Consider the following 56,820-nt stretch of genomic DNA (forward strand, 5'->3'; position numbering starts at 1 on the left):
GTTACAACGGTTAGATTCAGCAGGTGTCGAATACAAATCTGGTTTTTTAGTAGAAAAAGTTCAAAATAAAGAAAGTAGTCTTGAGGTTCATGTTCGTGAAGTAAATAATGATATTGTTGAACTATATAATGTGGATCATGTTTTCAACTGTACATATTCGAATCTTAATTTTATATTAGACAATTCGAGCATTGAATTAATACCACTTAAACATGAAATGACCGAAATGTGTCTAGTCGAGGTTCCTGATGAAATAAAACAGTATGGTTTCACAGTTATGTGTGGTCCTTTCTTTTCAGTAATGCCGTTTCCTTCCGCAGGGCTGCATTCTTTTAGCCACGTCCGTTATACTCCTCACTACGAATGGCACGATACTAATAATAGTAGATATCGGAACCCTCATGCTAAATTTGAAAATGATCAGAAAACTAGTGCATGGCGGCACATGGTCAAGGATGCTGCTCGTTATATTCCTATTCTGGGAGAATGCCGTTACGAACGTTCACTTTGGGAGGTTAAGACATTGCTTCCTCGTAGCGAAACGGATGATTCTCGACCTATTCTTTTTAGGGCTAATCATGGCATCAAAGGTTTTCATTGTATTATGGGCGGCAAAATAGACAATGTATATGATGCTATTGAAACCATTAATAATATGAATATTATATAAGAAAAGAGATTATTAAGTGAAAAGTGAATCATTTGTTTCGGTTGTGTTAAATACACATGTATTAGAAGTCGGAATCACTGCGAAACTATTGCAAATACAGCATATACTTGAAGATAACTTTACAGATTATGAAATCCTAATTGTTTCAAAAGGTCCTTATAGCAATTTACCAAAGAATTCAGTTCTTGATAATATTCTTGACTCAGTTTCAAGTATACGTTACCTCCAACTCTCAGGATTAACTCATGATGATGTAGCTTGGGCTGCTGGACTAGAAAATGCGATCGGTGATTTTGTGGTTATGTATGATCATTGTAATGATCCCGTTGAAGTAATATTACAAAGCATCGATGAATGTAAGCGAGGTTATGATGTTGTTGTTGGTGTTTCAAATCAGCCGTTGCCATGTGGGTATCGATTGATACGTAATACAGCATCATCAATATTAAAAGCAATAGATTATCATCTACCGTCAAATTCCACGACATTAAGATGTTTAAGTAGGCGGGCTGTTAATGCTGTTACTGCGACCGGTCGTTTTCACCATCAATTTTATCTTCGCATTCAAAAAACTGGATATCCGTCGAGCAATTTAACGTATAAACCTATTAATGAAGGCGCTGTAAAGCGTTCCATTATGGATGGTTTTAGAAATTTAGTAAGGCTGATGGTATTTAATTCATCCAAGCCTTTGCGTTGGATGTCGGTTGTTGGTACGGTAGGTAGTTTGAGCGCATTCCTGTTTGCTATTTACAGTGTATTGATCAATTTCATAAATGGACATGTTGTGGAAGGTTGGACAACTACTATTCTGTTTATGTCTGTATTGTTTATGCTACAGTTTATTATGCTAGCTTTTTTTGGTGAGTATTTAGGTCGGTTATTGGGTGAGCGTAGTGAGCAGGCGGCTTATTCAATAGTTTTCGAGAAAAATAGCTCAGTTATGTTGAACCAAGACCGCGTCAATGTGTTAAACGATGCTACGGCTAATGAGAATAATCTTGTGCAAACCGGGCGTGATCGCTAGACAGGAATATTATATGAAAAATGCGTTGATTGGATATTCTGGATTTGTAGGTAGCACATTGCTAAAGCAAAATAAATTTGATTCTCTCTATCGCTCAACAAATATTGAAGATATTAAGGGAAGTAAGTTTGATCTTGTTGTATGTGCTGGCGCACCAGCTCAGAAGTGGTTGGCAAACAAAGAGCCTGTACGCGATGCTGAAATAATTGGTAATCTCATTTCCTGTCTTAACGAAATAGATTGTGAAATGTTTATTTTGATTAGTACGGTTGATGTCTTCAAAGAGCCGATTAAAGTTGATGAGGATACTCAAATTGAAACTCAAAATCTGCATGCGTATGGTTTGAACAGATATCGATTAGAACAATTTGTTCAAGAAAAATTTAAGCATCATCTAATTATTAGATTGCCTGGGCTCGTAGGCCCAGGGCTTAGGAAAAATATTATTTTTGATTTTCATAATAATAATGAAATAACAAAGATTGAAAGCCGTAATGTTTTTCAGTTTTATCCAATGGTCAATCTGTGGTCCGATATAGAAAAAGCAATTGATAATAATATTAAACTAGTTCATTTGACAGCAGAACCTATATCTGTTGCTCAAATTGCAAAAGATGGATTTGGTTTTACATTTGATAAGCAACATACATCAAAGCTTGTTACATATGATATGCGTAGCAAATATGCTTCATTATTTGGTGGCGCTGGCGTGTATCAATATACCAATAAAGAGACGATACAAGCTATAAGGCATTATGCTCAATCTGAACCAAAAAAATATGGGATTGAAGAATGAAAATTTCAATTTCAAATCTTGCATGGGATGTAAGTGAGGATAAGCAAGTTCTCTCTTTGCTGAAAGAGTTTAAAGTTGATTCGATCGATATTGCTCCGGGGAAATATTTCCCCACTCCCTCTAAAGCGAAAACTACTGATATTCTTGCTGTCAGACAATGGTGGAACGATAAGGGTATCGATATTTTGGGCATGCAATCGTTACTTTTTGGCACACAGGGATTAAATGTGTTTGGTAATAAAAATATCCAAGACCAGCTGTTAAGCCATCTGGCAGAGATATGTCGAATCGGTGCTACCCTAGGTGCCAGACGACTAGTTTTTGGCTCGCCAAAGAATAGAGATCGTTCGGGCTTATCACAAGATAGTGCTATAGATATTGCAAATGAATTCTTCCATAGGCTGGGGAATGTGGCAAGTGATGAAGGTGTTATTATTTGTCTTGAGCCGAATCCAGAAGTGTATGGTTCCAATTTCCTAACTAGCAGCTATGAGACATATGAGATGGTCAAGTTAGTCGCACATCCCGCTATAAAAATGCAGTTAGATACTGGAGCTGTAATACTTAATAATGAGGATTTTCTTTCCGTCGTGAAAAAAACAAAAGATGTCATCGGTCATGTACACATAAGCGAAGCAAATCTTGCGACTGTAGGTGATACATTCAAAGATCACGAGTTACTTGCAGCTGGTTTAAAGTCATTCTTGCCTGATCATCCGATAACTATTGAGATGCTCGCCGCTAAAGACGAAAATCACATTATTGCTATACGTCGAGCATTGAAACATGTAACTATGACGTATCGCTAGGGAAATATTCTTGTGAAATGGTTTATTTTGATTATTGGAATTGCATGCAATGCTTCCGCTAGTGTGTTAATTAAAATGGCTATGATGCCTCCTCGTAAATTACCATCATTAACAGCTCCATTTGAATTATTTTATAACTGGCCTCTTCTTTTAGGTGTTGCGCTTTATGGTGCTGCTTTTATATTATATGCTGCAGCTTTAGCCGTGCTACCACTAAATATTGCTCATCCGATATTGACTACAGGTGCGGTTGCTGTTGTAGCTATACTGTCAGTTGTCGTTTTCAACGAGAGTTTTTATTGGACATCTATTCTGGGTGTTATCTTAGTGATTCTGGGTGTGTTTTTGATTACTCTAAGAGTATCAAATTAAGGAAATGTAATAATGGATAAAACTAAATGGCAGGTCCCAACTTATAACATATTGCTCTGGACTGAAAAAGTAAATGATTCCTGTATTGTCATACCAATAATAAATGAAGGGCCAAGGATATACAGCTTATTAGAGAAAATAGAAAAAGCAGGTATTCACACTATAGCTGATATCGTAATTGTCGATGGTGGAAGCACTGATGGCTCTATAGACATTGGCGCTTTTGTGAAACAGGGCGTGAAGGGCGTTCTTGTCAAAACAGGCTATGGTAAGCTCAGTGCCCAGTTACGTTGTGGTTATTCATTTGTTCTAGACAAGGGTTACAAAAATATCATTACAATTGATGGCAATGATAAAGATGACCCTAGTGCGATCCCTCAATTTATTGATTCCCTTAATAATGGATATGATTTTGTTCAAGCATCTCGCTTCATTAGTGGTGGTCTTGCTGTTAATACTCCGAAGTCAAGGGACTTCGCTATTAAGTGGATTCATGCGCCTTTATTGAGTATTGCATCTGGTTTTCGTTGGACAGACACTACGCAAGGTTTTCGAGCCTATAGCAGTAAATTACTTTTAGATGAGCGTGTTTCGCCATTCAGAGATATTTTTGTTACATATGAGCTTTTGGCTTATCTTTCTTATATTGCGCCAAAACTTGGATTTAGATGTATCGAATTACCAACAGCTCGTATTTACCCACAAGGTGTAGTACCAACGAAAATAAGCGCTTTTAAAGGTAATTTTATTGTTATGAAAATATTGCTTAAAGCTTGCTTGGGAAAGTACAATGCTTAAGAGTTTCAATTGCAAACTAAACCACTCGCTAGTTCTTTTTATATTTGGCGTGCTTTTGCTCGTTCTTAGGTATACAGATCCTTTTTTGAATCCAATTCTTTATGCAGAGGATGGTGTTTGGGTTGGGCAGGGGTTATCGTATGGTTGGATTAATACAGTATTTCATGCAAGAAGTGACTACTTTACGGTTTATAATATTCTTGGTCTTTATATTTCTACTATAATTAGTTCATTTTTTACCGGAAATCCCCTAATTCTTTTACCACAGTCTATTGCTTTAGTATCTTTTTCATTTTATTCATTAATTGCAGTTTTGGTGTTTAATTTTTCAAAACGTTCCTGTAGTCTATTTATTAGCTATTCACTATACGTGCTCGTGCTCTTTCTTCCGCTAGGAAGTAGTCAGTCAGAAATACTTGGTCGATTGTTACAAATAGGGTTTTATATGCCTGTTTTTTCACTTTGTATTTTCGAATATATGCGAACTTCACGTTCGAAATTATATTCATATATGGCTGCAGTAATGATATTTTTAGCTGCGGCTACGAATCCGGTCGTTGTTCCTATAATCTATTTGATGGCCTTTTTTGACATTTTTGGTCGTAAGGGATGGAGACTACGAATAAAATCTTACCTACCATTGCTTGTTTCTTTATTAATTATTTCTTTAATTATTGCTAAAAACATTCATGGGCAAGGTGGGATAAATCTTCCACCAAATTACAATAATTATATTGAGATGGTGTTTGCACGTCAGATATTATATCCATTTGTATTTCCTTGGTATCACGAACTAAGTGATACTATATCATTGATTATTTTCTTTTTTTATTCTTCTTATTGCATTTTATGCTACTCGCTTAGTCGAAATATCTTAGCCAAACATCAGATATTGTTTGTCTTTATCTCTCTGGTGATTTATTGCGCTGCAACTTCTATTGGGCGTTCAGGGCTGTCATCTATTTTGGATGGCTATTCAACCACTTTCCCTGATCGATACTTTATGGGCGTTAATATCTTATCACTAATTCTTTTCGTTTTATGCACAGCACAGTTGTTTTCTTCTATTAAACTTCAATGGGTAGGTTCTTCAGTAGTTGCTTTGTTATTATCGATTTATGCTTTTAACTACAATGATATCATGCAAAGAAATGTAGATAAGCAACGAATAGGTACTATAGTTACTTTTCAAGAACAGTTGTGTTCAAGTACACTTGCTAGTGATGGATATCGTAAAATACAAATCTATCCTCTTCCCACATGGAGTATGTCGGTACCTAATGTGATTTTCGATAACATAACTTGTGTTAAATAAGTAGTGTATTGATTTTATTTAATAAATACCATTTGTTATATATGTGTTATAAAATATTAATTGTGACTGCAATGTGCTTCTTCTTTGTGGTCATATAATTAAGTAATATATGTAAAGTAACTTAAAACCGCGCATACCTTGCGCGGTGACCACACCTGACAGGAGTATGTAATGTCCAAGCAACAGATCGGCGTCGTCGGTATGGCAGTGATGGGGCGCAACCTGGCGCTCAACATCGAAAGCCGTGGTTATACCGTCTCCATCTTCAACCGCTCCCGCGAGAAAACTGAAGAAGTTGTTGCCGAGAACCCGGGTAAGAAACTGGTACCTTATTACACGGTGAAAGAGTTCGTCGAGTCTCTTGAAACCCCACGTCGTATCCTGTTAATGGTGAAAGCGGGTGCTGGCACCGATGCTGCCATCGATTCCCTGAAACCGTATCTGGATAAAGGTGACATCATCATTGATGGTGGTAATACCTTCTTCCAGGATACCATTCGTCGTAACCGCGAACTGTCTGCTGAAGGCTTCAACTTTATCGGTACCGGTGTTTCCGGCGGTGAAGAGGGCGCACTTAAAGGCCCATCCATCATGCCTGGTGGCCAGAAAGAAGCCTACGAACTGGTTGCGCCGATCCTGACTAAGATTGCTGCGGTTGCTGAAGATGGCGAACCGTGCGTGACCTATATCGGTGCGGATGGTGCAGGTCACTATGTGAAGATGGTGCACAACGGGATCGAATACGGCGATATGCAGCTGATTGCTGAAGCCTATTCCCTGCTGAAAGGCGGCCTTAACCTGTCTAACGAAGAGCTGGCAACTACTTTCACCGAGTGGAATGAAGGCGAGCTGAGCAGCTATCTGATCGACATCACCAAAGATATCTTCACCAAGAAAGACGAAGAGGGTAAATACCTTGTTGATGTGATCCTGGACGAAGCGGCGAACAAAGGCACCGGTAAATGGACCAGCCAGAGCTCTCTGGATCTGGGCGAACCACTGTCGCTGATCACCGAATCCGTATTTGCTCGCTACATCTCTTCTCTGAAAGACCAGCGCGTTGCGGCATCTAAAGTGCTGTCTGGCCCGCAGGCTAAACTGGCTGGTGATAAAGCAGAGTTTGTTGAGAAGGTCCGTCGCGCGCTGTATTTGGGCAAAATCGTCTCTTATGCTCAGGGCTTCTCTCAACTGCGTGCCGCATCTGACGAATACAACTGGGATCTGAACTACGGCGAAATCGCGAAGATCTTCCGCGCGGGCTGCATCATTCGTGCGCAGTTTCTGCAGAAAATCACCGACGCCTATGCTGAAAACAAAGGCATCGCGAACCTGCTGTTGGCTCCGTATTTCAAAAATATCGCTGACGAATATCAGCAAGCGCTGCGTGATGTAGTGGCTTACGCTGTGCAGAACGGTATTCCGGTACCGACCTTCTCTGCAGCAGTAGCCTACTATGATAGCTACCGTTCTGCGGTACTGCCGGCTAACCTGATCCAGGCCCAGCGTGACTACTTCGGTGCGCACACGTATAAACGTACTGATAAAGAAGGTGTGTTCCACACCGAATGGCTGGATTAATCTGATTTAGTCAAACTGTGAATCCAGGCCCGGAGCGCTCCTCCGGGCTTTTTTATTGCCAAAAAATGGGATTCAGTCAGGTCCGATATCCGGTGTTGTAGCAAATCACGATATACTGGCGCAATGCAGAGCCGATGCGCCACGTTGTTGGCAGCGTGTTCACCCTCAAATGTTCAACCGGAAGAAGTTACACAGCGAATGAAGATAACTATCTCAGGAACAGGTTATGTAGGTTTGTCGAACGGTATTCTGATTGCCCAGCACCACGAAGTGGTCGCTCTGGATATCGTTCCGACGAAGGTCGAGATGCTGAATCAGAAAAAATCGCCGATCGTTGATAAGGAGATCGAAGAGTATCTGGCGACAAAACAGCTGAATTTCCGTGCAACGACCGATAAGTATGATGCTTACCGCGACGCGGACTACGTTATCATCGCGACACCGACTGATTACGATCCGACAACTAACTACTTTAATACTTCGAGCGTCGAGTCTGTAATCCGCGATGTGGTCGAAATCAACCCAAATGCGGTGATGGTAATTAAATCAACGATTCCGGTTGGCTTTACGAACTCCATTAAAGAACAGTTGGGTATCGACAATATTTTCTTTTCGCCAGAATTCCTGCGTGAAGGTCGTGCGCTATACGACAACCTGCATCCGTCCCGTATCGTTATTGGTGAACGTTCAGAACGAGCCGAGCGTTTTGCGGCGTTGCTGCAGGAAGGTGCGGTTAAAAAAGACATTCCGACGCTGTTTACTGACTCGACTGAAGCCGAAGCCATCAAGTTGTTCGCTAATACTTATCTGGCGTTACGTGTGGCCTACTTTAATGAGCTGGATAGCTATGCAGAAAGTCTTGGCTTGAACTCACGGCAGATTATTGAAGGTGTGTGTCTGGATCCTCGTATCGGTAATCACTACAACAATCCGTCATTCGGCTATGGCGGCTACTGTCTGCCGAAAGATACTAAGCAGTTGCTGGCTAACTACGCGTCTGTACCGAATAACATTATTGGCGCGATCGTTGATGCGAACCGTACGCGTAAGGACTTCATTGCAGATTCTATTCTTGCGCGTAAGCCTAAGGTGGTCGGCGTGTACCGTTTGATCATGAAAAGTGGTTCCGATAATTTCCGGGCATCATCTATTCAGGGAATCATGAAGCGCATTAAAGCCAAGGGTGTGCCCGTTATTATTTATGAACCCGTGATGGAGGAAGATGAGTTTTTCCACTCTCGGGTAGTGCGTGATCTTAATACGTTCAAAAATGAAGCAGATATCATTATTTCTAACCGCATGACGTCAGAATTAGCTGATGTTGCCGATAAAGTTTATACCCGCGATTTGTTTGGTAGTGATTAATCTCGCCTCCATAAAAAAGGCCTTATAAAAGGCCTTTTTACATTAAATAGCTCTGTAATTATACTTTGTAAAAATCACGATACCAGCTAACAAAGCTATTCACTCCATTTTTAACCGTCGTTTCAGGTTTAAAACCAATTACCTCATACAGTGCTTTAGTGTCTGCGCTGGTTTCAAGTACATCACCTGGCTGTAGTGGTAGCATGTTTTTCTTCGCTTCAATACCCAGAGCATCTTCCAAAGCCTGGATATAGTCCATTAGCTCAACCGGTGAACTATTGCCGATATTGTAGACGCGATAGGGCGCAATGCTGGCTGCTGGCGTGCCTGTTTCAACGGTCCATTGTGTGTCTGCGTGTGGAATGACATCCTGCAGGCGAATGATCGCTTCTGCGATATCATCGATATAGGTAAAGTCACGCTTCATTTTGCCGTAGTTATAGACGTCAATACTTTTCCCTTCCAGCATCGCTTTGGTGAACTTGAACAGCGCCATATCCGGTCGACCCCATGGACCGTACACGGTGAAAAAACGCAACCCGGTGGTGGGCAATCCGTACAGGTGGGAATAAGTATGAGCCATCAGCTCGTTGGCTTTTTTGGTTGCTGCATACAGCGACACGGGATGATCGACGGAATCATCCGTAGAGAAAGGCATTTTGCGATTCAGGCCGTAAACTGAACTGGATGAGGCATAGAGTAAATGCTGAATTTTATTATGGCGACACCCTTCCAGTATGTTCAGAAAGCCTGTGAGATTTGAGTCTGCATAGGCATGCGGGTTTTCGAGTGAATAACGTACGCCAGCCTGTGCGGCAAGATGAATGACACGTTCAAAATGCCCGGATGCGAAGAGTTCAGCCATGCCTTCGCGGTCGGCTAAATCAATTTTATGAAAATGGAAACCAGGCTGTGCCAGTAATTCCAGACGAGCTTGTTTAAGACTGACGTCGTAGTAATCGTTCAGATTATCAACACCGACTACTTGATGGCCAGCCTCAAGGAGGCGTTTGCTAACGTGGAAGCCGATGAAACCAGCGGCACCCGTAACCAGGTATTTCATGTTTATTCCTCTTTTTGGCTAAATAATAGCCAGGTACCAACAGGCGCTACTAAAAAGTGGAATGATACCGTTAGATGGTAAAAAAGCTAATTGTTATATTTTTTAGGCTTACCATCTTTACTGGTTAGATGGTAAGTATTCACGACATGAATTCATTAAAATGAATTGTAAAGTGCAACGATTGGCGGGTATGAAATCTGATTATTGCTGTTTTTTTGCTCATGAAAGTGTTCTTTGAGTATTTACACTTTTGTTTAATCGTATTGATTTTCAGTAGTGATTGAAATACCAATCAAAATCCCTCAAACAATTTGATTTTTTTATCATTAATCCTATGGCATTGCCTCAATTTATAGCTAAACTAATCCCAGTTTAAGTCTTTCCTTATCTAGGGTTTCTATGTCTGTAAGTGATAACAACATGTCCGGGCGCAGTCACGATCCGGAACAGATTGATCTGATTGATTTACTGGTACAGTTGTGGCGCGGGAAAGTAACAATCGTTATTGCGATTGTTATTGCCATAGTGCTTGCTGTGGGCTATCTGGCAGTTGCTAAGGAGAAATGGACCTCGACAGCTATCGTTACACAACCCGATGCGGGCCAGCTTGCCAGCTACAATAATGCTATGGATGTACTGTTTGGGGCTAACGCACCCAAAGTGACAGATGTTCAGGCAGGTTTTATCGGGCGTTTTAGTTCGGCATTTTCTGCATTGGCGGAAACTTTGGATAACCGGCAAGAACCGGAAAAACTGTCAATTGATGCTGCTGTTAAAGGTCAGGCTCTGCCGTTAAAGGTTTCTTACACCGGCAAAACGTCTGAAGAGGCACAAAAAACGCTGGCTCAGTATATTCAACAAGTTGATGAAAGTGTTGCTAAAGAGCTCAATGCTGACTTGTCCATGAGTATGGAAACAAGACTGGCTGATTTGCAAAAGTCTCTTGCAGCGCAGGAAGCTGTGGCGAAAGAGCAGAAAGCACTACGTATCGCGCAGATGACTCAAGCACTTAAGGTTGCGCAACAGTCTAATATTAAGCTACCGCAGGTACAGCAGGTTGATCAAGTATCTCAGGATACTATGTTTATGCTGGGTAGTGAGGCCCTTTCCTCAATGGTTGAGAACGAAGCTACACGTCCTTTGACGTTTTCTGATCAGTACTATCAAACGCGTCAGAACCTGCTGGCGGTGCAGGCATTACAAGTGGCGCCTGACAGCGTACACGCCTACCGCTATGTGATGAAACCAACGTTGCCGGTTCGTCGTGACAGTCCGAAAAAAGCGATTACCCTGGTGCTGGCGGTTCTGCTCGGTGGGATGATTGGGGCTGGTGTGGTGCTGGGGCGAAATGCGTTGCGTGGTTACAACGCAAAAGCAGAGTAAGCCTGAACCTGACAACAAAAAACCGGGCAGTGCCCGGTTTTTTCATATCTGCAACTTACTGATGACGCTTACGTAAATTCTCAATCACTGTCGTCAGGTCGAGGTCCTGATCCTGCAGCAGCACCAGCAGGTGATACATCAGATCAGAGGCTTCATTTGTCAGCTCAAAACGGTCGTTCACCGTCGCAGCCAGCGCGGTTTCTACGCCTTCTTCACCCACTTTCTGTGCGATGCGTTTGGTGCCGCTGGCATACAGTTTCGCGGTGTAAGAACTGGCTGGGTCAGCGGTTTTACGTTCGGCCAGCAGTTGCTCAAGCTGATACAAGAACAGCCACTGGTGGCTGGCGTCGCCAAAGCAGCTTGAAGTCCCTTTATGGCAGGTCGGGCCAATCGGGTTAACCAGCACTAGCAGAGTGTCGTTGTCGCAGTCAGGCGCAATGCTCACCACATTCAGGAAGTGACCGGATGTTTCTCCTTTGGTCCACAGGCGCTGCTTAGTCCGCGAGAAAAAGGTCACTTTGCCGCTTTCGAGCGTTTTATCCAACGCCTCCGGATTCATATAACCCAGCATCAATACTTCACCGGAAACCGCATGCTGCACGATGACTGGCATCAGCCCGTCGGTTTTTTCCCAGTCCAGCTCACGGCATTGTTGCTTCGTTAACATATCCTGATCTCCACGCCCTGTGTTGCCAGGTACGCTTTTAATTCGCCAATATTGATGATTTGCTTGTGGAAGACGGAGGCGGCAAGCGCGCCGTCAACGTCGGCATCCCGGAAGGCTTCGAGAAAGTGTTCCATGGTGCCCGCGCCGCCGGAGGCAATCAGCGGGACGTGACAAACGTCACGTACTTTTTTCAACTGTTCCAGGTCATAACCGTTACGTACGCCGTCCTGATTCATCATGTTCAGGACGATTTCGCCCGCGCCGCGTTTTTGGACTTCCTGCACCCAGTCCAGTGTTTCCCATTGCGTGACACGGGTACGGCTTTCATCCCCGGTATACTGATTAACGTGATATTTGCCGGTTTCGACGTCATACCAGGTATCAATGCCCACCACGATGCACTGCACGCCAAAGCGATCCGCCAGACGGGTGATAAGTTCCGGTTCGGCCAGCGCCGGGGAGTTGATGGAGATTTTGTCCGCCCCGAAAGAGAGGATACGTGCCGCATCGTCGATGGATTTAATGCCACCAGCAACACAGAACGGAATATCGATCACTTCCGCCACGCGTGATACCCAGCTTTTATCCACTACGCGGCCATCGCTGGAAGCGGTGATATCGTAGAACACCAGTTCATCTGCGCCTTCATCGGCATAGCGTTTTGCCAGTGGGACAATGTCGCCAATAATCTCGTGATTGCGGAACTGAACGCCTTTTACTACCTGCCCATCGCGGACGTCCAGACAAGGAATTATGCGTTTTGCCAGCATTGTATGGCCTCCTCAACGGTGAACTTTCCTTCCAGCAAGGCTCGTCCGACGATAACACCACGAACACCGGTCCCGCGCAGGGCCGCTACGTCCTCGATTCCACCAATACCACCAGATGACTGAAACGCCACCTGCGGATATTTGGCGCACACTTCTTCATAAAGCGCGACGTTTGAGCCTGCCAGCGTGCCGTCGCGGGAGATATCGGTGCACAGCACGTGCTTCAGGCCGACGGGTAAATAGGTCTCAACCAGTTCTTCCAGTGAAACCCCGGAGTCTTCCTGCCAGCCACTAACCGCTACCTGTTTGTTCCCACGCTCGTCAATACGAACGTCCAGTGCCAGCACCAGCGCGTCGGCACCAAAACGAGCAAACCAGCTCTTGACTTCCTCGGGGGATTTTACCGCCGTCGACCCCACCACCACGCGCGCCACGCCAGCGTCAAGCAACGCCGCCACGTCTGCTTCCGTACGCACGCCGCCGCCAACCTGTACCGGAACATTGACGCCAGCGACCAGCGTTTTAATCAGCGGGATCTGGCGCTGCGCCGGGTCTTTCGCGCCGGTTAAATCAACCAGGTGCAGTACTTCGGCCCCCTGAGCGGCGTAATCTTGCAAACGGGGGAGCGGATCGTTGCCGTAATCACGTTGCGTTGCGTAATCGCCCTGATGAAGACGCACTACCGTGCCGTCGATTAAATCTAATGCCGGAATAATCATTACATCTCCAGAAAGTTTTTCAGCAACTGCGCCCCAGCCGCGCCCGAACGTTCAGGGTGGAACTGCACGCCAAAGAAATTGTCCTTTTGTACTGCCGCGGTAAACGGTTCACCGTAATGACACTGGGCGATGGTCCACGGGTTTACCGGCATAGCATAGCTGTGAACAAAGTAGAAATACGCGCCATCTTCAATGCCCTGGAACAGACGATTTCCCGCCTGCGGATAGACGCGATTCCAGCCCATGTGCGGCAGCGGCAGACCGAAATCGGTCATCTTCGGGACATCCTGCTCAATAATGCCCAGCAGGGATACGCCGTTACTCTCTTCGCTGCGACGGCCCAGCAGTTGCATGCCTAAGCAGATCCCCAGCACTGGTTGCGTACAGGCTTTGATCAGCTCAATCAGTTCACGCTCGTGCAACTGGTCCATCGCCGCCTGGGCGGTACCGACGCCCGGCAGAAACAGTTTATCGGCGCGCAGCACTACATCCGGGTCGCGGCTGACAACAGGATCGTATCCATGGCGTGCGACGGCGGATTTTACCGAGTGCAGGTTGGCGCAGCCGGTGTCCAGAATCACCACGTCCATTACAGCACTCCTTTTGAAGAGGGCAGCGTGTCGCCTTCGACGCGAATCGCCTGACGCAGCGTACGGCCAAAGGCTTTAAACAGGCTCTCCACTCTGTGGTGGTCATTTTTGCCTTTGGTTTTCAGGTGCAGGGTGACGCCCATGGTGTAAGAGAGTGAGCGGAAGAAGTGTTCGATCATCTCTGTGCTCAGATCGCCAACGCGCTGGTAGGTAAACTCCGCGCGGTACTCCAGGTGCGGGCGGCCGGAGATATCCAGTGCGCAACGCGCCAGGCACTCGTCCATCGGCAGCACAAAACCAAAACGATTGATGCCGCGTTTATCACCTAATGCCAGCTTTAAAGCTTCACCCAGCGCCAGACCGGTATCTTCAACGGTGTGGTGATCGTCTATATATAGATCGCCCTTGACGGCTATCTCCATGCGAAAACCGCCGTGGGTGGCGATTTGGTCCAGCATGTGGTCAAAGAAGCCAACGCCTGTGTTGATTTTGCTTTGACCTTCGCGGTCCAGCCAGACTTTGACGTCAATCTGCGTTTCTTTGGTATTACGCTCAACGTGCGCGTAGCGGTCACGTTTGGTCAACTGCTCGCCGATCATCACCCAGTTCAGGGTGTCGCGATGGTAACGCAATCCGCTAATGCCCATGTTTTCAGCGAGCTGAATATCGGTCGCCCGGTCGCCAATGACGTAGCTGTTCGCCATATCCATGGCCTGTTCAACCAGATACTGTTCAACCAGCTTCACTTTTGGCTTACGGCAATCGCACTCGTCCGCTGGCAGGTGCGGGCAAATCAGTACCTCATCAAATGTCACACCCTGAGAGGTGAAAATTTGCATCATCAGGTTATGCGGACCGTCAAAATCAGCCTGTGGGAAACTCTGCGTTCCGAGTCCATCCTGGTTAGTGATCATAACCAGCTTAAAACCTGCTTTTTGCAGTTTCAGCAAAACGGGAACAACTTCCGGCTCGAAGGCGAGTTTGTCAAAGCGATCGACCTGAAAGTCACTCGGCGGTTCGGAAATCAGGGTTCCATCACGGTCAATAAAAAGATACTTCTGGCTCATACTTGCTCCGCACGTAAGGCGTCAATGACGCGCTGGCTCTCTTCACGGGTTCCGACAGTAATTCGCAGGCAGCCGCTTAACGAAGGTTGTTTATTCTGATCTCGTAAGATAATGCCCTGATCCCACAAAGATTTAAATACGCTACTTGATGCGGTGAAGCGCGCCAGAACATAGTTGGTTTCAGAGTCGAAAACCTGTTCTACACAGCGAATCGTTTTCAGGTTATCTACCAGATACTGACGCTCTTCCAGGCTCTGCTCTACGCGTTTACGCATGGCGGAAATCCCTTGCGGCGTCAGGGCTTGGGCGGCGATATCTGCCACCGGCGTAGAGAGTGGGTAAGGGGCAATCACCTTTAACAGCAGATTGATAACCTCTTCATTCGCCAGCGTAAACCCGCAGCGTAAACCGGCGAGAGCAAACGCTTTTGACAACGTGCGTAATATCACCAGATGCGGATACTCTGACAGCCAGCCTGCCAGCGTGGCTTGCGGGCAAAACTCAATATAGGCCTCATCAGCGACCACAATAGCTTTACCCTGCGTCATTTCGAGCAGTGAACGCAGATCCTGCGGGTTAATCAACTGGCCGGTTGGGTTATTAGGGCTGCAAACGTAGACCACCTTCACGCCATCAATCTTGTCCGCGATGCCTTGCAAATCCAGCTGCCAGTTATCAAGGGTTGGAACGGTGCGGCATTCGACGCCAATCGTTTCGGCGCTGACGCTGTACATGCCGTAAGTCGGCGGGCAGTAGAGAATGGCATCTTTACCGGGTTCGCAAAACGCGCGCACCAGCAGCTCGATCCCTTCATCTGCGCCGCGGCTGACCAGCACCTGCTCCGGTTTGACGCCAGCATACTGCGCGTAATTCTCAATCACCGCTTTCGGCTGACACTCCGGGTAGCGGTTCAGCGTTTGTTGACTGAGCTGGAACTCCACGGCGGTGGGATATTCATTCGCGTTGAGCCAGACATCGCCGTTACCGCCGAGACGACGGGCAGACTGATAGGGCGTTAATTCGCGAACATTCTTACGGGCTAAATCAGTGACGCTGAGAAAGTTGTCAGTGCTCATGCTTGCTCCTTCAGGGCGTTAACGCGCAGGGTAACGGCATTTTGGTGGGCAGTCAGTCGTTCAGCAGCGGCCAGTATTTCAATGGTTGAGGCCAGGCCAGAGAAACCTTGCGGGGTTAATTCCTGTACAGTCATCCGTTTCTGGAAGTCAGCCAGCCCAAGGCTTGAGCAGGTCGCGGTATAGCCGTAGGTCGGAAGAACGTGGTTGGTGCCAGAAGCATAGTCGCCTGCGGATTCCGGCGACCAGTCGCCGAGGAACACCGAACCGGCGCTGGTGATCTCATCAACCAGTTCACGTGCGTTGCGGGTCTGAATAATCAGGTGTTCCGGACCGTAGGCGTTAGAAATGGCCACGCACTGTTCAAGATCTTTGGCGATAATCAGTCGGCTGGCGGCAAGCGCCTGGCGGGCGGTGTCGGCGCGGGAAAGCTCAGCGAGCTGGCGTTCAACGGCTTTGGCAACGCCTTCGGCAAGGGTAGCGTCTGGCGTCAGTAGGATTACCTGCGAGTCGGGGCCGTGTTCTGCCTGAGAAAGCAGGTCAGAGGCAACAAAGTCCGGCGTCGCGCCGCTGTCGGCGATAACCAGCACTTCGGACGGACCAGCAGGCATGTCGATGGCCGCGCCGTCAAGACGCTGGCTGACCTGACGTTTGGCTTCGGTCACATACGCATTGCCCGGCCCGAAGATTTTATCGACCTTAGGAATAGATTCGGTGCCCAGCGCCAGCGCGGCAATAGCCTGCGCGCCGCCCACATTAAACACCTCTTTTACACCACACAGTTGCGCGGCGTAGAGAATTTCATCGGCAATCGGCGGCGGTGAGCACAGCACCACTTTTTTGCAGCCGGCGATACGCGCCGGGGTCGCCAGCATTAATACGGTAGAGAACAGCGGCGCTGAACCTCCTGGAATATACAGGCCCACGGAAGCGATAGGGCGGGTAACCTGCTGGCAGCGCACACCTGGCTGAGTTTCAATATCCACCGGCGGCAGGATCTGCGCGGTGTGGAAAGTATCAATATTACGCACCGCTGCCTGCATAGCTTGTTTCAGTTCGTCGCTCAGGCGACTACTGGCTTGCTGGATTTCTTCCTCGGTGACGCGCAGCGCGCCGACCTCGGTTTTATCAAACTTCGCGCTGTATTCACGCAGCGCCCGGTCGCCGTTATTTTTGACGTTCTCAAGGATCTCGGCCACCGTACGGCTGATGCTTTCCGAGGCGGAAATAGCCGGGCGCATCAGCAGTTCGCGTTGCTGTTCGGGGCTACAGCTATTCCAGTCAATCAGGGTATTGAAGCTCATGGCTATCACTCCATCATCTTCTCAATTGGCAGCACCAGAATTGAGCTGGCACCGAGCGCTTTCAGTTTTTCCATTGTTTCCCAGAACAGGGTTTCGCTGCTGACCATGTGCATGGCAACACGCTGCTGGTCGCCGGCCAGCGGCAGAATGGTCGGACGCTCAGCGCCAGGCAGCAGGGCGATAACTTCGTCCAGACGCTCGCTCGGCGCGTGCATCATGATGTATTTGGATTCGCGTGCCTGAATCACCCCCTGGATACGGGTCAGCAGTTTGTCGATCAGTTGTTGCTTGGCTTCGGCCATTTCGCCGTCGCGCTGAATCAGGCAGGCTTTAGAGCGGTAAATGACTTCCACTTCACGCAGACCGTTGGCTTCAAGCGTTGCGCCGGTGGACACCAGATCGCAAATCGCATCTGCCAGGCCTGCACGAGGTGCGACTTCTACAGAGCCATTCAACAGACAGGATTTAAACGACACCCCTTTCTGATCGAGATAGCGTTTGAGCAGGTGTGGGTAAGAGGTAGCGATACGCTTACCGTTCAGCGCTGCCGGGCCATCCCAGGCTTCATCAACCGGGGTAGCCAGCGAGAGACGGCAGCCGCCGAAGTCAAGACGGCGCAGGGTAAAATAGCGAGGGTCTTCACCCTGTGCGCGGCGGTTGAGCAGTTCCTCTTCGAGAACGTTTTCCCCGATGATGCCGAGGTCAACAACGCCATCCATCACCAGACCCGGGATATCGTCATCACGTACGCGCAGAATATCGATAGGCATATTCTCTGCCATTGCAATCAGGCGCTGGGTGTGAAGATTAATTTTAATACCGCAACGGGCCAGCAATTCGCGTGAATCATCGCTTAAACGGCCAGATTTCTGCATAGCTATGCGTAAACGGGTGTTGTCTAACATTCTTTATTCCTCGTTATCCTGTCTGAATCAGTTTGGGTCACGCACAAAAAAAAAGCCCCCGGAAGAAATCTTCCGGGGGCTTTCTCATACGCTCATGCACCGCTGGAAGATTTAAATGTCTCCCAGCACACATCGCCTGAAAGACTAGTCAGGATGATGGTGATGATGGTGTTTGAATTGAGCGCGTGTCATAAATTTTCTCGATGAATGTTTATTCATTTGATGTCTTTTAACCTAAACCACTTTAGCTACGGAAAGCAAGGGCTTTTTTTGATCATTAATTCATTTCATATTGATACTATGAATTGTCAGCCACCGTGGGCTGGCGTAGCCTTGCGTTATAGGCCAAAAGTCAGGAGAGAAGGCATGAAAAAGGTCGCAATTGTCGGATTAGGTTGGTTAGGCATGCCGTTAGCCATGTCGCTGGCGGCGAGAGGCTGGCAGGTTACCGGCAGCAAAACCACATTGGATGGGGTGGAAGCGGCCCGCATGAGCGGTATCGAGAGTTACTCGCTGCGCCTGGAACCTGAACTGGTCTGTGAGGCTGACGATCTCGACGCACTGATGGACGCCGATGCGTTGGTTATTACGCTGCCTGCACGCCGTAGCGGTCCTGGGGAAGCATTTTACCTGCAGGCAATGCAGGAACTGGTCGACAGCGCGCTGGCGTATCGGATCCCGCGGATTATTTTTACCAGTTCGACGTCAGTCTATGGTGACGTTCAAGGAACAGTGAAAGAGGGGACGCCGCGTAATCCGGTCACAGCAAGTGGCCGTGTTCTGAAAGAACTTGAAGACTGGTTGCACAATTTACCTGGCACGTCGGTGGATATTTTGCGTCTGGCCGGGTTAGTTGGTCCGGGAAGACATCCTGGTCGCTTTTTTGCCGGCAAGACGGCGCCAGACGGACATCATGGCGTCAATCTGGTGCATCTGGACGATGTGGTTTCTGCTATCACGTTACTGCTGCAAGCGCCTAAAGGGGGACACATCTATAATATATGTGCGCCTATGCATCCGGCGCGTAACGTGTTCTATCCGCAGATGGCCCGCCAGTTGGGGATGGAGCCGCCGGAATTTCGCGACGGTACGGATAACGGTAAAGGTAAAGTCATTGATGGCAACCGTATTTGTAATGAGCTTGGGTTTGAGTACCAGTATCCTGATCCGCTGGTGATGCCGATGGAGTGACAAGCCAGCAGAGTGCCGCTGTATACCGCCAGGGGGCGAGTATGAAACCACTGCTGGACGTTCTTATCATCCTCGATGCCTTAGAAAAAGAGGGCAGTTTCGCGGCGGCGTCGGCAAAATTATTTAAGACGCCGTCTGCGCTTAGCTACACCGTCCATAAGCTGGAAAGCGATCTTAATATTCAGATACTCGATCGCAGCGGGCACCGGGCTAAGTTCACCCGCACCGGACAGATGCTGCTGGAAAAGGGGCGGGAGGTGCTGCATACCGTCCGTGAACTCGAAAAGCAGGCCATTAAACTACACGAAGGCTGGGAGAATGAACTGGTTATTGGCGTAGATGATACCTTTCCCTTTTCATTGCTGGCCCCACTCATCGAGTCTTTCTATCAACATCACAGCGTGACGCGTCTGAAATTTATCAATGGCGTGCTGGGCGGCTCATGGGATGCCCTCATTCAGGGCCGGGCGGATATTATTGTCGGTGCCATGCATGAACCCCCTGCAGCGAGCGAATTTGGCTTTGCACGGCTGGGGGTTCTGGAACAGGTGTTTGTGGTTGCGCCGCATCACCCGCTGGCGCAGGAACAGGAACCGTTAAATCGTCGCACTATTCGCCGTTTTCGCGCCATTGTAGTGGGCGACAATGCGCAGCATGCCAATGTCTCAGGTTCTCAGGTGCTTGACGATCAGGAAGCCATTACCGTTTTTGACTTCAAAACCAAGCTGGAACTACAAATCAGCGGCCTGGGATGTGGCTATATTCCGCGCTATCTGGCGCAGCGATTTCTGGAGAGCGGCGCACTGATTGAGAAAAAAGTGGTCGCGCAAATTGTCCTTGAACCCGTGTGGATAGGCTGGAATGAACAGACCGCCGGGTTGGCCAGTGCCTGGTGGCGAGATGAAATTTTAGCAAATAGTGCTATTGCGGGGGTGTATGTTAAAACGGCTGCTGACAAATCAATCAGTTAAGAAAAAATATTCTTTTGTGGCCACTTCAATCTCTTGTTATTTCTCCCCAATTTAGTGCAAAATACGCCGCTTGCAAAAAATGACATTAACCGACGTTTTAATACGCGTCGGTTATTTTTTTGCATCAAACCAATCATTCATAAAAGAGGCCGGGCTTCGTACCGGATAGATACTTACTTAAAAATCGACAGTTGTTGTCGCTGAGGATTAACAAAAAATGGGGCAATTTTTTGCTTACGCGACGGTTTTCGCCGTAATGGGGGATAACCATGTCGCATAACGCTACTCCAAACACCTCTCGCGTGGAATTACGTAAAACGCTTACGCTGGTTCCGGTTGTCATGATGGGCCTTGCCTATATGCAGCCGATGACGCTGTTCGATACATTCGGTATCGTATCAGGAATGACCGATGGTCACGTCCCGACAGCTTACGCCTTTGCACTGATCGCCATCCTCTTTACCGCACTGAGCTACGGTAAACTGGTACGCCGCTATCCGTCTGCAGGCTCTGCCTACACTTACGCCCAGAAATCCATTAGTCCGACAGTTGGCTTTATGGTGGGTTGGTCATCACTGCTGGACTACCTGTTCGCCCCGATGATCAACATTCTGTTGGCGAAAATTTATTTTGAAGCGCTGGTGCCCTCGATTCCATCGTGGATGTTCGTGGTGGCGCTGGTGGCCTTTATGACCGCCTTCAACCTGCGCAGCCTTAAATCCGTTGCGAATTTCAACACCGTGATCGTGTTGTTGCAGGTGGTGCTGATTGCGGTGATCCTCGGCATGGTCGTTTATGGCGTGTTCGAAGGGGAAGGTGCCGGTACGCTGGTGAGCAGCCGTCCATTCTGGTCCGGTGATGCGCACGTGATCCCGATGATCACCGGTGCGACCATCCTGTGCTTCTCGTTCACCGGTTTTGACGGTATCAGCAACCTGTCAGAAGAAACCAAAGACGCTGAGCGCGTGATCCCGCGTGCGATTTTCCTGACTGCGCTGATTGGTGGCCTGATCTTTATCGTCTCCACCTATCTGTTGCAGTTGTACTTCCCGGATATTTCGCGCTTTAAGGATCCAGATGCTTCGCAGCCGGAAATCATGCTGTATGTTGCCGGTAAGTTCTTCCAGGTCGGCGCGCTGATTTTCTCTACCATTACCGTACTGGCGTCCGGTATGGCGGCGCATGCAGGCGTTGCGCGTCTGATGTACGTGATGGGTCGTGACGGCGTATTCCCGAAAAGCTTCTTCGGTTATGTACACCCGAAATGGCGTACTCCGTCCATGAACATCATTCTGGTTGGGGCGATTGCTCTGTTGGCAATCAACTTCGACCTGGTGATGGCGACGGCGCTGATTAACTTTGGTGCGCTGGTGGCATTTACCTTCGTTAACCTGTCGGTAATCTCCCAGTTCTGGATCCGTGAGAAGCGTAACAAGACGCTGAAAGATCACTTCCAGTACCTGTTCCTGCCAATGTGCGGTGCGCTGACCGTTGGCGCGCTGTGGGTGAACCTGGAAGAAAGCTCAATGGTGCTGGGCCTGATCTGGGCGGGTATCGGTCTGATCTACCTTGCTTGCGTGACCAAAAGCTTCCGCAACCCGGTCCCACAGTACGACGAAGATATCGCGTAATAACTGCATTTAGCTGAAAAAAAACGGAGACATGTTCTCCGTTTTTTTATACGTGGGATTTATACAATCTCTTCGGCATACTGCCAGAGTGATTTCAGCAGCATCAACTTTTCTTTGTTATCCGCATATTGCTGGCTCAATAGCTGCAATTCATTGGCATAATTTTGCAAAAACTCCGGTGTGAATACCTGGCGACGATGGTCCAGCCAGCGCTGCTGTTCAGCTTCGTCCAGCGTTCCCGGGAAGTTACGTGCACGGTAATTAAACAACAGTTTTTCAATGCGCTTATCGACAAAGGAGATATCCAGCGCCGGTAAATTGCGTGGTTCGGTTTCCAGAACGATTTTCATCGCCGCACGGTCAGCATCGCTGAAAAAGCCGTTGTACAGTTGGGCATCCACGTTATCTGATGGAGTAAAGGGTTCCGCATCGGCAAAGATCGCGACCACTTTGTCGCGTATCTGCGGGTTTTCGCGCAGAACTTTAAGATTATCCAGACAATGCTGGCGGTTAATGCCAAGGCGGTCGGCGTCTTCCGGACGCAGGGTATTCGCCTGTGCCAGTACCGGGCATTTGTTGATGTGCACCAATTTAACCGGTACGGCCGGGTTATCACCCAGATCTGCTTTAGACGTGTAGAGCCGCTCGCGCAGGGCGTCGCTGTCGAGTTCGAGCAGCGGCGAAATATCACCAGCTAAGTCGACCATAATAACCGCGTTACGATTCTCCGGATGCCACGCCAATGGCGCCACCCAACTGGTGTTACCGCGCCATGCGCCGAACATACCAGAGACATGGACCAGCGGTTTCATTTGCGGGACATCAACCAGTGCGGCCAGCTTGTGCTTATTACGATGGCTGTAGAGATAATCAAACAGACGCGGCTGGCGCGACTTCACTAATTGCGCCATTGCGATCGTGGCGTATACGTCCGCCATCGCATCGTGAGCATTGGCATGCTCAATACCGTTGGCTTTAGTCAAATGCTCCAGGCGGAAGCTGGGTAAGCCGTCGTCGTTTTCCGGCCAGTTAATGCCTTCAGGGCGCAGGGCATAGCAGGCGCGCATCACATCCAGCAGATCCCAGCGCGAATTATCGTTCTGCCAACTCCAGGCATAGGGATCGTAGAAATTACGATACAGGATGTTGCGCGTCACCTCATCATCGAAGCGCACGTTGTTATAGCCCAGGATACAGGTTTTCGGCACGGTGAACAGGGCGTGGATGCGCGCGGCAAAAGCGGCTTCATTCTCTCCCTTTTCACGTGCTTCCTGCGGTGTGATACCCGTAATCAACACCGCCTCAGGCTGCGGCAGATAATCGTCCGCGGGTTTGCAATAAAAGACTTCTGGTTCACCGATGATGTTGAAATCATTATCTGTGCGGATAGCCGCAAATTGCGCGGGTCTGTCCAGCGCCGGATGGGTGCCAAAGGTCTCGTAATCGTGGAAGAGAAAACCAGGTTGCTGCTTGCCGTCATTCATTGTTCAGTTATGTCCGGGATCAATTTAGCGCTCGTCCAAGAATACCAAAAAATAGTGAGATAATCAGCTATGGTATTATCGAAGCTGGATTGTGTACGCAATAAAGTTGAGATAAACAGGACTTTTATAGAATTAATAAATAAATTCCGCACTGTTAAAATAAATTACGGAAATAAAATATCTTGGAGTTGCGGATTTGTAAACAATCTAATTGATAACCATTATTGTTATTTTCTTCTTCTTTTATTGTGTTCTGGAAACTTTAAAAGTCTTTTATAAACAAAGAGTTTTTATTTGTGTCAATTCGCTGTCATGCATTGTAATGAAATGTGATTGATGTAAAAAATAAATATTCTAAACGCCATATAATCATTGGATATATCTAATAACAGGAGGTTATATGAGCATTAGTCGGCGTAATTTTTTGCGAGGAGTAGGTATAGGTTGCTCTGCCTGCGCGATAGGAAGTTTTCCGCCAGGCGCACTGGCGCGTAATTCTCCAGAGAGCATTAAGGGGAAAACATCCCTGACGCCAAGTTTGTGTGAAATGTGTTCTTATCGTTGCCCGATACAGGCACAGGTAATTAATAATAAAACGGTTTTTATTCAAGGGAACCCTAATGCGCCCCAGCAAGGGACACGTGTCTGCGCTCGTGGCGGCAGCGGCGTTAGCCTGGTCAACGACCCGCACCGTATTGTTAAACCCATGAAACGCACAGGACCTCGCGGGAGCGGAGAATGGCAGGTTATTAGCTGGGAACAAGCGTATAAAGAAATTGCCGAAAAAATGACGGCAATCAAAACGCAGCATGGTCCTCAGGGCGTCGTGTTTTCTTCTAAATCCGGTTCGCTTTCAGGGCATTTATTTCAACTGGCGACGGCTTTCGGATCGCCAAACACCTTTACGCACGCGTCGACATGCCCGGCCGGAAAATCGATTGCCGCCAAAGTGATGATGGGCGGCGATTTGGCCATGGATATCGCCAATACCCGTTATATGGTCTCTTTTGGTCACAACCTTTATGAAGGAATTGAGGTTGCCGAAACGCATGAACTGATGATGGCGCAGGAAAAGGGCGCAAAAATGGTCAGCTTCGACCCTCGTCTGTCCGTCTTCTCCAGCAAGGCGGATGAATGGCATGCGCTCAAACCGGGCGGCGACTTGCCGGTGTTGATGGCCATGTGTCACGTCATGATCAATGAAAAATTGTATGACGCGGACTTCGTTGCGCGCTACACCACAGGGTTTGACCAACTGGCAGAAGCAGTACAAGAGACCACGCCGGAATGGGCGCAAAAGCAAGCTGATGTGCCTGCTGATGTCATTGTTCGGGTCACCCGAGAAATGGCCGCCTGCGCGCCTCATGCTATCGTCAGCCCGGGCCATCGTGCGACGTTCTCGCAAGAAGAAATTGATATGCGGCGCATGATTTTTACCCTCAATGTGCTGCTTGGCAATATTGAGCGTGAAGGCGGTTTATACCAGAAAAAAGCGGCGGCAACTTATAATAAGCTGGCCGGAGAGAAGGTCGCTCCGGTGCTGGCAAAACCCGATGTCAAATTACCCAAGCAAACGGCGCAGCGTATCGATCTGGTAGCCCCGCAGTTTAAGTACATCGCGGCGGGCGGTGGTGTGGTGCAAAGCATCATTGATGCTGTGTTAAACCAGACGCCTTATCCGGTGAAGGGATGGATTATGTCCCGACACAACCCTTTCCAAACCGTTACCTGCCGACCGGATCTGGTCAAAACCGTTGAACAGCTCGACCTTGTGGTCAGTTGTGATGTTTATCTAAGCGAAAGCGCGGCGTATGCCGACTACCTTTTGCCTGAATGTACTTACCTTGAGCGCGATGAAGAAGTTTCAGACATGTCGGGTCTGAATCCAGCCTATGCCCTGCGCCAGCAGGTAGTAGAACCTATTGGTGATGCGCGTCCAAGCTGGCAAATCTGGAAAGAGCTGGCCGTGCAGTTAGGCCTTGGGCAATTCTACCCATGGCAGGATATGCAAACGCGTCAGTTATACCAGCTTAATGGCGATCATGCGCTGTCTGCTGAACTGCGTGAGAAAGGGTATCGGGAGTGGGGTGTTCCGTTACTGCTGCGTGAACCTGAAGCGGTGCGTCAGTTTGTGGAACGCTATCCGGGCGCGGTGTCGGTTGACAGCGACGGTACCTATGGCGAGCAACTGCGCTTTAAATCCCCTTCAGGAAAAATAGAGCTTTATTCTGAAGAGCTGGAGACGCTCCTGCCTGGCTACGGTATTCCGCGCGCGCGCAATTTTGCGCTCAAAGGCGATAGTGAGCTCTATTTTATCCAGGGAAAAGTGGCGGTTCATACCAACGGTGCGACGCAATACGTGCCACTGCTTAGCGAGTTGATGTGGGACAACGCGGTGTGGATCCACCCGCAAACGGCCCGTGAAAAAGGCATCAAAAGCGGCGATGACATCTGGCTGGAAAATGCGACCGGCAAGGAAAAAGGCAAAGCGCTGGTCACCGCCGGAATTCGGCCCGATACGCTGTTTGTTTATATGGGGTTTGGCGCCAAGGCGGGAGCCAAAACCGCGGCGACAACGCACGGTATCCATTGCGGTAATTTGCTTCCGCATGTCACCAGTCCGGTTTCCGGTACGGTGGTCCACACCGCTGGCGTTACGCTTCGTCGGGCATGAGAAAGGAGAACATCATGAATCAATCAACAAACCCTTATGTCATGCTGCATGACGAGAAACGCTGTATCGGCTGTCAGGCATGTACGGTTGCCTGCAAAGTTTTGAATGATGTGCCAGAGGGATTTAGCCGTCTACAGGTGCAGATCCGTTCACCCGAACATGAACCCGAGGTGCTATCCCACTTCCAGTTTGTTCGCGTTTCCTGTCAGCATTGTGAAGATGCGCCGTGTGTCAGCGTTTGTCCGACCGGTGCGTCATTTCGCGACGAAAATGGCATTGTGCAAGTGGATAAGTCTCGCTGTATTGGCTGTGACTATTGCGTTGCCGCTTGTCCGTTCCACGTCCGTTATCTCAATCCGCAAACGGGAATTGCCGACAAATGTAACTTCTGTGCAGATACCCGACTGGAGACTGGACAATCGCCCGCCTGCGTTTCCGTTTGCCCGACGGATGCGCTGAAATTTGGTCGTCGTGACGACCCGGAAATTCAGCACTGGATAAATCAAAAAGAGGTTTATCGCCAGCAGGATACGCGTAGCGGCCCGGTGAGTGTTTATCGGCGTAAAGAGATCCATCAGGAGGGTAAAGCATGAATTCTATCTGGGGAGCAGAGCTTAACTATGCGCCGGACTACTGGCCGCTGTGGCTCATTTATGCAGGCGTTGTTATTGTGCTGATGATTGCGGGCCTGGTTATACACGCGCTGTTACGTCGGATGTTGTCACCCAAAACAGCAACTGGAGAAGAACATCGGGATTACCTCTATTCGCTGGCAGTTCGCCGCTGGCACTGGGGTAATGCGCTGCTTTTTATCCTGCTTCTGCTGAGTGGCCTGTTTGGGCACTTCTCTGTTGGACCGGTGGCATTGATGGTGCAGGTACATACCTGGTGCGGTTTCGCCCTGTTGGCCTTCTGGGTTGGTTTTGTGCTAATCAACGCAACCAGCGGCAACGGTTGTCATTATCGGGTGAAGTTTAACGGGTTGATATCACGCTGCTTGTTGCAAACGCGATTTTATCTGTATGGCATCATGAAAGGTGAGCCGCACCCGTTTGCCGCAACGGCAGAGAGTAAATTTAACCCGCTACAACAGTTGGCTTATCTGGCCATCATGTATGCGCTGGTTCCGCTGTTGATCATTACCGGGTTGTTATGTCTCTACCCGCAGGTGATAGGGGCAGGGCCTGTGATGCTGGTGCTGCATATGGTGTTGGCGATTGTCGGCTTACTGTTCATCTGTGCACATATTTACCTGTGCACGCTGGGTGACACACCGGGGCAAATTTTCCGCAGCATGATAGATGGCTATCATCGTCATCGCAGCCATCACGCAGAGACAGCACCGCGTAAAGGGTAATGCCCGCCGCGGTTGATATCTGAAAACCTTTCCTTACAGCAAGAAAATGTGCCTTATGTCACATTTTCTTGCAATTTATCCATGTTTGTTCGCCAGAACTTCCGTAAAAAGAACGGCTATTTCTCCATTTCCTGAGGACATGCTGTTGAAACGCTGTTTGTTTATTGCCGCTTCACTCTTTGCGATGAGTTTTTCGCCCGCTTACGCGACCGAGGTCGTAAGCTTTTCCCCACAGCCACCCGCGATTAATGCCGGAGCGTGGGTATTAATGGATTACACCACGGGCCAAATCCTGACAGCCGGAAATGAACACCAGCAGCGCAACCCTGCCAGCCTGACCAAGCTGATGACTGGCTATGTTGTCGATCGCGCAATCGACAGCAAGCGTATTAGTCCGACAGATATTGTCACCGTTGGGCGCGACGCCTGGGCGAAAGATAATCCGGTATTCGTCGGTTCATCCTTAATGTTCCTGAAAGAAGGGGATCGCGTTTCTGTGCGCGACCTGAGTCGCGGGTTAATTGTTGATTCCGGTAATGATGCCTGTGTGGCGCTGGCGGATTACATCGCCGGAGGGCAGCCACAGTTTGTCGCGATGATGAATAACTATGTGCAAAAGTTGAACCTGCGGGACACGCATTTTGAAACGGTACATGGTCTGGATGCGCCAGGTCAGCATAGCTCAGCTTACGATCTGGCCGTGCTGTCGCGAGCTATCATCCATGGAGAGCCGGATTTCTACCATATGTACAGTGAAAAAAGCCTTACCTGGAACGGAATCACGCAGCAAAACCGTAACGGTTTGTTGTGGGATAAAACCATGAACGTCGACGGTCTGAAGACTGGGCATACCTCCGGCGCTGGATTCAACCTGATTGCTTCTGCTGTTGATGGGCAGCGCCGCCTGATTGCGGTTGTGATGGGGGCGGAGAGTGCGAAAGGGCGTGAAGACCAGGCGAGAAAACTGCTGCAATGGGGACAACAGAACTTCGATACCGTGCAGGTTTTACGTAGCGGTAAGCAGGTCGGTATTGAACGGATCTGGTATGGCGATAAAGAAAAAATTAGCCTTGGCACAGAGCAGGATTTCTGGATGGCCCTGCCTAAAGCCGAAGTCGCGAATATCAAGGCAAAATATGTTCTTGATAAGAAAGAACTGGTTGCCCCCATTGCTGCCCATCAACGTGTGGGGGAAATTGAACTCTACGATCGGGATAAACTGGTGGCGCACTGGCCTCTGGTTACGCTGGAGTCTGTCAACGAAGGCGGCGTCTTCTCGCGTTTGAGCGATTACTTCCACCATAAGGCGTAGTTTTTCCTGATGTGCCTGACTGGCAAGAGTGCGAATCTGCTCACATAATAATCACTGATTCCTTGTGGCCGTCATATCTAAAAATTACACTGTATATAAATACAGTGTAATAACGGAGGTTATATGGAGTACGAGATAAAGCAGGTCGAGAAACGCATAATTGCCGGTTTCCATATGGTTGGACCATGGGAACAAACGGTAAAGCAAGGTTTCGAACAGTTAATGATGTGGGTCGACGGTAAGCAGATCGTACCGCTGGAATGGATAGCCGTTTATTACGACAATCCTGACGTTGTTCCGGAGGAAAAACTGCGTTGTGATACCGTGGTGTCTGTGCCTGAAGGTTTTGAGATCCCGGAAAACAGTGAAGGGGTGATCCAGACCGAGCTGGCAGGTGGCGACTATGCTATAGCCGTTGCGCGCGTTGAAAATCATGACTTCGCGACGCCGTGGTATCAGTTTTTTGAGCGCCTGATGCAGGATTCGACGTATGCGATAGCCGCTAAACCCTGTTTTGAAGTTTATCTGAACAACGGCATGGAGGACGGTTACTGGGACATTGAAATGTACGTGCCGGTACAGTTGAAGTAACTGTTTTTGGTGTAAATCAGGATGAATGTCCTGGTCATCAGGATGATGTTTTCACCGTAAAAACAGGTACAATTCGCTTCTTTGCTATTCCCTGACGGAGTGCATGAGTGCGTGCAGATAAGTCGCTGAGTCCTTTTGAAATTCGTTTGTATCGTCATTATCGTGTGGTGCATGGCATTCGCATTGCGCTGGCGTTTCTTCTTACTTTTCTGTTGGTACGCCTGTTAAACATTCCCGAAGGTACATGGCCTCTGATCACGCTGGTGGTGATTATGGGGCCAATTTCTTTTTGGGGTAACGTTGTTCCCAGAGCGTTTGAGCGTATAGGCGGAACGATCCTGGGCTCGGTGCTTGGATTGATTGCCCTGCGTCTGGAACTCTTTTCGCTTCCGCTAATGCTGATCTGGTGCGCGGTGGCGATGTTTCTCTGTGGCTGGTTGGCGTTGGGTAAAAGGCCGTATCAGGCGCTGCTGATTGGCATTACGCTTGCCGTGGTAGTGGGGGCGCCTGCCGGAGATATGAATACCGCGTTATGGCGCGGTGGCGACGTTATTTTGGGTTCGTTACTGGCGATGCTGTTTACTGGCATCTGGCCGCAGCGGGCATTTATACACTGGCGTATCCAATTGGCACATTGTGTGACGGGGTACAATCGGGTGTATCAGGCCGCGCTATCCCCTAATTTGCTTGAGCAACCGCGGCTTGAGAAGCATTTACAGCAGCTCTTAAGCGACGTTGTCAAAATGCGCGGACTCATCGTTCCCGCCAGTAAAGAAACCCGTATTCAAAAATCTATTTTTGAGGCTATTCAAACGGTTAACCGCAATCTGGTCTGCATGCTTGAGCTGCAAATTAATGCGCTTTGGGCCAGCCGCACCAGCCACTTTGTCATGCTGAATGCACAAACTTTGCGTGAAACTCAGCTCAGGACGCAGCAGGCGCTACTGACCATAACCCACGCCTTGTACGAAGGAAATCCGCAGCCGGTGCTTGCCAATACGGAAAAGCTCAATGACACCGTGGCGGAGTTGCGTCAGCTCATTGCTGAGCATAAAGGCGATAATGTCGCAGAAACGCCCATTCACGGCTACGTTTGGTTGAACATGGAAATGGCGCGACAGCTGGAGTTGCTCTCACATTTAATCTGTCGCGCGCTGCGCAAATAAAGAGCAGATGAGGCGATAGGTTCTACTGCTGCTTCGATTCAGCAAAGATTAGAGGTATGATACGAAAAAGGCTAAAACCATTGGTAACTGCAATGGCTTTACCCTCGATAATTCAGGTTTCAACCATGCATTGTCGATGCAGATGCAACTTGAAGTATGGCGGGCATGAAAGTAATGTTGACCCACTTTAGCCGTTGTTTTAACGAATCCGAATCTCACATTATCAGGGGTGTAAAAATGGAAACTACCAAGCCTTCTTTCCAGGACGTGCTGGAATTTGTTCGTCTGTTCCGTCGTAAAAACAAACTGCAACGTGAAATTCAGGACGTTGAGAAAAAGATCCGTGACAACCAGAAACGCGTTCTGCTGTTGGACAACCTGAGCGACTACATCAAGCCTGGAATGAGCGTGGAAGCGATTCAGGGCATTATCGCCAGCATGAAAAGCGATTATGAAGATCGTGTTGATGATTACATCATCAAAAACGCTGAGATCTCTAAAGAGCGCCGCGACATCTCTAAAAAGCTGAAAGCGATGGGCGAAGTGAAAAACGCCGATGCGAAAGCTGAGTAACGATTTTATGCTCGTTTGGGTCGCTGCTTAGCGGCGGCCCTTATTGCAGTTCGACCCCGCCAGTTACCATCCGCAACAAATGTTGTTCCGGCCAGTGCACTGTCAATTTTTTCTGCGTCAGCATCCATTTAATGTAGTCCACATCATGACGCCTTCTGTCGAGCATCAGACCGACGACGCTGCCGCTGTGCGCGACGTTGACGCCGTATAAATCACATTCTTCTACCAGTGCTAATAGTGAATCAAAATCTGGTTTAGGTAACAGTAACTGGCTGGCGATCGCGCTCAGCGTGGCGGCTTCGCCCATCCGATAAGGGTTTTGACTGATACAGGCTTCCTGTAACTTTTCCCATGCGCGTTTCAGGGCTGGGGCGCCCGCCAGTAACCCTGACTGACGTGGAGTACGGTGATAATCAGCAGTAAGCAAGGTTTCCGGACTTTCGAGAACCAGCAGATCGAGTTGAGGCTGGGATTCACAGGCAATTTGCGTGGAGGCGTCGTTATGATCGAACAGCGTAAGCTGGCGGAAAACGGTGCTGTCGGTAGGTTCCAGCGAAACGCAAAGCTGAGCCAGAGTGGATTCGTCTAGCTGATGCCCCAGATACTGTGCCGTGGCGATTGCCGTGGCGGCGATATCCGCTGTGCTGCTGGCCATCCCTTTAGCGACAGGAATGGTTGACTGGACATCTATTCGGATATCCTGACTCATGTGTGCCGGGTATTGCCAGTGCAGCAATAACCTCTCAACCATTGCCCGCGAAAGTGGACGTTCATCTGTCAGCGGTGAACCTGAAGTGACCTCAACGGTGCTATACCATTCAACCGGGCAGGAGACCAATTTCTCACTGCCCAGAATCCAGCCCTGGATAAGTTCTCCGCACGATGCGGGACATTGCGCAACAGCCACGTCTTCACCTATGTGATCAGCAATCCTCGGCGCATAGTGTCATGGCGATCGCGCTATTACCATGATTTGCCGCAATTTGCGGTGCGGCAGTATTATGCAGGAATGCCCAATGTCACAGTTTCAGATATCGCTAAACGCATAACGTCTTGCGCAATCATTAGCTCTTCATTGGTATTAATCACTGCTACTTTGACCATCGCATTTTCCGTTTGAATGAAGGTGGCATTACGCTGATTTTTTTCCTCATCAACGGCCAGACCCAGGAAATTCAGGTTACGGCAAATCGCAGCGCGCGCCCGTGCGGAGTTTTCGCCAATACCACCGGTAAACACCAGGGCATCCAGACCGCCCATCTGCATAATATAGCTACCAATGGTGGCACGAATGCGCTCAGCAAAAAGCGTCAACGCCAGCGCAGCCTGGTGATTGCCCGTATCTGCGGCATGTTCAACGTCGCGGTAGTCAGGTGAGATGCCAGAAACACCGAGCAATCCGGACTCATTGTTGAGCAATTGGTTGAGCTGCTGGGGTGTTTTGCCTTCTCGCAGGGCTATCCAGGGCAAAATGGATGGATCAATATCGCCACTTCGCGTGCCCATCATCACGCCAGATTGTGGTGTAAAGCCCATTGACGTATTCACCGATTGTCCGCCTTTGATGGCGCAGATGCTGCTGCCGTTGCCCAGATGACAACAAACAACGCGCAGTGCGCTGAGTGGCACACCCAGTTTTTCAGCAAGCTGTGAGCTAACGTATTTGTGGCTGGTACCATGAAAACCGTAACGACGAATACCCAACTCGACATAGTAACGCCAGGGCAGGGGATAGATGAAAGAAGGCTCATCAAGCGTTTGATGAAACGCGGTGTCGAACACCGCAACGGCTGGCGTTTTGGGCAATAGCTGGCGGAATACCGCGATCCCCAACGCATTTACCGGGTTATGCAGAGGGGCCAGTTCCGCGAGGCGCTCGATTTCTGCCAGCGTTTCTTCAGTTACCAGCGCGGAGTCTTTAAAGGATTCCCCTCCGTGTGCGACGCGGTGGCCCACGCCGTCGATCTCTTCCAGACTGCTGATAATGTGGTGGTTGAGCAGTTTTTCCAGAAGCAACGTTACGGCTTCACGGTGATCGGCTACGGGCAAAGTCTCCTGCCATTTCTGCGCTGGCGTTTTTAGGGTGACCAGTGCATCAGACAAACCGATACGTTCTATCAACCCCTGGCAGATCATTTCACCCTGCGGCATCGCCAGTAGTTGAAACTTAAGCGAGGAACTACCTGCGTTAATGGCCATTATTTTGTGAGACATGAAGGTTCCTTTGCATTCAGAAAAATGAACATCTCATCGACCCCGGTATTCTCCAGCGCGCTGGTGACAAATACTTTTTGCGCACCAGCCTGAGCTAACCAACTCTTCACAAGAGAAATACGCTGCGGGTTGGCTAAATCGGCTTTGGTTACGAGGCCAATAACGGGTCGGTTCATTGGTCCGGTAAAACCGGGAGAAAATGGTGACCACGGCGCGTCAGCATTGAGTACCAGCGCAATAATGTCCGCTTCACAGGCGCTGGCCAGCAGCGCACTGTACAGGCAGCGGTTCTCAAGATATTCACCCGGTGTGTCTATTGTCGTAGGTGACCAGACTATGGCCTGGGTCTTCTGATAGTGAAGCACCTCTCCGCGCATGCACTGCGTGAGCGACGTTTTACCGCACTGGCTGGGGCCAATTAGCATGATACGTTTCATGAGATTACGTCCGGGTGATGGGACACGCGGTAAAACGCATCATTTCGCCCAGCGTTCGGGTTACCTGTTTCAACGCGTACTCAACGGCTGAAACATCGCCCGTCAGTACCACCGCGCCGGTAAACCGGTCGAGAAAACCAATCTCTACCGCCCCTGATTTCGTGGCGATATCACAGGCGATGATTGAGGCTTCGCTAGGGGTAATGGTCAGAATACCGATCGCAGAAACCGAATCAGGTAATCCCAGTTTCTTGAACAAATCCTTACCGGGATTGGCGATAAGGTGCGCCAACGTGACCTGTTTGCCAGGAACATATTCCTGAATCATACGATCCGTGGTGGGTTGTCTTTCCATTATCCTTCCACCATTTGTCGCCACATGCTTTCGTGTGGACGGGGGATGACCGAGCGGTAAACCAGCAGGCCTTTTTCACCCGCACTTTCACTGGCAACCGTCACCGCGTTATTCACATCGGATACATCGCCAGCTACGACCATGTAACACTTGCCGCCAATACCAAATGCCATATGGACGCGTACCAGCGTGACGTTGGAGGCTTTAACCGCCCAGTCGGCGGCGCAGATGCAGGCAGCAACGCTCCATGTTTCGACAATACCAACTGCCTGACGCTTATCTACGCTGTTTAGTCCGCTGATTGCGGGTAGTACGCTGGCATGAATGTTGGGGAGTACCAGACTATCAACGAGCATATCGCCAGCAAGAGATGTTCCAGTGGCAATCGCCTGTTGTACGGCACCTACGTCACCACCGAGCATGAGTAGAAATTTTCCCGGGCAGATGGTCTTGCTGACCAGTAAATTCACATTCGCGCTTTTTAACATGGCATCGCCAGCTTCCATTCCTTTGGCAATGCTGGTGAGTTCTAGAATCCCTATAGCCTGAGACATGATTAACCTCTTATTACCGTGATGGATTGCTCAGTGATTTCGCTGACAATACCGTCAATACTGGCGTGAACAGGCGCGCCTAATGCACCGGACGGCACATCGGCAACGCATTGACCGCGAACAACGCGTTCGCCTTGTTCTACACATGGGATAGCGCTGGCACCTATATGCTGGCGTAACAACAGCGTCGTTTTGTCTGTGGAGTAGTCAGTCTCAGCCAGTGGCGCATCGTGATACCAGTCGCTAAGGCCCAGTTTGGTAATAAGGCGCTTAACCGGGATCAGCCGGTACTTCGCCATTTCATCCTCAGGATTTAGCGGCCCTTCATAACGATGGTTGAGCGCCCGCAGCTCGCGTTTAAACATGCGGTTGATTCGCATCGGCGAAATCCCAACTGGACAGGCAACGCTTTCACACACATTGCATTCTGAGCAGGTCAGGGCCGTGAGCAGCAATTGCGGCGTGGCTGCCTGCTGATAATTAACCGCACGAACCAGCAGATGCGGGGATAATTCATGACCGATCAAATGCCTTGGGCACAAATCCGTACACAAACGGCACTGCTCGCAAACGGTTTTTGCAACGGAAAGCACGGTACGTTCATCCTGCATCCGCCGCTGAATCAACGCATGAGATTTAGGCAAAACCAGCAGGCCCCCGGTGGTCTTGCTGACTGGGGTATCCAGTGAAGTAATCAGGCCGCCCATCATCGGACCACCGTTAATAAAGCCGGGATCGTCAACGGTTGCACCCCCGGCCAGCGCCAGAACGTCACGTAAAGACATTCCGATAGGGACTGTGAGTGTGATGGGACTGGCGACTGCGCCGTTAACGGTCAAGGTACGACGCGTAACCGGGTACTGCTGCTCAACTGCTCTCGCGATGTTGAGCACTGTCTGGACGTTATTGACCACTACGCCGACGCTGACAGGCAGCGCGGCAGGCGGAACTCTCCGGCCTGTTGCCATCCAGATGGTCAGAACCTCGTCACCTGCCGGGTAGACATCGGGCAAAATATGTAAGCGGATCCCGGCAGGCAGAAGGGGCGTTAATGCATTGATAGCCTCTTGGTATTTCTCTTTGAGCGCAATAATTCCGGAACTGGCTCCGGTAGCCGTCATGGCATATTGAACGCCGTGGATAAGTCGCTCAGCCTGGACGGCCATCAACTGCTGGTCAACTTTCAACATTGGCTCACATTCAGCCGCATTGACAAGAAAAGTATCGACCTGCGCCTGTAATTTTACGTGAGCAGGAAAGCCTGCGCCTCCGGCTCCGACAACACCCGCTGCGCGAACGCGTTCGCGAATTGTCTGCGCATCATAGAGCGTGGACTCTGCCGTCATGGCTGTCTTCATAATAATTCCTCAAGCAGTTCCTGCATGGCACTGGCGTCGGCAACACGAGGATTGGTTTGCAGCGTGACATCAGCCAGCGCGGCCTGAACCATCACCGGGATACGTTGCGACCAGGCTTGCTTTCCGTCTTTAAGCGCGTCAACTAAAGAAGGCAACGCACACTGTTTTTTGAGTAGCTCGATATGATGAATGAGCGCATTCAATGCCGCTGTATCGTTCGCGTTATCCGGGCATAAATGGCAGGCTTTAGCGAAACGGGCATAGCGCTTCGCAGCCCGCGGATCGCGAGCATTAAAATGAATGACATGGGTCAGCAGCAGCGCATTGGCAAGTCCGTGTGGCAGATGAAACTGACCGCCCAACTGATGGGCAATCGCATGATTGATCCCCAGTCCAGCCTGACTAAATGCCATTCCCGCGAGCGTTGACGCATTGTGCATTTTCCCTCTGGTTGCCAGGCATTCGCCTTTGCTGACGGCGACAGGCAGATACTGGAAGACGATTTGAGCCGCTTTTTCAGCTAGTGCATCGGTGAAGTCGCTGGCCTTCGTGGACACGTATGCCTCCAACGCATGCGTTAACACGTCCATGCCGGTATTCGCGGTTATGGCTGGCGGTACGCTGACGACCAGCGTTGGATCAAGGATGGCCATGTCTGGATAAAGCGCATTATTAAACAATGGATATTTAATGCCTTTATCCGGATCGCTAATCACGCAGGCGCTGGTTACCTCGGAGCCCGTACCGCTGGTAGTGGGAATTGCGACACAGGTTTCAATTTCAATACCGAACTGTCGGCTGAACCAGACGATGGCTTTTGCGGCGTCCAATGCTGAGCCGCCACCAAAACCCATCACGACGTCCGGCCGCAGGGACTGCATTTGTGCAATCCCTTGAACTACAGTGCTGATGGTGGGATCGGGGGTGATATCGCTGAAAATGCTGATGCGGTTATCCGCTGGCAGAGCGTTGCGCAGCTTTTCAATCAGGTGAGAACGCGCGAGAAAACCATCGCAAATAATCCAGATATGCTTATTCGTGAAGCGCTTGAGCACATCCAGACTTCCCTGGCCGCTGTACAATCGAGTTTGCAGTGAAAAGCTATTCATAACGGCCCCATTAACGAATAGAAAAACCGTTTGTCAGCACGCAACGACGAGAGCGTGCGAAAGTGCGCGCAGATGTTGTTCCTTCACCGGTTGGCGTCGCAATAGTGAAGGTTGTAAAGCCTTCACCACCAACGCCGATCCCGGCGTAAGAGGGGCCATTTTTCACAAAGATGGAGGTCTGAAGCGTGCGCGCGGCAAGGTTCAAACGTGACACATTTTGCGAATGCATAATGGCCGTGTGATGCAATCCCTCTTCAACCTTCAGGGCCAACGTTAATGCACTATCAAAATCGCTCACCGTTACGACGGGGAGCATTGGCATCAGTTGCTCGCTGGTAACCCACGGGTCGTCTGCCTGGACGATGCCTATCAGTAATCGAGGTGCTTTTGCCGGAACTGGTATTCCTGCTGCTTCCAGTAAGGTTGCCGGGCTTTTACCTACCAGTTTTTTATTGGCTATGCCTTCTGGTAGACAGACGGCTCGCAGTTTGTCTACCTCTTCTCTATTGAGAAGCATCGCACCAAAAGACTGCATCTGTTGAACCAGTCGTTCGGCAACGGCATCAACAACAATCAGGCTCTTCTCAGCAATGCAGGGGAGGTTGTAATCAAAGGATGCGCCATTGATGATATCTTCCGCCGCCTTAACCAGGTCGGCCGTTTCATCAACAATGCAGGGGGGATTTCCTGCACCTGCGCCGATGACTTTTTTCCCGCTTTTCATGCCCATAGCAACAATGCCTGGGCCACCGGTAATCGCCAGAACTGCGATTTTAGGGTGCGCCATCATCTGCTGGGTAGCCTCAAAAGTGGGTTCTGTGACCGTGACGACAAGATTACGAATTCCGCAGCAACGGAAAGCGATATCTTCAATCATGGCAATCAACTTGAGTGAAACCTTTTTAGCACCCGGATGCGGACTGAAGTAAACGCTATTCCCTGCCGCCAGCATGCTGATGCTGTTGTTAATAATGGTCTCTGTCGGATTAGTACTGGGGGCGACAGAACCAATCACGCCAAACGGTGAATACTCGAATAACACCATGCCGCCATCGCCGGTTAGCGCCGTGGTGGTGAGATCTTCGATACCTGGAGTGTTGTCCAGCGCGGCTTTATTTTTAAGGAACTTATCCTCTTTGTTGCCCATACCCGTTTCGGCAGCGCTCTCAGCGGCCAGTGAAGCAAGATGAGGCGTCAGTTCTTCGCGTAGGGCGTTTATGATGGCGCTGCGGGTTTTCAATGGACATTGCTGGTAACGCAGAAAAGCCTGATGAGCGGCATCGATCGCTTCGCCAACGGACGGAAAAATACCGTTACCCTTAACTTCTGCTTTTGCCGGGGCGAGTTGCTCACTCAAAATGTTACGAATAAGGGTTTCAAGTTCTGAAGTATTCATTGATGTGTTCTCACGTTAATCGCCGCAATGGCCGTTTCTGCAATGTCCATATCCTGTTCAACGCTTCCTCCGCTGATGCCAAGACCCCCGAGGAGTAAACCCTCACGCCATAATGCGTACCCGCCACCGAAGGTGACGACTTTTCCCTGCATATGGCTTTCCAGACCGTAAAGCGCGGCGCCTGGTTGTACTACTGATGTCAGCTCATGAGTGGCGGTTTTCATCGCCACGGCAGTCCAGGCTTTTTTCGGTGCCAGTTCGCTACTCACGAGTAATGCGTCAGGCATGCGCCAGGCCACCGTTTGGGTCCCGTTCGCATCAACAATGCTAATGACGACCGGAACCTGAAGTTCTTCTGCTCTCGTCACCGCAGCGCGAGTGAGTTGGTGGAGCTCCTGAAAAGACAGAAACATAGTCGGCTCCTTTGTGGCTGGTGGTTGAACGGCAGCGAGATAGCGCTCAGCCACTTTCTCAATGATTTCGTTTTGATGGGCGTCATGATCTTCTGCTCGTGCAAGCGCATATAAGCAGTCGGACAGGCGGTTGATATAACGCATCAGCACGTGTCTGACGGAGATCTCGGTGGACAGCTCGACCAGTCGTCTCTCTGCGCGGCGTGCCAGAGTTCGGGCAAAGTGCAGTCGGCTGGCGGCTTCGCTGCGGCCTGGTAAAATAAAGCTGCGCAGGGGCGGTACTCTTCCCATTGCGATATCGATGGCACCTTCCAGTGCCGCAATTTCTTCTGAGCTGATGTAGCGCTGCTCTGGCGTCGGTTCTTCGCTTTCGCTTGCCAGTTCGGCGCTGAACCAAAAAAGCTGCAGCTGGATATTTTCAAGTAACTGCCGGTGCTGAGGGTTTTTCGCCACGCAAACGCACAGGCTAAGCGCCGCATTCAGTTCGTCCAGCGTACCGTAGGCTTCCACGCGCGGATGCGTTTTGCTCACGCGCTGTCCGGTAAATAGGGCTGTTGTTCCGGCATCACCTGTGCGGGTATAAATCGCCATAGTTCCTCCTAACGAGAAAGCGTGTCGACAATGCCGACGATAGCCAGATCAATGGCCTCATTCGGGCCGGAAAAAACGTGTCTGGCGCTGGACCCGCTGCTGAGTAATACCAGTTCGCCGGTCCCCGCGCCGACAGAATCAACAGCGACTTCATCTCCACTCACTGGAGACGCAGGAAGCTCTCCGTCAGCACTTACCCGACGTACCAGCAACAGTTTTTTTCCCACCAGTGATGGAGATTTTTGCGTGGAAACCACAACGCCTGTAACCCGTGCCAGATGCATAGCTCACTCCTGCTTAATTAGTTGGACATTTCGCAGACTGACAGCTTCCTGAGCCAGAGCCGTCACGACACATCGACGGCGTAGCACCAGTACCCCATCCCTCAATTGGGCGACGTCGGCATAGCTGAGAAGCTTCTCAGGATGCAAAAAGATGATTCGCCCCAGTTCGTCACTGAACTCCAGCGGCAGACGCGCGAGTTTTTTCACGGGGATTGCGGGTAACAATCGGTGTTGTAGTGAAATCTTCACGCGGACTCCGCATGCCAGCGCGTCGTGAATCATTACCACCGACATGTTGACTGGGCAGCCTTCGGCAATTTGCTCCAGAAATGGCAGGTCCACTTGCTGGAGATGGAGCGACGAGTACTGGCAGCATACTGTCCGTGAATCGATTTCCCGTAACTGCGCGACGCTAAGAGTGAGCGTGCTTTCCGCGCGTTTTTTTAATCGGGAAACAACCTCCTCGATAATGCGTTGCAGCAGTTCGTTGTTCATCGTGAGGTCACCAGTGTGGCGAATGCCTGGGGATTATCAGCGCCTGCAGCATTGGCTTCGTCTGTATCGATATGCATTTCGAGGCGCATATCCGGCGAAACGCGTACGGCGACGTTATCGAAAATCAGTCGACGTTCATCGCCATTAATGGCGACCGAGACTTTATCACCATGGGAAACTCGCAGAATCAGAGCATCGAGCGGCGACATATGGATATGCCGTTGGGCAACGATCACCCCGGATGCTAAGTCCAGTTCAGCAAATGGGCTGACAAGACGAACACCGGGTGTGCCCTGAATATTGCCCGACATCCGCAGCGGAGCAGCAATTCCCAACGTGCGGGCGTCAGTACGGGAAATTTCGACCTGGCTGGTATTGCGCAGCGGACCGAGTAAACGCACATTTTTTAACTGACCTTTTGGCCCCACCAGCGTGACAGTCTGCTCTGCTGCATATTGCCCTGGCTGCAGCAGCTCTTTTTTCTCACTAATTGGGTGATTGGGAAACAAGCGACCGTAATCTTCAGCGCACAGATGAATATGCCGATTAGAGATCCCCAGCGGAATCGGGCGCTCGCGCATTTCATCCAGAACCTTAGCGACAGTGGTTTCCAGTTGCTGTTTATCCATCACGCTTCACCTCGTTTGCCGGAGTGAAGACAAAGTGTGCGCGGCTCACCTTTTTGGCGAGGGCAGGCAGGATCAAGACACAAATTGCAGCTAATCAATTCTGCATCTTGAGGCGCTTCGGGTGCCGCATGGTCTACAATTATCTCTTCATGCGGTATGGCTGGTATGGGTTCGGGCGTTGGTTCAGGCTCCAGGACAACGCTATGCGACAGGATCCCGTCCCCGGGTCTGGAAATGACTTTGTGAGCCACCAGTCCATCTCGCTGGTCAGCGAAACTGACACCGGTGGAAATGGCCGCCTGGACGGAGGCCACATCCCCGATTATCTTGATCACCGTCCAGCCTGAGCCGTTGGTTTTTTCGAGGCCCACCAGCGTGATGGAGGCGGCTTTCGCCATGACGTCCGCGCAACTGATGGCTAATGCCAGACCACTAACTTCAAGTAATCCCAGTGATTGCTTCACGCTGTGCTCCTTGGTTGCAACGACTTATGCGGATTTAGGTAAAATGGCTTCAACGTCGCTGTGCGGACGCGGGATAACGTGGCAGGATTTCACCTCGCCAACGGCGCTTGCGGCTGCGCTTCCAGCATCTACGGCTGCTTTCACCGCGCCGACATCACCGCGAACCATAACGGTGATCAGGCCAGAGCCGATTTTTTCGTAACCAACCAACTGCACGTTTGCGGATTTCACCATGGCATCAGCGGCTTCAATAGCGCCGACAAGCCCTTTTGTTTCAACCAGTCCCAGTGCGTTATTCATACTGCTTTTCTCCTGTGGGTTATGAGTGGCATTCCCGGAACGGAATGCCTTTAACCAGCCGCGCAGCGTTGTTACCAATGCTGCGGCGATCGTGGCTATTTTGTTGATACGTCAGCGTAAAAAGCGGTGCTGATGAGGGTAAGTTTTTGTAGTGCACGACCAGTTTTTCACGGCTACAGCCAATACCAACCAGCAATGGTGATTGGCAGGCGGCCAACCATGCGTTGTGGATAACGTCAGTTGAGTCATTCTCCTGAATCACAAAGGGGATCCCTTCTTCTTCAATACCCAGCAGTACGTCATTCCAGACGTCAGCGCAGTCAGCACTGGTGAAGATAACGATGGCTGGCGTGGTGAGATTACTTTCCATGAGCGAATGCCTTATGCCAGGAGAGAATCAGCCCTGTCGCAACCGCATTGCGCGGACCTTCGGTACCACGAATATTGCCGCGCCCGGCAACCAGTCGATAATGCGCCAGAGCATCGGTGACCAGCTGCGGAACTTCAAAATCCAGGGATGAGCCGCCAACCAGTACCACAAAGGGAATATCCCGAATGTTCCCGGTCGGACTCACCTGACGTAGCGCTCTGAGTGCGTTAGTAACGAAAACGCGTTCCTTAGCACTTCGACGAATGGCCCGTACTTTCTCCAGCGCCAGTTCACCCGGCAGTGGCACCAGTTCATCGGGCTTCACTACGCACACGCGCGCAAAAACCGTTGGCGGGAGAGGCGTAGGGAAGAACTGAACGCTGCCGTCTTCGTGGCGAAGATGGAACAAGCTCTCAACTTTCGCCAACGGATACTTTTTAATCTCTTCCGCGAGATAACGGTCATCCAGACCCAGTTCACGGGCAATGATCATCGTGACCATATCGCCTGCACCCGCCAGGTGCGTGGCAATAATTTCGCCCTTAGGATTGATGATAGAAGCGTCGGTTGAACCCGCGCCGAGGTCCAGAATAGCCAGTGGTCGCGTGGTGCCCGGAGTAGTTAAGGCCCCCAGAATGGCAGCTTCGGCTTCGGCCCCGCCAACCTGGACGTCAATGTTGAGCTTTTGCGTGATCTCCTGGGCAATCATCGCCATTTGCAGGCGGTCTGATTTCACCATGGAGGCTATGCCGACAGCCTGTTCCAGCGAGAACTCACCGGCAAGTCCACCCGTCACGCTGACAGGAACCGAGGTATCGACCGCCAGCAGATCCTGAATAAAAATTTCATGACTGGGTTTATTGGTTAATTCAGCCATCGTCTGGCGCACATGCTCCAGCATGCCGCCAATATTGGTGCCAGCTTCTCCAGTAACGTTATCCAGTTTCGGGCATTCACCAACCGCTTTCATAATCGCTTCGGCGCCCGCTGCAACGTCGACCCGTACTGTACGACCCTGAGACTGTAGCTCCAGATTTCCGGCAGGAATCGCTCGCGCTTTCACATCACCTGACGGCGTTTTCACCACCACGGCTGAACGGTTGCCGATCAGCGCCCGTGCCATCGGAACAATGTTTTTAGTCTCATCGGCATTGAGGCCAAAGACAGTTGCAATACCGTAGGGGTTAGAAAGCGTTTCAATAACCTTTCCTGGTACGGCGACCTCAATGGCAGCCAGCATCCCCAACGGGATACGATCAATATGAAGGACTTCATCGACTATGGGCAGGGGATGAGTCAGACGATTACTGACCAACACACCATCGTCCTGCTGCAAAATAACACCAGTCAACTGGTATCCGGCACGGACGGAGGCATTAATCATCGTAGCAACATCGGCGAAATCAAATGCCGATGACACCACCAGAATATAGGGCGTATCCGCCGGGCGACTGAGAAGGTCTTCCGGCGTAATAGTGACGCCCACGCCTAACCCGACGCCGCCCGGTGTTTTAGGGTTATGGCCGATCATGGTGGATTCAGTGATGATGGTTTCGGTTATTGTTTCCATCGCCACGTCGCCAATGACCGGGGTGGCTTCGTTAATACGGATGAGCGAAATATCGCTGACATTGATACCGGCGTTTTTTGCCGCCAGCGTAAGGGCCTCCTGAATGCCAAACACATTACGTAATGTGCCCTTAATTCCGGTGGTTTCTGCCAGCGCGCTGCCGGTGATGCTCAGCACGCCAGACTCATCCAGAGTAGCCAGAGCGACTTCCGTTGATGAGTTGCCTATGTCAATGCCAGCTATATATCGCATGATCCTGTCCCTGAGTTAGTCGTCGCCTTTGAGTTTTTTACGCTCAACGTACAGCGCTGCCGCTTCACGAACGAAAGCTGCACAGATTTTTGCCTGATAACGATTTTCGAGATCGTCGGCGATAGCCATCAGCTCATCTTTTGTTGAGCGGTACGGGCGCAGCGCGTTGTAGATCTCAAGAATGCGATCGTCAGGAACAGCGGTTAGCTCGGCAGCGCGCTCAAAGTTCATCGCCAGCCTGTCACGTCCGGCATCTTTGGCGATTTCCGCCTGGAGGCGCAGTGTTTCAGGAGTGATGCGCATGTCCTGCGCGGTCACTTTGTTGCTCAGAACATTTTCAAGCGTGAAGTCGTCCAGCGTTTTGTTGGTCGCAGTTTTTACCCACTCAGGATGTTTATTCGCGAGAGGGTAATCCGTGACTTTCGCGGTATGTGCTGATGAACTCGCCGCGGGCGGAGTCGCGGACTCGCCTTGCAGGCTGTTCATCCGGCTCAACACATCCCGAACCATCGATTCAATTGCGTCGGTATTCATGGAGGTATCCTTTATCAAAGCGCCACGCGCAGTTCCTGCGGGTTTTTGCCTGTCACAACGTATTTGGTCTCTTTAATGTGCAGAATGGCTGATTTCGCCTGGTACTTAGGACGAGCCATCTGGTCATTCAGAGTCGGGACCGGTTGTGGAGATTCACGCTTGGCATAACGCGCGGCGTTTTTACCGATCTGACGATAGGTTTCCAGCGTCAGAAGCGGTGCCTGAGGGAACAGCTCCAGATTTGAAAGCGGCGGTAACCCCTGCTGGTGGATAACCGTCGTGCCTTTTGACTGGATACCGATAGAGATCCCGGAACCGCTCAGACGGTTACCCTCAACGGCAACAAACGCCACATCGGAGGATTTAAAGCAGCGGATAACGCGCGCTTTAATGCCTTCTTCTTCAATACCGGCAATCACTTCGCGCAAGATATTCTTATGCGGGATCCCAACAATATTGACGGTTTGTGACAGGCCAAACGCCGGCCCTACGGCAATAATCACTTCGTCCTGTTGCTGGCCTTGTTTGGCTTCACCAATCTCGGTCAGAAAGCTGTCGCCCTGTGCCGCAGCAGCCTGAGGTGCGCTTGCCGCTGTAGATGCGCGGAAAGAGACGGGTTTGTCGCTGGTCTGCATTTCAGACAACACATCTTCAATTATCTGGCGCAGCAGTTTTTCATTAATTTCCATTTTTCACCCCTTAGCCAAGCTCGTTGGGATCAAGTGCGCCAGGGATGTTTTTGATCTCTTCCCAGCGTTCGCCTTGCAGGCGATAACCTGTTGCCGGACCGGCATAGTCGTTAACATCATTGACAGCGGATAGCACCTGTCCGTCGCCAACGATAATGGCGGAGGTATGCAGGTAATCCCCGGTTAACTTGGCTTTCTGGATGTTGAGCATGTCCTGAGCGACATCGGTAAATCCGCCCTGAGCAAGGGCTTTCACCACTTCCAGACCGTTACGGTTTTTGTTGATGATCTCTTGTGCAAACTTGATATCTTCAACGATGTTACGTTCCGGCATATCTTTCGAACCGTGGGCGTAGGTCGCCGCTTCCACTTCTTCATCAGTGATTGGCGGTAATCCCATCCCGGCAAAGACGGCCTGCAGCGCACGCGCCGCTTTGTTACGAATGGCGATAACGTCTTCTTCACGAACCGGGCGCAGACCACCGTCTACTTTCAGGTCACGCTGGAGAACGTTGTAGTCGTCAAAATCTTCAGCATCCTCGTTCGAACCCGCAAACATGTTGTCGTAGTTCGGCACTGCGGAATAACCAGAGGAAATGAAGTCAGTACCCGGCAGGAACTGCATCAGCAGACGCGCAGTACGACGCATATCCGAATGGGTAAAGGTTTGGTCGTTGCTGGAGGCGCATTCCAGATCCAGAGAGGAGCAGATCAGGTTTTCAGCCAGCACTGCACGAATTCCTGACGGCACGGCGGAAGGGACTCCGATGCAGCTTACGGAACCGTTTTGCAGACCCTGTACGCCAGCAGCTTTGGTGATGTAAATACAGCGGGCTTCCAGATAAAGCATCGATTTGCCTTCGGCGTAACCCATCTGAACTTCTGAGCCAGAGCCGGAGGTAAAGCGCATTTTCAGACCACGGGATGCGTAGGATGAGGCGAGGAAGCCTTTAGACCATGGCGTGTCATCGCCGTCGGTAAAGACGGGTTCAGTACCATAGACGGAGATGGTTTCAGCGTAGCAGGTGTGGCCTAGCATCCCGAGTTTGAGTTCGGTTGCTTCTTCCAGAGAACACTGAGTTAACACGCCCGGGCGTCCAACCTGTGAGCCGACTAACAGCGCAATGGCGTTAAATGGCGCATAACGCGCAACGGCAACGGTCGTTTCCTGTTCGTCAAATCCACGCCATGCGCCTTCAGCGGCATCAGCGGCAATTTGCACGGGGTTATCTTTGACATTAGTGACGTGCGCTTGTTGAGATGGTGTACGACGAGCACGCATTTTCTGCATGGCCATCATCATCTCAACGACGTTCATATGGGACACGACTTCGACAATTTTTGCCGGCGTCATTGCGGTGGTCAGCGGCACAATGTCTTTGCGCTTCACGTTAGGATCGCAAAGCATATTGGCCAGTTTGACCGAATCCATCGCCATGACTTCTTCAGCGCGCGCCAGGTTAATGCCATAGCGGGCAATAAAATGGTCGATTAAGTCAAATTCACTAGCGGATTTACCGTCCAGTTCAGTGACTGTACCGTTGACGATTTTAATCGACGGTTTGGGGTCGTTCGGGCTTTCCATCGCAATGAAGCCTTCTTCGATCCACTCCTTAACGAAGCCATCCTGATTCACAGGGCGCTTCGCCAGTGCTTCAAATCTTTTCGATCTCATGAATCAGCCTCACTGATATCAGATGTAGGACGGACGATCGTTTTTCGGCTCTGAGCCGAGGGTCCCGAGTACGGTTTTACCGATTTCACGGGCGGAGATAACAGCCTGACGAACAGCGCCAGAGTCACCCGAAATAACCAGAATGGCTTCGTTACTGAAGCTGGTGCCATGAGCAGGGGAGCTGTAAGCCACAACTTCCACGTTGGCGGATTTCAGGGCAGTATCAGCCATCAGGACACCAACGGATGCTGGTGCGCCGACGATGACGCCACAGGCACGACCAATCGGTGCGCCAAAGGCTTTTTCCAGCGCGTAGCTGGCGCGTGCGGTGTACTGCATTTCGATGTGACCGGCTTCGTTGGCATAAACGTCGCCAAAGGTGCGATCCAGTTCTTTCAGTGCAACTTCAATGCCGCGTTTCACGTCGGAAACATCGTTGCCGCCAAGAATAATCAGCGAGCCATGACCTGCGCCGCCTTTGGTATCACGTGGTAACTCAATACTGACGACTTCAGTATTGGTGGCTTTCACCGCTTCATCAGCGGCCATGATGTGTGGACCCGCACCAGTACGGGCGCCAAGGATGCCAATGGAGCGATAGCGTTTTTCAAGTTTCATTGCGTCCAAGAGGGCACTGTCTACGTTGGCGATTACCAGACCGACGGTGTCGCCAATCGCGGTACCGACAAACTCCGTTAAACTGCAGCTTTTCTCTGCCATAGCCGTTTCTCGTGTTGGGTGATTATTTTCTGGGATAGCCTGCTGTTCCGGCGTTGCCACGCGAGCAATCACCTGCGCCATGATCTGTTCAACCAGTTCATTGCTGCTCATTAGCTAATTCCCTTCGGTAAGATTTTTTCTACATCGGTATGCGGGCGTGGGATAACGTGTACGGCTTTCACTTCTCCCACATTACGGGCTGCGGCGGCACCGGCATCTGTTGCTGCTTTGACTGCGCCGACATCGCCGCGGACAATAACTGTTACCAGCCCCGAACCAATTTTTTCGTAGCCGACCAGCATTACATTGGCTGACTTCACCATTGCATCTGCGGCCTCTATGGCTGCAGTTAAGCCTTTGGTTTCTACCATTCCTAACGCTTCTTGTTGCATAAAGACCTCGCCTGGGTTGTCCCGATTTTCATGACTATAAAAAGAAGCGAGGAAAAAGAATGGCTGAGTTGAAAGTAAGAGTGAAAAAATAGTGGGGTTACAGTGAGATAAAATTGCTGTTAGTTATTGTAATATACTGTTTTTGTTAGTTATTTTAATCTTTATCGATATGACTATTTGGTTATGTTAATTCCATATTTACACTTTTCTGAGTGACAGTTTAAATATCATTTGCTATGCGAGAAAAATGAAATTGTGATGATCGTTTGAAAATGGAATTCTGCTTTTCGCAATATTTTATTATTTTGAAAATGTACTTTTAATAGGGTGAATCCTCGTTTTGTCACCTGTTTTAATAAAGGTGATAGCAAAATTTTGCTATCACAACACGATTTTTAAGGGTATGTCGCTTGCAGATTGCCAACAATTTGCCGATACAGATTTTTATAGTAAGTCTTGAAGTAATCTTCCTGCCAGCAAGGAGTCCGCTGGTAAAGACACGAACTCTGCTTAGAAGGTGTCACAATGAACGATTCACTAAGAGCGCAATGTATTGCTGAGTTTTTGGGTACCGGGCTATTTTTGTTTTTTGGTATTGGGTGCCTGAGCGCCCTTAAAGTCGCGGGTGCCAGTTTGGGATTGTGGGAGATCTGCATCATATGGGGCTTGGGGATCTCGCTTGCAGTTTACCTGACAGCCGGGATTTCTGGGGCCCATCTCAATCCCGCTATTACCATCGCACTTTGGTTGTTTGCCTGTTTTCCTGGCCGTAAAGTACTGCCTTATTCTGTCGCTCAGATAGCGGGTGCCTTTGGTGGCGCTATGCTGGCCTATTTGTTGTACGGCAGTTTATTTATTGAGTATGAATCAGCCCACCAAATGGTACGCGGCAGTCTGGAAAGCCTGCAACTTGCCAGTATTTTTAGCACGTATCCTGCCGCCGCACTGAGTGTCTGGCAGGCCGCACTGGTCGAAGTGGTGATTACCTCCATTCTGATGGGGATGATTATGGCGCTAACGGACGACGGTAACGGCGTTCCCAAAGGCCCTCTGGCACCACTGTTGATTGGTATTCTGGTTGCTGTTATCGGCGCATCAACCGGCCCACTTACCGGCTTTGCGATGAACCCGGCACGTGATTTTGGTCCTAAATTGTTTGCCTGGATGGCCGGGTGGGGTGATGTTGCGATGACCGGCGGGCGCGATATCCCTTATTTCATCGTGCCGATTGTGGCTCCCATCATCGGCGCCTGTGCGGGCGCAGCAATTTATCGTTATTTTATTGGCAAAAATTTACCGTGTAATTCGTGTAAGTTGGAGGAAAACGAGAGCTAGCTTCATGAAAGATGTTTATTATTGAAAGGTAAAAACTGTTTTCGTGATCCGGTTTCCTGAACGGCTTAAAAAGTCTCCCAAGAATGGGAGACTTTTGTTATGTTCAATGCTGACTTTCATCAGAGCGCTGGATCGCGAGATGAAAATGAATGTGTGAATAATATGTTTTATTTATAACAATAAATTAACTGAGAGGTTTTATCATGATTTCTGCGAGTGCCCTGAACTCAGAACTCATTAATAAAATCGCACAGGATTTTGCACAGGCCACCAGTCTGGCTGTTGTGGTTGTCAATATTCACGGTGATGAAATTTCTGAGCTTTTTAATTTCACTCCTTTTTGCCAGTTGATGCGCCAGCATCCTCAGCATAGTACGCGTTGTCGTATGAGCGACCGCTGTGGAGGGTTGGAAGCCTCTAAGTCCGATCAACCCTGCATTTATCGCTGCCATGCCGGGCTTACCGATTTCTCAATTCCGCTGGTCATCGCGGGACACCTGGTAGGGTTTGTGCTTTGTGGACAAGTACGCTTAAGTAACGATGTAGGCCTCGTTGATATTCTCAACGTCGATGACCGCTGGCAAGCCGATCCAGAGCTGGTCAACGAGTTCCGTAATGTTCCTGAGATGGACTATTCTCGAGTCATTGCCTCAGCGGATTTACTCAAGCTCATCGTCGAAAATTGCCTTAAGAAACAACTCAATTTTGTTGTTATCAAAGATAACCCGCAGCAGTCAGAGCCGGTACGCGCTAACCGCAGTACCAACCCCCATGACAGTAAAATGAAAAAAGCCCTGCGCTACATTGATGCACATTTATCAGACGAGTTGCGTCTGGAAGATGTTGCCTCTCATGTTTTCCTTAGCCCGTACTATTTCAGCAAATTGTTCAAAAAATACCAGGGTATCGGTTTTAACGCATGGGTAAACCAACAGAGAATGGCAAGTGCCAAAGAGTTGCTTTGCCACAGTGACTGGAGCATAGCCAGCATTGCGCGTAATTTAGGCTTTTCGCAAACCAGCTATTTTTGCAAAGTGTTCCGTCAAACGTATCAGGTTACGCCGCAGGCATTTCGCCAGCAAATTAATGTCATTTCACGCGGAGAGTCCGCTTAAATAGCAATATTTTGCTATTGCCGATTTTTGATATGTGGTGCTATGCCCGTCATTATAAAATGAAAAATAATGACAGCTGCCAATAAATTGTCATAGCGCAACAAAATAATGGTATTAGAGGGATAAACTGCACCAGTTTTTATTTTTGTGATGAGATACAGTGTCTGTGTGAATGACTTTCTTTATTCTTAGCTGATACTTTCATTCAAAAAGTGAACGTATGAATATGTGGGAAAAGGCCAGGAAATTGGCTGAATGAATTCGGAAAGATATTAAACTGAATTATTGTCATGAGGTCGTGAATTTACCTCATAACAGAGAGCTTAATTAACCAGGCTCTTGAACTGACAGGTTTGCCACATTTGTGGTAGGGAAGGGGGTGAGAATCCCCCGCAGCCCCCGCTGCTGTGATGCTGACGACCCCGTATGGACCACTGATCGCAAGATTGGGAAGGACGGGTGAGGATGACGCTAAGCCAGAAGACCTGCCTGTCAGTGACTACCAACAACTTCGGTGGGAAGTGGGTGGTTCAGATGCATACAGTCGAGAGACTGGGTATCTCTACACCCCTACCACCCTGAACAGGATCAGGGTATGGCGGCCAATTTTCACGCATTTGTTCTTGCAGGTACCGGAAGCGGCTGTGGTAAAACCACGGTGACGCTGGGCTTGCTGAGCTTGTTGAAAAAACGCGGTTTGCGCGTCCAGCCTTGCAAAGTGGGTCCTGATTACCTTGATACCGGCTGGCATACAGCGGTATGCGGTACCGCTTCCCGCAATCTTGATAGCTTTATGCTTCCCGTCCCCACGCTAAACGCTCTATTCAATGAACAGATGCGACATGCGGATATCGCCGTTATTGAAGGTGTGATGGGGTTGTATGACGGCTATGGTACCGACCCAAACTACTGCAGCACCGCCGCGATGGCTAAACAGTTAGGCTGTCCGGTCATCTTACTGGTTGATGGCAAAGCCGTTTCCACCTCAATCGCCGCAACGGTAATGGGTTTTCAGCATTTTGATCCCACCCTGAACATCGCTGGCGTTATTGTTAATCGGGTTAACAGCGAAACGCATTACCAGTTACTGAAAGTCGCAATCGAACGTTACTGCGATGTCCCCGTCTTAGGTTACGTACCCCGTATGGATGGGGTTGCCCTTCCCGAACGACATTTGGGTTTAGTCACCGCACGTGAGTCGGTTATCAATCAGCAACCGTGGCAGGAGTTTGCTGCCACGCTGGAGCAAACCCTTGATATTGACGCACTGCTGACATTAAGCCAGTCAACCAATCTTCCTGCTGGCGAATGGCCCGCGCTGCCTGCCGCAGATGCTGGAGCAGGGCTAACGCTTGCAATTGCCGATGACGAAGCCTTCAACTTCTACTACCCGGACAACATTACGCTGCTGGAACGTACGGGGCTTAATATTGTTCGTTTTAGCCCGTTGCACGACACCTGCTTACCCGACTGTCAGATGATCTGGTTAGGTGGTGGATATCCTGAGCTACACGCTGCGGCGCTGGCTCGCAATGTCTCGATGCTGAAGCAACTGCGAGCGGCGCATCAACGTGGCGTCGCGATTTACGCAGAGTGTGGGGGGCTGATGTATCTCGGCAGTTCGCTTGAGGACAGTAACGGCGATACCTGGCTGATGGCTGATATCATTCCCGGCCACAGCAAAATGGGAAAACGTCTGACCCGATTTGGCTACTGCGAAGCGCAGGCCGCACAACAAACATTGTTAGCAGCAGAAGGCGAAGTGCTGCGCGGACATGAATTCCACTATTCCGATTTTACCCCTGAAACACCAGCGGTGATGAACTGTCGCAAAGTGCGCGATGGTAAAACGCTGCAAGCCTGGTCTGGCGGCTGGCAGGTCGGAAACACCTTCGCCAGCTATCTACACGTTCATTTTGCTCAACGTCCGCAGATGCTTAACCACTGGCTGACAGCCGCGAGGAGCGCGCTATGACGATCCTTGCGTGGTGTGTTGCCTGGCTGCTTGATTTTATCATCGGCGATCCGCAGAACTGGCCGCATCCGGTGCGCTGGATTGGCAATCTGATTTCTGCAGTGCAGCGAATTATTCGGCGTTATTGTCATAGCGACCGTGCGCTGCGCATTGGTGGCGCGGTGATGTGGATTGTGGTGGTTGGTTTGACCTGGGCTGCGTCCTGGGGCGTGCTGGTACTGGCAAAATCTGTTCATCCCTGGTTGGGTTGGGTGGTAGAGGTATGGATGATCTTTACCGTGCTGGCCGGGCGATGCCTGGCGAATGCCGCACAGGATGTCGAACGTCCTCTACGGGCCGGTGACCTTGCCGCGAGTCGGGAAAAACTGTCGTGGATAGTGGGGCGTGATACCTCGCAACTGCAACCGCAACAGATCAATCGCGCGGTGGTGGAAACCGTGGCTGAAAACACCGTCGACGGCATTATCGCGCCGCTGTTCTTTCTCCTTCTCGGCGGTGCGCCCCTGGCGATGGCCTACAAAGCGGTAAACACCCTTGACTCCATGGTGGGCTACAAACATGAAAAATACCGCGCTATCGGTATGGTCAGCGCGCGTCTGGACGATGTCGCGAACTTTATTCCTGCAAGACTGAGCTGGCTGCTGCTGGGCGTGGCGGCATTTTTATGCCGTAAAGACGGCTCGCGAGCTTTACAGATTGGCTGGCGCGATCGCTACAACCACAGCAGCCCAAACTGCGCGTGGTCAGAGGCATCCGTAGCCGGGGCATTAGGCATTCGTCTGGGTGGTCCTAATGACTACTTTGGCGAGCGCGTTGAGAAACCGTGGATCGGTGATGCACAACGCGACATTTCGGTAGACGACATTTCCCATACGATTCGACTGATGTGGGTGGCATCGACGCTGGCACTGGCGCTGTTTATTGCGCTGCGGTGGCTGTGGGCCGGTGTAGCCTGAGGACAACATAATGCAATATATCCAGCAACCCCAGGCGATTGAAGCCAAAAGTTTCGACATTATTGGCGAGATCATCCGTGAAACCCGTCCGGACTATCAGTTTGCCAGTCCGTTACATGAAGCCATTATCAAGCGGGTCATTCACACGACGGCAGATTTCGACTGGCTGGACATTCTGTGGTTTTCCAGTGATGTGCTGGAGCAGTTTTGTGCGGCGCTTAGCCGTTCGAGCGTGATTTATACCGACACCACGATGGCGCTTTCCGGGATCAATAAAACGCTGCTGGCAAAATTCGGCGGTGAATGCCGCTGTTACATCAGTGACCCGCGGGTTGTGCGTACGGCAAAAGAGCAGGGGATTACCCGGTCCATGGCTGCTGTCGACATTGCGGTGAAGGAAGAGGGGGAAAAGCTGTTTGTCTTTGGCAATGCGCCAACAGCGCTGTTTCGCCTGCTTGAGCATGATGTCGCTGTCAGCGGTGTGGTTGGCGTACCGGTCGGGTTCGTTGGTGCAGAAGAGTCGAAAGATGCATTGACCCAAAGCAAGTTGCCCGCCATTGCCGCGTTAGGCCGTAAAGGGGGGAGTAATGTCGCTGCCGCTATCGTCAACGCCATGCTTTATCACATGCAGGGGGCGCGATGAGCGAGGCCTTCGATACGCCGGTGTGGCACAACGGTAAAGCGCTGCGTAAAGGATATACCACGGGATCGTGCGCCACGGCGGCGGCAAAAGTGGCAGCGTTGATGGTATTGCGCCAACACCTCATCCATCAGGTTTCCATCGTCACGCCTTCCGGGGTGACGTTGTGCCTGAACGTTGAGTCGCCACATATCGAAGGGCAGCAGGCGATAGCCGCCATCCGCAAAGACGGTGGTGATGATGTGGACGCCACACATGGGATGCTGATTTTTGCGCGCGTGACGTTAGACGATAGTGGCGTGATTGCCTTACAGGGCGGTGAAGGGGTTGGTACGGTAACCCGCAAAGGGATTGGCCTACCGGTCGGTAGTTCGGCGATTAACCGTACACCTCGCCAGACCATTGAATCTGCCGTCCGCGAAGCGATTGGCCCAAATCGTGGGGCGCAGATTGAAATCTTCGCGCCAGAAGGTGAAGAACGGGCGCAAAAAACCTACAACTCCCGCCTTGGCATTCTGGGCGGCATTTCGATTATCGGCACCACGGGTATTGTCACGCCGATGTCGGAAGAGAGCTGGAAACGTTCGCTGTCGCTGGAGCTGGAAATTAAGCGGGCGGCTGGGCTGGAGCGTGTCGTACTGGTGCCGGGAAACCACGGCGAGCGTTTTGTGCGCGAGCAGATGGGTATCGACACCCAGGTTGTAGTCACCATGAGCAACTTTGTCGGCTACATGATTGAAGAAGCCGTACGTCTTGGATTCCGGCAAATTGTGCTGGTGGGACATCCCGGTAAGCTCGTCAAAATCGCGGCGGGGATCTTCCATACCCATAGCCATATTGCCGATGCCCGCATGGAAACGCTGGTGGCCCACCTCGCATTACTTGGCGCACCGCTGGAACTGCTGACGCTGGTCAGCGAGTGCGATACCACCGAAGCGGCGATGGAGCATATCGACGCATACGGTTTCCAGCACATTTATGACCATCTGGCTCAGCGCATTTGTATGCGTGTTCTGCAAACATTGCGCTTTACCAAAAATCCGCCGATCTGCGATGCCATCATGTTTTCCTTTGATAATCAGGTTCTTGGCAGTAATCGCCCGGTCGCAGAGATTGCTGAGGAGATGCAATGTTAACCGTTGTAGGGATGGGCCCCGCCGGTTTGCATTTGATGACGCCTGCGGCACGTGAAGCGGTCGCGGTGGCGGATGTTCTGGTCGGTGGAAAGCGGCATTTGCAGCAATTCCCGGATTTTGCCGGTGAACAGTTTGCTCTTGGCGCCAATATCCCGGAACTCCTGAGTTGGATTAGCGCGCACCAGGAGAAGCATGTTGTGGTACTGGCATCTGGCGATCCGCTGTTTTACGGCATCGGGACGCGCATGGTGGTGCATTTTGGTATTGAGAATGTGCGGATTATTCCCGGCATTAGTGCGGTGCAGTACCTGTGCGCGCAGTCCGGTATTGATATGAACGATATGTGGCTGACCAGTAGCCATGGCCGCAGCGTCTGTTTTGATGAGCTGGCGCGACATAACAAGGTAGCGATGGTGACTGATGCGCTGTGTGGCCCGCGTGAAATCGCGCAGCAGCTCATTGCCCGAGGCAAGGGGCATCGCTGGATGGTGATTGGCGAAAACCTGGCGATGGAAAACGAAAAGATCCATTTCCTGCCTGTGCGTGAAGTTAACGCCGACTATGACATGAATGCAGTGGTGATCCTCGATGAAAGATGAGCTGTTTCTGCGTGGAGAGAAAGTGCCGATGACCAAAGAAGCGGTACGCGCACTTGCCCTCTCAAAACTTGAATTACACCGCGCCAGTCACCTGATTGATATAGGCGCCGGAACCGGCAGCGTGTCGATAGAGGCGGCGTTGCAATATCCCGGATTACGTGTAACGGCCATCGAACGTAACCCGGCGGCGCTCAGGTTGTTGGATGAAAACCGCCAGCATTTTGCCTGCGCAAATATCGATATTTTTCCCGGCGTTGCTCCCATGACCATCGCGGAAAAAGCCGATGCCATTTTTATGGGCGGCAGCGGTGGTCATCTGACCGACCTGATTGACTGGTCGATGCGTCAATTGCATCCCGCAGGGCGTTTGGTGATGACATTTATCCTCCAGGAAAACCTCAACACCGCCCTAACACATCTGGACCATCTTGGCGTACAGGGAGTGGATTGCCTGCAGCTACAGGTTTCCTCGCTTACCGCGCTTGGCAGTGGTCACTATTTTAAACCGAATAACCCCGTATTTGTTATCGCCTGTCAGAAGGAAGGAAACCATGTCTGAGATTTTTGATCCCCGTAGCGTGTGGTTTGTTGGCGCAGGTCCTGGCGATCGCGAGCTGATTACCCTCAAAGGTTACCGGTTGCTGCAACAGGCGCAGGTTGTTATCTACGCCGGATCGCTGATTAACACCGAACTGCTGGAGTATTGCCCTGCTGGTGCTGAATGTCACGACAGTGCCGAACTGCATCTGGAGCAGATCCTTGATCTGATGGAAGCCGGAGTGAAAGCGGGTAAGACCGTTGTGCGTCTGCAAACCGGCGATGTCTCGTTGTATGGTTCCGTGCGCGAGCAGGGCGAGGAGCTGACCAAACGCGGGATTGACTGGCAGGTGGTGCCCGGCGTCAGCGCGTTCCTCGGCGCGGCGGCGGAGCTGGGTGTTGAGTATACCGTGCCCGAAGTGTCACAGAGCCTGATCATTACGCGCCTGGAAGGCCGCACCCCGGTACCAGAGCGTGAACAGCTGGAGTCTTTTGCCAGCCACCA

The 56,820-nt window shown here is 50.4% G+C and carries 61 protein-coding genes, 1 pseudogene, 1 riboswitch and 1 other annotated feature (2 of these 64 only partly in view); of the genes and pseudogenes, 30 read left to right on the forward strand and 32 right to left on the reverse strand.

Going from position 1 to position 56,820, the window contains the following annotated elements:
• The 9 genes from OGV57_RS19430 to ugd form a co-directional block, all read left to right on the forward strand.
• On the forward strand, positions 1–670 hold the 3' portion of the coding sequence (locus OGV57_RS19430; protein ID WP_054528547.1) for an FAD-dependent oxidoreductase. The gene continues 446 nt to the left of window position 1, outside the view; the window shows 670 of its 1,116 coding nt (coding positions 447–1,116); the start codon falls outside the window, past its left edge; its stop codon occupies positions 668–670.
• A 16-nt stretch (positions 671–686) separates the two neighbouring features.
• Positions 687–1,697 carry a glycosyltransferase family protein gene (locus OGV57_RS19435; RefSeq protein WP_054528546.1) on the forward strand — a complete coding sequence of 337 codons (1,011 nt, stop codon included), beginning with the start codon at positions 687–689 and terminating at the stop codon, positions 1,695–1,697.
• A gap of 13 nt (positions 1,698–1,710) precedes the next feature.
• Positions 1,711–2,493 carry an NAD-dependent epimerase/dehydratase family protein gene (locus OGV57_RS19440; protein ID WP_054528545.1) on the forward strand — a complete coding sequence of 261 codons (783 nt, stop codon included), beginning with the start codon at positions 1,711–1,713 and terminating at the stop codon, positions 2,491–2,493.
• On the forward strand, positions 2,490–3,302 hold the full coding sequence (locus OGV57_RS19445; RefSeq protein ID WP_054528544.1) for a sugar phosphate isomerase/epimerase family protein: 813 nt from the start codon (positions 2,490–2,492) through the stop codon (positions 3,300–3,302). The genes OGV57_RS19440 and OGV57_RS19445 overlap by 4 nt, the downstream gene beginning before the upstream one ends.
• A 12-nt stretch (positions 3,303–3,314) precedes the next feature.
• Positions 3,315–3,674 carry a DMT family transporter gene (locus OGV57_RS19450; protein ID WP_071684318.1) on the forward strand — a complete coding sequence of 120 codons (360 nt, stop codon included), beginning with the start codon at positions 3,315–3,317 and terminating at the stop codon, positions 3,672–3,674.
• Positions 3,675–3,686: 12 nt separating this feature from the next.
• Positions 3,687–4,472, forward strand: coding sequence for a glycosyltransferase family 2 protein (locus OGV57_RS19455; protein ID WP_054528543.1), 786 nt, complete (start codon positions 3,687–3,689; stop codon positions 4,470–4,472).
• Positions 4,465–5,787 carry a hypothetical protein gene (locus tag OGV57_RS19460; protein WP_071684317.1) on the forward strand — a complete coding sequence of 441 codons (1,323 nt, stop codon included), beginning with the start codon at positions 4,465–4,467 and terminating at the stop codon, positions 5,785–5,787. The genes OGV57_RS19455 and OGV57_RS19460 overlap by 8 nt, the downstream gene beginning before the upstream one ends.
• A gap of 171 nt (positions 5,788–5,958) precedes the next feature.
• Positions 5,959–7,365 (forward strand): NADP-dependent phosphogluconate dehydrogenase, encoded by a 1,407-nt coding sequence (gene gnd / locus OGV57_RS19465; protein WP_003844291.1) that lies wholly within the window; start codon positions 5,959–5,961, stop codon positions 7,363–7,365.
• 198 nt (positions 7,366–7,563) lie between these two features.
• Positions 7,564–8,730 carry a UDP-glucose 6-dehydrogenase gene (gene ugd, locus OGV57_RS19470; protein WP_054528542.1) on the forward strand — a complete coding sequence of 389 codons (1,167 nt, stop codon included), beginning with the start codon at positions 7,564–7,566 and terminating at the stop codon, positions 8,728–8,730.
• A 58-nt stretch (positions 8,731–8,788) separates the two neighbouring features.
• Here ugd and OGV57_RS19475 read toward each other — a convergent pair whose 3' ends face one another.
• The gene (locus tag OGV57_RS19475) at positions 8,789–9,793 is read right to left on the reverse strand and encodes an NAD-dependent epimerase (protein WP_054528541.1); all 1,005 of its coding nucleotides are present in this window, start codon (positions 9,791–9,793) and stop codon (positions 8,789–8,791) included.
• A 399-nt stretch (positions 9,794–10,192) separates the two neighbouring features.
• Here OGV57_RS19475 and wzzB point away from each other — a divergent pair, with 399 nt between their 5' ends.
• Positions 10,193–11,176, forward strand: coding sequence for an LPS O-antigen chain length determinant protein WzzB (wzzB, locus tag OGV57_RS19480; protein ID WP_054528540.1), 984 nt, complete (start codon positions 10,193–10,195; stop codon positions 11,174–11,176).
• A gap of 55 nt (positions 11,177–11,231) precedes the next feature.
• On the opposite strand, the gene hisIE is transcribed toward wzzB, so the two are convergent.
• The 9 genes from hisIE to hisL all read right to left on the reverse strand — a co-directional run bounded on the left by hisIE (position 11,232) and on the right by hisL (position 18,463).
• Positions 11,232–11,843, reverse strand: coding sequence for a bifunctional phosphoribosyl-AMP cyclohydrolase/phosphoribosyl-ATP diphosphatase HisIE (gene hisIE, locus OGV57_RS19485; protein ID WP_000956425.1), 612 nt, complete (start codon positions 11,841–11,843; stop codon positions 11,232–11,234).
• Complete coding sequence (hisF, locus tag OGV57_RS19490) at positions 11,837–12,613, reverse strand: imidazole glycerol phosphate synthase subunit HisF (protein WP_003838956.1); 777 nt, start codon at positions 12,611–12,613, stop codon at positions 11,837–11,839. The genes hisIE and hisF overlap by 7 nt, the downstream gene beginning before the upstream one ends.
• A complete protein-coding gene (gene hisA / locus OGV57_RS19495) occupies positions 12,595–13,332 on the reverse strand; it encodes a 1-(5-phosphoribosyl)-5-[(5-phosphoribosylamino)methylideneamino]imidazole-4-carboxamide isomerase (protein WP_003844283.1) in 738 nt (245 codons plus the stop codon). The genes hisF and hisA overlap by 19 nt, the downstream gene beginning before the upstream one ends.
• On the reverse strand, positions 13,332–13,922 hold the full coding sequence (gene hisH, locus OGV57_RS19500; RefSeq protein WP_003844282.1) for an imidazole glycerol phosphate synthase subunit HisH: 591 nt from the start codon (positions 13,920–13,922) through the stop codon (positions 13,332–13,334). Before hisH ends, hisA begins: the two co-directional genes overlap by 1 nt.
• Positions 13,922–14,989 carry a bifunctional histidinol-phosphatase/imidazoleglycerol-phosphate dehydratase HisB gene (gene hisB / locus OGV57_RS19505; RefSeq protein WP_049002718.1) on the reverse strand — a complete coding sequence of 356 codons (1,068 nt, stop codon included), beginning with the start codon at positions 14,987–14,989 and terminating at the stop codon, positions 13,922–13,924. The genes hisH and hisB overlap by 1 nt, the downstream gene beginning before the upstream one ends.
• Entirely contained in the window at positions 14,986–16,065 is a 1,080-nt protein-coding gene (gene hisC / locus OGV57_RS19510; RefSeq protein ID WP_054528539.1) for a histidinol-phosphate transaminase, read from the reverse strand. Before hisC ends, hisB begins: the two co-directional genes overlap by 4 nt.
• The gene (hisD, locus tag OGV57_RS19515) at positions 16,062–17,366 is read right to left on the reverse strand and encodes a histidinol dehydrogenase (protein ID WP_054528538.1); all 1,305 of its coding nucleotides are present in this window, start codon (positions 17,364–17,366) and stop codon (positions 16,062–16,064) included. The genes hisC and hisD overlap by 4 nt, the downstream gene beginning before the upstream one ends.
• 5 nt (positions 17,367–17,371) lie before the next feature.
• Positions 17,372–18,271 (reverse strand): ATP phosphoribosyltransferase, encoded by a 900-nt coding sequence (hisG, locus tag OGV57_RS19520; RefSeq protein WP_003834191.1) that lies wholly within the window; start codon positions 18,269–18,271, stop codon positions 17,372–17,374.
• Positions 18,272–18,317: 46 nt separating this feature from the next.
• Positions 18,318–18,440, reverse strand: a sequence feature (His leader region).
• A complete protein-coding gene (gene hisL, locus OGV57_RS19525; RefSeq protein WP_100250077.1) occupies positions 18,416–18,463 on the reverse strand; it encodes a his operon leader peptide in 48 nt (15 codons plus the stop codon). (Overlaps the previous feature by 25 nt.)
• A 174-nt stretch (positions 18,464–18,637) precedes the next feature.
• On the opposite strand from hisL, the gene OGV57_RS19530 reads away from it, so the two are divergent.
• From OGV57_RS19530 to plaP, 4 genes and pseudogenes are all read left to right on the forward strand, one after another.
• Positions 18,638–19,462, forward strand: coding sequence for an SDR family oxidoreductase (locus tag OGV57_RS19530; protein ID WP_003030163.1), 825 nt, complete (start codon positions 18,638–18,640; stop codon positions 19,460–19,462).
• Between the two features lie 41 nt (positions 19,463–19,503).
• Positions 19,504–20,488: pseudogene (locus OGV57_RS19535) on the forward strand (LysR family transcriptional regulator).
• Between the two features lie 162 nt (positions 20,489–20,650).
• On the forward strand, positions 20,651–20,713 hold the full coding sequence (gene yoeI / locus OGV57_RS23720) for a membrane protein YoeI (RefSeq protein WP_099045591.1): 63 nt from the start codon (positions 20,651–20,653) through the stop codon (positions 20,711–20,713).
• Positions 20,703–22,064, forward strand: a complete 1,362-nt coding sequence (plaP, locus tag OGV57_RS19540; RefSeq protein ID WP_048218046.1) for a putrescine/proton symporter PlaP — start codon at positions 20,703–20,705, stop codon at positions 22,062–22,064. The genes yoeI and plaP overlap by 11 nt, the downstream gene beginning before the upstream one ends.
• A 59-nt stretch (positions 22,065–22,123) precedes the next feature.
• On the opposite strand, the gene sbcB is transcribed toward plaP, so the two are convergent.
• Positions 22,124–23,548 (reverse strand): exodeoxyribonuclease I, encoded by a 1,425-nt coding sequence (gene sbcB / locus OGV57_RS19545; RefSeq protein WP_003838973.1) that lies wholly within the window; start codon positions 23,546–23,548, stop codon positions 22,124–22,126.
• A 400-nt stretch (positions 23,549–23,948) separates the two neighbouring features.
• Between sbcB and phsA the strand changes: the two genes are divergently transcribed.
• From phsA to OGV57_RS19580, 7 genes are all read left to right on the forward strand, one after another.
• Entirely contained in the window at positions 23,949–26,222 is a 2,274-nt protein-coding gene (phsA, locus tag OGV57_RS19550; protein ID WP_054528537.1) for a thiosulfate reductase PhsA, read from the forward strand.
• Positions 26,223–26,236: 14 nt separating this feature from the next.
• Complete coding sequence (phsB, locus tag OGV57_RS19555) at positions 26,237–26,815, forward strand: thiosulfate reductase electron transport protein PhsB (RefSeq protein ID WP_003844270.1); 579 nt, start codon at positions 26,237–26,239, stop codon at positions 26,813–26,815.
• Positions 26,812–27,579: a thiosulfate reductase cytochrome B subunit gene (gene phsC, locus OGV57_RS19560; protein WP_003838979.1), complete on the forward strand. Its 768-nt coding sequence runs from the start codon at positions 26,812–26,814 to the stop codon at positions 27,577–27,579. Before phsB ends, phsC begins: the two co-directional genes overlap by 4 nt.
• A gap of 139 nt (positions 27,580–27,718) precedes the next feature.
• Positions 27,719–28,891, forward strand: a complete 1,173-nt coding sequence (gene dacD / locus OGV57_RS19565; protein ID WP_054528536.1) for a serine-type D-Ala-D-Ala carboxypeptidase DacD — start codon at positions 27,719–27,721, stop codon at positions 28,889–28,891.
• A 123-nt stretch (positions 28,892–29,014) separates the two neighbouring features.
• A complete protein-coding gene (sbmC, locus tag OGV57_RS19570; RefSeq protein ID WP_003844264.1) occupies positions 29,015–29,482 on the forward strand; it encodes a DNA gyrase inhibitor SbmC in 468 nt (155 codons plus the stop codon).
• Positions 29,483–29,589: 107 nt separating this feature from the next.
• Positions 29,590–30,648: an FUSC family protein gene (locus OGV57_RS19575; protein WP_003844262.1), complete on the forward strand. Its 1,059-nt coding sequence runs from the start codon at positions 29,590–29,592 to the stop codon at positions 30,646–30,648.
• 237 nt (positions 30,649–30,885) lie between these two features.
• Positions 30,886–31,221, forward strand: coding sequence for a DUF496 family protein (locus OGV57_RS19580; RefSeq protein WP_003030187.1), 336 nt, complete (start codon positions 30,886–30,888; stop codon positions 31,219–31,221).
• 40 nt (positions 31,222–31,261) lie between these two features.
• Here the strand turns inward: OGV57_RS19580 and OGV57_RS19585 are convergent, their stop codons facing one another.
• The 21 genes from OGV57_RS19585 to pduA form a co-directional block, all read right to left on the reverse strand.
• Entirely contained in the window at positions 31,262–32,128 is an 867-nt protein-coding gene (locus OGV57_RS19585) for a GHMP family kinase ATP-binding protein (protein ID WP_054528535.1), read from the reverse strand.
• 92 nt (positions 32,129–32,220) lie between these two features.
• The gene (locus tag OGV57_RS19590) at positions 32,221–33,435 is read right to left on the reverse strand and encodes an acetate/propionate family kinase (RefSeq protein ID WP_054528534.1); all 1,215 of its coding nucleotides are present in this window, start codon (positions 33,433–33,435) and stop codon (positions 32,221–32,223) included.
• On the reverse strand, positions 33,420–33,872 hold the full coding sequence (gene pduV, locus OGV57_RS19595) for a propanediol utilization protein PduV (RefSeq protein WP_054528533.1): 453 nt from the start codon (positions 33,870–33,872) through the stop codon (positions 33,420–33,422). The genes OGV57_RS19590 and pduV overlap by 16 nt, the downstream gene beginning before the upstream one ends.
• A 4-nt stretch (positions 33,873–33,876) precedes the next feature.
• Complete coding sequence (gene pduU, locus OGV57_RS19600) at positions 33,877–34,227, reverse strand: propanediol utilization microcompartment protein PduU (protein ID WP_003030198.1); 351 nt, start codon at positions 34,225–34,227, stop codon at positions 33,877–33,879.
• The gene (pduT, locus tag OGV57_RS19605; RefSeq protein WP_054528532.1) at positions 34,227–34,781 is read right to left on the reverse strand and encodes a propanediol utilization microcompartment protein PduT; all 555 of its coding nucleotides are present in this window, start codon (positions 34,779–34,781) and stop codon (positions 34,227–34,229) included. Before pduT ends, pduU begins: the two co-directional genes overlap by 1 nt.
• Positions 34,782–34,783: 2 nt before the next feature.
• Complete coding sequence (gene pduS / locus OGV57_RS19610) at positions 34,784–36,139, reverse strand: cobalamin reductase PduS (protein WP_054528531.1); 1,356 nt, start codon at positions 36,137–36,139, stop codon at positions 34,784–34,786.
• On the reverse strand, positions 36,136–37,248 hold the full coding sequence (locus tag OGV57_RS19615; protein WP_054528530.1) for a 1-propanol dehydrogenase PduQ: 1,113 nt from the start codon (positions 37,246–37,248) through the stop codon (positions 36,136–36,138). Before OGV57_RS19615 ends, pduS begins: the two co-directional genes overlap by 4 nt.
• A gap of 10 nt (positions 37,249–37,258) precedes the next feature.
• A complete protein-coding gene (pduP, locus tag OGV57_RS19620; RefSeq protein ID WP_003844250.1) occupies positions 37,259–38,644 on the reverse strand; it encodes a CoA-acylating propionaldehyde dehydrogenase PduP in 1,386 nt (461 codons plus the stop codon).
• Positions 38,641–39,648 (reverse strand): two-domain cob(I)yrinic acid a,c-diamide adenosyltransferase PduO, encoded by a 1,008-nt coding sequence (gene pduO / locus OGV57_RS19625; protein WP_054528529.1) that lies wholly within the window; start codon positions 39,646–39,648, stop codon positions 38,641–38,643. Before pduO ends, pduP begins: the two co-directional genes overlap by 4 nt.
• Positions 39,649–39,656: 8 nt before the next feature.
• A complete protein-coding gene (locus tag OGV57_RS19630; protein ID WP_003030211.1) occupies positions 39,657–39,932 on the reverse strand; it encodes a EutN/CcmL family microcompartment protein in 276 nt (91 codons plus the stop codon).
• Positions 39,933–39,935: 3 nt separating this feature from the next.
• Complete coding sequence (gene pduM, locus OGV57_RS19635; RefSeq protein ID WP_003839004.1) at positions 39,936–40,427, reverse strand: microcompartment protein PduM; 492 nt, start codon at positions 40,425–40,427, stop codon at positions 39,936–39,938.
• Complete coding sequence (locus OGV57_RS19640) at positions 40,424–41,056, reverse strand: phosphate propanoyltransferase (RefSeq protein ID WP_003839005.1); 633 nt, start codon at positions 41,054–41,056, stop codon at positions 40,424–40,426. The genes pduM and OGV57_RS19640 overlap by 4 nt, the downstream gene beginning before the upstream one ends.
• A complete protein-coding gene (locus OGV57_RS19645; protein WP_049002267.1) occupies positions 41,056–41,520 on the reverse strand; it encodes a BMC domain-containing protein in 465 nt (154 codons plus the stop codon). Before OGV57_RS19645 ends, OGV57_RS19640 begins: the two co-directional genes overlap by 1 nt.
• 24 nt (positions 41,521–41,544) lie before the next feature.
• Positions 41,545–41,820: a propanediol utilization microcompartment protein PduJ gene (gene pduJ, locus OGV57_RS19650; RefSeq protein WP_001057752.1), complete on the reverse strand. Its 276-nt coding sequence runs from the start codon at positions 41,818–41,820 to the stop codon at positions 41,545–41,547.
• 19 nt (positions 41,821–41,839) lie between these two features.
• Positions 41,840–42,190: a glycerol dehydratase reactivase beta/small subunit family protein gene (locus OGV57_RS19655; protein ID WP_003844243.1), complete on the reverse strand. Its 351-nt coding sequence runs from the start codon at positions 42,188–42,190 to the stop codon at positions 41,840–41,842.
• A complete protein-coding gene (locus tag OGV57_RS19660; RefSeq protein ID WP_003839013.1) occupies positions 42,180–44,012 on the reverse strand; it encodes a diol dehydratase reactivase subunit alpha in 1,833 nt (610 codons plus the stop codon). The genes OGV57_RS19655 and OGV57_RS19660 overlap by 11 nt, the downstream gene beginning before the upstream one ends.
• A 15-nt stretch (positions 44,013–44,027) precedes the next feature.
• Positions 44,028–44,546, reverse strand: coding sequence for a propanediol dehydratase small subunit PduE (pduE, locus tag OGV57_RS19665; protein WP_003030243.1), 519 nt, complete (start codon positions 44,544–44,546; stop codon positions 44,028–44,030).
• Positions 44,547–44,560: 14 nt separating this feature from the next.
• Positions 44,561–45,235, reverse strand: coding sequence for a propanediol dehydratase medium subunit PduD (pduD, locus tag OGV57_RS19670; RefSeq protein ID WP_003844241.1), 675 nt, complete (start codon positions 45,233–45,235; stop codon positions 44,561–44,563).
• Between the two features lie 10 nt (positions 45,236–45,245).
• Complete coding sequence (pduC, locus tag OGV57_RS19675) at positions 45,246–46,910, reverse strand: propanediol dehydratase large subunit PduC (protein ID WP_003030249.1); 1,665 nt, start codon at positions 46,908–46,910, stop codon at positions 45,246–45,248.
• 18 nt (positions 46,911–46,928) lie between these two features.
• Positions 46,929–47,741 carry a propanediol utilization microcompartment protein PduB gene (gene pduB, locus OGV57_RS19680; RefSeq protein WP_003030252.1) on the reverse strand — a complete coding sequence of 271 codons (813 nt, stop codon included), beginning with the start codon at positions 47,739–47,741 and terminating at the stop codon, positions 46,929–46,931.
• Positions 47,741–48,022: a propanediol utilization microcompartment protein PduA gene (gene pduA / locus OGV57_RS19685; RefSeq protein ID WP_003030255.1), complete on the reverse strand. Its 282-nt coding sequence runs from the start codon at positions 48,020–48,022 to the stop codon at positions 47,741–47,743. The genes pduB and pduA overlap by 1 nt, the downstream gene beginning before the upstream one ends.
• A 525-nt stretch (positions 48,023–48,547) precedes the next feature.
• Here pduA and pduF point away from each other — a divergent pair.
• The 9 genes from pduF to OGV57_RS19730 all read left to right on the forward strand — a co-directional run.
• Entirely contained in the window at positions 48,548–49,357 is an 810-nt protein-coding gene (gene pduF, locus OGV57_RS19690) for a propanediol diffusion facilitator PduF (protein ID WP_003030258.1), read from the forward strand.
• 203 nt (positions 49,358–49,560) lie between these two features.
• Positions 49,561–50,472: a transcriptional regulator PocR gene (gene pocR / locus OGV57_RS19695; protein ID WP_003030260.1), complete on the forward strand. Its 912-nt coding sequence runs from the start codon at positions 49,561–49,563 to the stop codon at positions 50,470–50,472.
• A 332-nt stretch (positions 50,473–50,804) separates the two neighbouring features.
• A riboswitch (cobalamin riboswitch) is annotated at positions 50,805–50,979 on the forward strand.
• 88 nt (positions 50,980–51,067) lie between these two features.
• Entirely contained in the window at positions 51,068–52,447 is a 1,380-nt protein-coding gene (locus OGV57_RS19700; protein WP_044701540.1) for a cobyrinic acid a,c-diamide synthase CobB, read from the forward strand.
• Positions 52,444–53,403, forward strand: a complete 960-nt coding sequence (gene cbiB, locus OGV57_RS19705) for an adenosylcobinamide-phosphate synthase CbiB (protein ID WP_003839024.1) — start codon at positions 52,444–52,446, stop codon at positions 53,401–53,403. Before OGV57_RS19700 ends, cbiB begins: the two co-directional genes overlap by 4 nt.
• A 10-nt stretch (positions 53,404–53,413) precedes the next feature.
• A complete protein-coding gene (locus OGV57_RS19710; protein ID WP_003030267.1) occupies positions 53,414–54,046 on the forward strand; it encodes a cobalt-precorrin-8 methylmutase in 633 nt (210 codons plus the stop codon).
• Positions 54,043–55,179: a cobalt-precorrin-5B (C(1))-methyltransferase CbiD gene (cbiD, locus tag OGV57_RS19715; protein WP_032936768.1), complete on the forward strand. Its 1,137-nt coding sequence runs from the start codon at positions 54,043–54,045 to the stop codon at positions 55,177–55,179. The genes OGV57_RS19710 and cbiD overlap by 4 nt, the downstream gene beginning before the upstream one ends.
• Positions 55,173–55,778, forward strand: coding sequence for a cobalt-precorrin-7 (C(5))-methyltransferase (locus OGV57_RS19720; RefSeq protein ID WP_003844235.1), 606 nt, complete (start codon positions 55,173–55,175; stop codon positions 55,776–55,778). Before cbiD ends, OGV57_RS19720 begins: the two co-directional genes overlap by 7 nt.
• Positions 55,768–56,337, forward strand: a complete 570-nt coding sequence (locus OGV57_RS19725; protein ID WP_003030273.1) for a decarboxylating cobalt-precorrin-6B (C(15))-methyltransferase — start codon at positions 55,768–55,770, stop codon at positions 56,335–56,337. Before OGV57_RS19720 ends, OGV57_RS19725 begins: the two co-directional genes overlap by 11 nt.
• Positions 56,330–56,820, forward strand: partial view of a cobalt-precorrin-4 methyltransferase gene (locus OGV57_RS19730; RefSeq protein WP_003030275.1) — the 5' portion only. 283 nt of this gene lie beyond the right edge of the window; only the first 491 of its 774 coding nucleotides appear in the window; it begins with the start codon at positions 56,330–56,332; its stop codon lies off the right edge, out of view. Before OGV57_RS19725 ends, OGV57_RS19730 begins: the two co-directional genes overlap by 8 nt.

The sequence above is a fragment of the Citrobacter sp. Cf087 genome, assembly GCF_030334285.1.
In the GTDB taxonomy this organism is placed as follows: domain Bacteria; phylum Pseudomonadota; class Gammaproteobacteria; order Enterobacterales; family Enterobacteriaceae; genus Citrobacter; species Citrobacter freundii.

Coding starts and splice junctions, on each gene's coding strand:
- hisD (WP_054528538.1), bottom strand. CDS start 17,366: ATGAGCTTCAATACCCTGATTGACTGGAATAGCTGTAGCCCCGAACAG.
- sbmC (WP_003844264.1), top strand. CDS start 29,015: ATGGAGTACGAGATAAAGCAGGTCGAGAAACGCATAATTGCCGGTTTC.
- phsA (WP_054528537.1), top strand. CDS start 23,949: ATGAGCATTAGTCGGCGTAATTTTTTGCGAGGAGTAGGTATAGGTTGC.
- pduM (WP_003839004.1), bottom strand. CDS start 40,427: ATGAACAACGAACTGCTGCAACGCATTATCGAGGAGGTTGTTTCCCGA.
- cbiB (WP_003839024.1), top strand. CDS start 52,444: ATGACGATCCTTGCGTGGTGTGTTGCCTGGCTGCTTGATTTTATCATC.
- phsC (WP_003838979.1), top strand. CDS start 26,812: ATGAATTCTATCTGGGGAGCAGAGCTTAACTATGCGCCGGACTACTGG.
- gnd (WP_003844291.1), top strand. CDS start 5,959: ATGTCCAAGCAACAGATCGGCGTCGTCGGTATGGCAGTGATGGGGCGC.
- pduV (WP_054528533.1), bottom strand. CDS start 33,872: ATGAAACGTATCATGCTAATTGGCCCCAGCCAGTGCGGTAAAACGTCG.
- pduC (WP_003030249.1), bottom strand. CDS start 46,910: ATGAGATCGAAAAGATTTGAAGCACTGGCGAAGCGCCCTGTGAATCAG.
- OGV57_RS19455 (WP_054528543.1), top strand. CDS start 3,687: ATGGATAAAACTAAATGGCAGGTCCCAACTTATAACATATTGCTCTGG.
- OGV57_RS19590 (WP_054528534.1), bottom strand. CDS start 33,435: ATGTCTCACAAAATAATGGCCATTAACGCAGGTAGTTCCTCGCTTAAG.
- OGV57_RS19720 (WP_003844235.1), top strand. CDS start 55,173: ATGTTAACCGTTGTAGGGATGGGCCCCGCCGGTTTGCATTTGATGACG.
- hisG (WP_003834191.1), bottom strand. CDS start 18,271: ATGTTAGACAACACCCGTTTACGCATAGCTATGCAGAAATCTGGCCGT.
- OGV57_RS19710 (WP_003030267.1), top strand. CDS start 53,414: ATGCAATATATCCAGCAACCCCAGGCGATTGAAGCCAAAAGTTTCGAC.
- OGV57_RS19630 (WP_003030211.1), bottom strand. CDS start 39,932: ATGCATCTGGCACGGGTTACAGGCGTTGTGGTTTCCACGCAAAAATCT.
- pduS (WP_054528531.1), bottom strand. CDS start 36,139: ATGAAGACAGCCATGACGGCAGAGTCCACGCTCTATGATGCGCAGACA.
- OGV57_RS19615 (WP_054528530.1), bottom strand. CDS start 37,248: ATGAATAGCTTTTCACTGCAAACTCGATTGTACAGCGGCCAGGGAAGT.
- OGV57_RS19530 (WP_003030163.1), top strand. CDS start 18,638: ATGAAAAAGGTCGCAATTGTCGGATTAGGTTGGTTAGGCATGCCGTTA.
- dacD (WP_054528536.1), top strand. CDS start 27,719: ATGCTGTTGAAACGCTGTTTGTTTATTGCCGCTTCACTCTTTGCGATG.
- wzzB (WP_054528540.1), top strand. CDS start 10,193: ATGTCTGTAAGTGATAACAACATGTCCGGGCGCAGTCACGATCCGGAA.
- plaP (WP_048218046.1), top strand. CDS start 20,703: ATGTCGCATAACGCTACTCCAAACACCTCTCGCGTGGAATTACGTAAA.
- hisC (WP_054528539.1), bottom strand. CDS start 16,065: ATGAGCACTGACAACTTTCTCAGCGTCACTGATTTAGCCCGTAAGAAT.
- pocR (WP_003030260.1), top strand. CDS start 49,561: ATGATTTCTGCGAGTGCCCTGAACTCAGAACTCATTAATAAAATCGCA.
- OGV57_RS19700 (WP_044701540.1), top strand. CDS start 51,068: ATGGCGGCCAATTTTCACGCATTTGTTCTTGCAGGTACCGGAAGCGGC.
- OGV57_RS19475 (WP_054528541.1), bottom strand. CDS start 9,793: ATGAAATACCTGGTTACGGGTGCCGCTGGTTTCATCGGCTTCCACGTT.
- hisIE (WP_000956425.1), bottom strand. CDS start 11,843: ATGTTAACGAAGCAACAATGCCGTGAGCTGGACTGGGAAAAAACCGAC.
- OGV57_RS19460 (WP_071684317.1), top strand. CDS start 4,465: ATGCTTAAGAGTTTCAATTGCAAACTAAACCACTCGCTAGTTCTTTTT.
- OGV57_RS19725 (WP_003030273.1), top strand. CDS start 55,768: ATGAAAGATGAGCTGTTTCTGCGTGGAGAGAAAGTGCCGATGACCAAA.
- OGV57_RS19655 (WP_003844243.1), bottom strand. CDS start 42,190: ATGGAAAGTAATCTCACCACGCCAGCCATCGTTATCTTCACCAGTGCT.
- hisA (WP_003844283.1), bottom strand. CDS start 13,332: ATGATTATTCCGGCATTAGATTTAATCGACGGCACGGTAGTGCGTCTT.
- phsB (WP_003844270.1), top strand. CDS start 26,237: ATGAATCAATCAACAAACCCTTATGTCATGCTGCATGACGAGAAACGC.
- pduB (WP_003030252.1), bottom strand. CDS start 47,741: ATGAGCAGCAATGAACTGGTTGAACAGATCATGGCGCAGGTGATTGCT.
- OGV57_RS19440 (WP_054528545.1), top strand. CDS start 1,711: ATGAAAAATGCGTTGATTGGATATTCTGGATTTGTAGGTAGCACATTG.
- pduT (WP_054528532.1), bottom strand. CDS start 34,781: ATGTCTCAGGCTATAGGGATTCTAGAACTCACCAGCATTGCCAAAGGA.
- pduP (WP_003844250.1), bottom strand. CDS start 38,644: ATGAATACTTCAGAACTTGAAACCCTTATTCGTAACATTTTGAGTGAG.
- pduJ (WP_001057752.1), bottom strand. CDS start 41,820: ATGAATAACGCACTGGGACTGGTTGAAACAAAAGGGCTTGTCGGCGCT.
- OGV57_RS19580 (WP_003030187.1), top strand. CDS start 30,886: ATGGAAACTACCAAGCCTTCTTTCCAGGACGTGCTGGAATTTGTTCGT.
- hisH (WP_003844282.1), bottom strand. CDS start 13,922: ATGGACGTGGTGATTCTGGACACCGGCTGCGCCAACCTGCACTCGGTA.
- pduF (WP_003030258.1), top strand. CDS start 48,548: ATGAACGATTCACTAAGAGCGCAATGTATTGCTGAGTTTTTGGGTACC.
- OGV57_RS19640 (WP_003839005.1), bottom strand. CDS start 41,056: ATGGATAAACAGCAACTGGAAACCACTGTCGCTAAGGTTCTGGATGAA.
- pduE (WP_003030243.1), bottom strand. CDS start 44,546: ATGAATACCGACGCAATTGAATCGATGGTTCGGGATGTGTTGAGCCGG.
- pduO (WP_054528529.1), bottom strand. CDS start 39,648: ATGGCGATTTATACCCGCACAGGTGATGCCGGAACAACAGCCCTATTT.
- hisF (WP_003838956.1), bottom strand. CDS start 12,613: ATGCTGGCAAAACGCATAATTCCTTGTCTGGACGTCCGCGATGGGCAG.
- OGV57_RS19445 (WP_054528544.1), top strand. CDS start 2,490: ATGAAAATTTCAATTTCAAATCTTGCATGGGATGTAAGTGAGGATAAG.
- OGV57_RS19660 (WP_003839013.1), bottom strand. CDS start 44,012: ATGCGATATATAGCTGGCATTGACATAGGCAACTCATCAACGGAAGTC.
- cbiD (WP_032936768.1), top strand. CDS start 54,043: ATGAGCGAGGCCTTCGATACGCCGGTGTGGCACAACGGTAAAGCGCTG.
- pduA (WP_003030255.1), bottom strand. CDS start 48,022: ATGCAACAAGAAGCGTTAGGAATGGTAGAAACCAAAGGCTTAACTGCA.
- sbcB (WP_003838973.1), bottom strand. CDS start 23,548: ATGAATGACGGCAAGCAGCAACCTGGTTTTCTCTTCCACGATTACGAG.
- pduD (WP_003844241.1), bottom strand. CDS start 45,235: ATGGAAATTAATGAAAAACTGCTGCGCCAGATAATTGAAGATGTGTTG.
- hisB (WP_049002718.1), bottom strand. CDS start 14,989: ATGAGCCAGAAGTATCTTTTTATTGACCGTGATGGAACCCTGATTTCC.
- pduU (WP_003030198.1), bottom strand. CDS start 34,227: ATGGAAAGACAACCCACCACGGATCGTATGATTCAGGAATATGTTCCT.
- ugd (WP_054528542.1), top strand. CDS start 7,564: ATGAAGATAACTATCTCAGGAACAGGTTATGTAGGTTTGTCGAACGGT.